This is a genomic window from Desulfobulbus rhabdoformis (assembly GCF_016919065.1).
GTDB classification, from domain to species: Bacteria; Desulfobacterota; Desulfobulbia; order Desulfobulbales; family Desulfobulbaceae; genus Desulfobulbus; species Desulfobulbus rhabdoformis.
In genome coordinates, this window is record NZ_JAFFQA010000043.1 from 1 (window position 1) to 46618 (window position 46618).

Genomic DNA, 46618 nt, shown 5'->3' on the forward strand with positions numbered 1-46618 from the left:
ACGGATCACCAACAAAACGGAAATACCGCTCTTGAGCTGCGCAGATATTGTGGTAATTCTCAAGGCTACTTTGCCCCGACGAGACATTACGGAATCTGAAATGTTGGAGCAGTTGGAAAAGCGACACAGAAAACGACAGGCATCCATCGATTCTGCGTATAAAGCACAGAGTGAAGAGAAGTTATGCTCTGCCGGATGATCCCCAAAGTAGAACTAAAAGACAAAGCCCCAAATTCTTCTAGCTTTCCTCTCGTTTTTATGTGCATCCCTCTGATTTCATATGGTGTATTTACCGCTCAACAGCGGTAGTTCCCCGCTTTTCACCTCTTTTTGCGTCGATTGAATAGCCTTGGGAACGCCCCTGCAAAAAAAAACCGCACTCAAAGAGTACGGTTCGGGCGATAGCGCATTTGAAAGAGCTTCACCAAGAAACTTTTCGTTGCCAGAAAAGAGTGCTTATAAAAACTCCACCAGCACCAGGTTAATCAGGCCAAGGACAAACCCAAGAAACGCGCCAAAAAGGTTTATATATTTAAACTGTTCCTCCATGATGGAGAGCAGCAGTTTTTCAAGTTGCAACAGATCCAGCCCATCTATTTTTTCCGTTACAAGCCGCTTGATGTTGAGCGATTTTACCACACCAGGAACTTCCTGAAGGAGCATACGACTGATGGTTACAGACAGTGCGTTATTGAACCCTTGGCGAACCCCTCCGGGCACCACATGGTAAAGCAGACCAATGGGACGTTTGATCAGGGCATCGACCATGGCCCCCAACATGGTATTAACAAGCCGCTGGGTTTTGTGTGAGCGTAACAGCGCCAGGATCTCAGCGCTGAATACTTCACGAAGTTGGGCACCCTGCTCTTTGCCAAAAAATTTCTCCCCAAGCTCGGCACAATGCATCTGGCCGTTATCGATGAGATCTTCCATGCTGACGTGAACCATGGCGCTGATGTTATTGAGCGCGCCATCCTGCTGCATGAGCTCAAGCAGCTGACGTGCTGTTGCACGGCAAAAATCTCCCAGCTGTTCGTCACTGACATTTTCCAGAAGTTCAGAAAGTGGCTTGTGCAACAACTCGTCAATGGCAGTATCCAGAGAGGCATGGAAGCGTTGTTGGATTTCAGGGCTGGAGAGCCAGGCAACCAGGTCGTCCTCTTTGCCCGCAAGGTATTCGCCGACTTTGTCTTCCAGTGATTCTTTCTCCAAGAATCCACGGGCCATTGCCCCCATGGGGCCTAGCGAATCAAGGAAATGATCCACCCCTTTGAGCACCCCGGAGATCACCTGACCACGAATGAGGGGATCCGCCACCTGATGCCCCATGCTCGCAAGAATTCTGGCTGCATGGGTACGGGCAAAGGATTTCAGCAGCCCCGTCACTTCCTCCGGTAGCAGATCGTTGAGCGTTTTCCCCTGGGCAGCTGATTTGCGTATTCCCTGGGCCAGAGTGTCACCCAGCCAGAGCCCCACCTGTGGTCCCCCCAGAAGATCACGCAGGATTTCATTGAATACCAGATAAATTTCCCGGCGGTTTTCCGGCGCCAGCAGATCGTTTATCTCCCGGGTGGCCATGGCATCCAGTCGGGCATCAATAGATGCTCGTAGTTGCGCCTCAAACTGCTCTGTCGCCAGATACTGCTTTACGCCTTCGTTGAGCTGGTATTTGAGGGTTTTGATCCCGATTTTAAAGTACGCCTTAAAACGGCGAGGAATTTCATCTCCGATGGGGCCAAGATCCCGCATCATTATTTCGCGTACCCGGCGGTCAACCAGATTCGCCAGGTGCTCCTGAAAGGGCTCCTCGGAGACGGCCGCACCGATGTCTTTACTGGTGAGCAGGTGCTGCCCCACCATTTCGCCAATATTTTCAGCAAGCGCGTGGCGTTTGGAAGGAATAACTCCCGGAGTCATCGGCACCTGCATGCCAAAGACAAACCAGGGTTCAAGCGGCCGAAACAGCATGCGAATGGCAACTCTGTTGGTCAGGTAGCCGATAAAGGCACCAATACAGGGGTGAGCAACGGTCGTCAGCAGGGAGATATCAAAGGCTAGCACGTGGTATTTCCTGAGGGGTAAAGATTAACAAGTGTCCGTCCAGAAATGAGGATTTTTGTTCAAGTTCAGGTAAACCCAGACTCCGAAAAGATCGTTTCTGGATGGGCACTAACAAGAAGCAGCCAGAGCAATGGGCAGCAACTCCTGGGGATGACGGATCAAATGGGCAGCACCTGCCTCTTGAAGCTCTTTGGCATCACGAAAACCCCAAAGCACCCCGACCGAATCCATGCCAGCCGAACGGGCCGTGTGCATGTCAATGGAGGTATCCCCCACATAAAGGACCTCTTGAGGCGTGCACCCAAGGTACTCGGCGGCTTCCAGGGCACCTGCGGGGTCGGGCTTTTTAGCGATCCCCTCGCGCTGGCCAAAGATTGGCTGAAACGGCCACTGGGGGAGCATTTTTTTCACACAGAGTAGCGTAAAATCATGAGGTTTATTGGAAAGGATGGCTACCTGCAGACCTGCATCCACCAGCTGATTCAGCATTTCGGGTACACCGGTATAGGGTGCAGTACGATCATGCCAGGTCTTGGCGTAGATACGTTCAAAGGCTGTCATCGTAGCCGCAACAGTCTCGGGCTGGCGCTGGTTCTCAGGTAAAATCCGTTCCATCAAGATAGAGAGCCCCGCTCCCACAAAATAACGGTAGGCATCAACGGGGTGCGTGGGCAGAGAAAACTCTGCAAGTACCCTGTTGCCAGCATTGGCCAGATCTTCCAGGGTATCGAGTAAGGTCCCATCAAGATCAAACAGGACCGCTTTATACGACATGATTCAACTCCTTTAAAACGTGGGGGACAGCTTAAACGCCGCCAACTAATGTTCGTTCAGAAACGACTCAAGGAAATCTTGAACGATGAGGGAAGACTATAACCATGGCCTTTCCCGCTCGTAAACGATTTTATCCCCGGAATCTTCCCGGGACAGGGTGAAATAATCGCTGGACTGTGTTTTTCCTGTACATCGTCCCTGGATGGGATACACTTGAAAAAATGAATTGTTTAAAATATATATCAACCGATAGCCTTTGCAACAACAGGGTTTTTATTCGTCCCTGCGCTCCCCGATCCTGCATGAGCTGGGGAGGTCGCCACACAGCATCCGAGACGCTCGCGACACCCCGGTAAAAAACATTTTTTCGAAACCTTATCAACAAAGAGCCTGATACACCGCCACATTCCGCGGACAGAGGCTTCCTGTTTCCCCTTTCACGGTACCTGCATGGCCAGCACAACGATTCCGCCTGATGTGATGATCGACCTGATCAAGGTCTCTAAGACCTATCCTCCCGAGGTTCAGGCGCTTGTGGATGTCTCTTTAAGTATTCAGCGTGGGGAGATTGTATATCTTACCGGTATGAGTGGTGCCGGCAAGACCACTCTCCTGCGTCTGATCAGCCGTATGGAAAAACCCACCAAGGGGATGATCGATGTGGCGGGCTTTGACCTGGGCAAACTGCCGCAACGCAATATGCACCTGCTGCGCCGCAAAATCGGCATGGCTTACCAGGATTTTAAACTCCTGCCCGAACGAACCGTAGCCGACAACATCGCCATTGCCATGGAGGTGCTCTACACCCCTAAAAGGACCATGGAACGGAGAACGCGTGAACTCCTGGAGCAGCTCGATTTAAGCCATAAATATGCAACCCGCGCAGGGGAACTCTCCCGAGGGGAACAGCAGCGGGTGACCATTGCCAGGGCCGTGGCCAACGTTCCGGAAATTATTCTCGCCGACGAACCCACCGGAAATCTGGATGGGGAGACAACTGCCCGGGTGATGGATCTCTTTTACCGGCTCAACCGCAAGGGCTCCACCCTGCTTATTGCCACCCACGACACACGGCTCTACCGCCATGACAAAGACCGGGTGATTGAACTGCGCTTTGGCCGCCTGCAATCGGCTGCACAAACTCGCGTCATCAAGGCCGAAGATCAACCTGAGACCACCGAAATCCAGGAGGGGCTGTAACCATGCGCTTTCTCGCGGTCACCTTTGGCCATACTATGCGGAATATGCTGCTGACCTGGAAATCACAGTGCATGACCCTGTTTACGGTTTCACTGTCAGTCTTGATTTTTTCCTTTTTTTATCTGGTGTATGCCAATGCCCTGCAGGTCAGCGCCTCGCTGGACGACGACCTGCGGTTAATTGTCTACCTTGACGAGGCTCCCTCACCACCAATGCAGGCCCAGTATCGCTCAAAAATTCTCAAATTCGACCAGGTCGAAAAGATTGAGTTTATCAGCAGTCAAGACGCCTATCAACGTTTTGAGCAGGCCCTGGGAACAAATGCCGATGTGCTCACCGGGGTACCGGAAGATTTCCTGCCCCCATCCATCGAGGTCTACCCCATTCGCTCACTGGACAGCCTCTCACGGATCAAGCGGTTCTCTGATTACCTGCAGACCCTGCCCGGCGTGCTCAAGGTGCAATACGGCAAACAGTGGATTGACCGCTTCCACTCCTTTATTCAGCTGATTCGTGTGGTAATCATCCTCTCAGGGGCTCTTCTCGTCATGACCACCACCTTTATGGTGGCCCATACCATACGCCTCACTCTGGTCTCGCGACAGCAGGAGCTTGAGCTACTGCGTCTGGTAGGCGCCACCAACAATTATATTCGCACCCCCTTTCTCTTTGAAGGGGCACTGCAGGGGTTCATCGGTGCGGCAAGTGGCATGGGGGCACTCCTGCTGCTGTATAACTGGATCAAACTCCAGTTTGCAGGCCCTGCCACCACCACCTTGCCCTTCACTTTTTTAAGCTGGCCAGTCATAGGCCTGTTAATTGGCCTGGCAACGCTCCTCTGCATCCTTGGCAGTTTTTCAGCCATTCGACGATTTACCCGGTTGTAAACGCTGATGAAACGTATTTTCTATACAACGGCCTGCATCCTTGCCCTTGCGCAGTGGTGCCCTGCCCAGGCCTCGAGACAGCAAGATGCCATCACCATTGGCAAGCTGCGTTTTGGCATCAACGACCAGGAACTGCTCATCGAAAAGAGCAAAGAAAAAGAACAGCTTCTGTTGCACGATCTTACGCGACTTAACCAACAGCTTCGGACGCATCAGCAAAAAATCAAGACACTGAAAGAAAAAATTGCCACCCAGCAGCAGCTCCTCAAAGCCAGAGAACAGGAGATGATCAGTCTTATGCAGCAGAACGAAAGCCTGCGCAACAGCCTGGTCAAACGACTCAAAGCCTATTATCTCACTGGCCAAAATGGTTTTTTTTCTATCGCTTTCTCCGGTAAAACACTACCGGAGATGCTTCTAAGCCAGGATGCCTTTGCCTACCTGGTCACCTACGACCAGGATCTTTTCAACGAATACCGCGCCAGCATCGCGGAGATCAAGCGAGGCACAGAGGCAAAAATCCTGGAAAAATCCATGCTGGAAAAATTTCTGGCGGACGCGGATGCAGAAAACCAGACCCTGCAACAAACAGTGGCTGAAAAAGATGCGCTGCTTGCGCAGGTCCAGGCCCAAAAAGGGCTGTATAAACTCGCTTTAAAAGAGATGCGTAAGGCCGAACGCGAACTTGAAGCATCGTTGCAAGGTGGACAACAAGGTGATAGAAGCGACCAGCAAGGACGCTTTCTTGACAATAAAGGGTTGCTTCCACCGCCACTTTGGGGAAAGGTTGTCCGTGGATTTCACCAGAGCGGTGATAATGGTGATACCACCTTTGCCAATGGACTCTCCATTCAAACACCTGCAGCCAGTGAAGTTTTTGCTATCTTTGGTGGCACAGTGCTCTTTGCAGGTCCCATGCGCGGGTACGGCAAAATGATCATTATCGATCACCACCAGCAGTATTATTCCGTTTCTGCACGACTTGGTCAGGTTTCCGTGCAGGTGGGAGATCGGGTTGAACAGGGCCAGGTCCTTGGCGCCACCGAAGAAAAGAGTTTTCGCCCTGGAGGTGAATTCTATTTTGAAATTCGCCGGGACGCGGTTGCGGAAAATCCGCTCCACTGGTTGAGGCCGGATAGCCTCGAACAGTCCAAGTAAAGCCCCTTTGAGGGCAACAAGTAAGGATTCCCATTGCCACACCGGCAAAACCCCGCTAAACTGCCAGATATTCGAAATATGTTCATCTTCCACTTTCACCCCTTTTCCATGGATTCAGATCTACTGTAGCCTTCACCGAGTCTTTTTGAGGTATCACTTTTGCGCAGACTGCCGGGACCACAGACACAATCACTTCGATCAACTGGTCAACCAGGACTCATGCACTCCCATCCCCTCACCATCATGATACGGTCTATTTTCACGCTTATTCTCTGTTGTTGTCTCTCTGTTTCTTCTGTGCTTGCTGAAACAGACAAGCAAGAGCGAGACCTGTACCGAGATCTGGAAACCTTTGCCAACGTCCTGACGCTTATCCAGCAATACTATGTCGATGAGGTCGATTCAGGCAAGGTGCTGACCGGGGCAATCAACGGTATGCTCAGTTCTCTGGACCCGCACTCGGCCTACATGACGGCTGAGGATTTTCGTGCACTGGAGGAAGAGACATCCGGCAGCTTTACCGGGATTGGGGTTGAGATCTCCATCCGTGATGGGGTGCTGACCGCTGTTACCCCCATTGAAGGGACTCCTGCAGACAGGCAGGGCATCCAGCCCGGCGACCAGATCGTCCGCATCAATGGCAAGCTGACCAAGACCATGAACCTGATGGAAGCAGTGAAGATGCTGCGGGGCGAGGTTGGCACCAAGGTCACTATTACCATCCACCGAAAGCAGTGGAAAACCCCCAAAGATTATACCCTGACCCGGGAAGCAATTCCTCTGGTCTCGGTGAATTCCATGGTGCTGGAACCAGGCTATGGTTACATTCGCATCTCCAACTTTCAGACCTCCACCACCAAAGACGTTGTCAGCGCTCTTGCCGGTTTGCGTAAAAAAGAGCGACTCCAGGGGCTGATCCTTGACCTGCGCAATAACCCAGGTGGCCTGCTCGACCAGGCGGTCAACGTCTCAGATCTCTTCTTGGATAAGGGCGTGATTGTGACCACCAAGGGACGATTCAAGGAAGAGCAGATGGTCTTTGAAGCACATCCGACCGGGGGAGGGAATACCTTTTCCATGGTGGTGCTGGTGAACAGTGGCAGTGCCAGTGGCTCGGAAATTGTGGCAGGCGCCCTGCAAGATCACAAACGGGCCATAATACTTGGGACCACCACCTTTGGCAAAGGCTCGGTTCAGACAGTCTTGCCGCTTCCCGAAGGGGCGGGGCTACGCCTGACCACAGCCAAATACTATACTCCATCGGGTGACTCTATTCAGGCAACCGGCATTAAACCGGATATGATTGTCCCTCTGGTGCCGGTTATTCCTGAAACGGAAAATGTAACCGAGGCAGCCGCAGCCAACACAACCATTCGGGAAAAAGATCTGCCCAATCACCTGAAAAATGAAACCTTGGCACCGGGTTATCGGCCAGCCAAGGAAAAAGAGATGGGCAATCAGGAAGAGAATTTTCAACGGGTGGATGAAATCGAGCAGGTCAGCAAGCGTCTGGAGAAGGACAACCAGCTGCGCACCGCGCTGATTATCCTTAAAAGCCTCGACTTTGCCGCAGATCAGGCGACCGATTAAGAATGCGCCAATTTTTTTGGGTGTATCAGGAAAAAATTAACTTCCGCCAGGCAGAGCAAGTGACCGAAGCTCCCTTTCAGGCCAGCCCCAGATCCCTCAAGATATTTTGATTTGAGCTCCAGTTCTTGCGCACCTTGATCCAGAGGTGCAGCTGCACCTTACAGCCCAGCAGATGCTCGATATCAGCGGTGGACTGCTGACGAATCGTGGCCAGCATCCGTCCCTTCTGTCCGACCAGAATACCCTTTTGCGAGCTTCGCTCCACCATGATAGTGGCATGAATCACCACGGGTTCGCCCTCTTCAAACTGATCGATCACCACCGCGGTTGAATAGGGGACCTCGTCACGGGTCAGGAGAAAGACCTTTTCCCGGATAATCTCCGAGGCGATGAATCGCTCAGTAGCATCGGTGGGCAGATCATCGGGATAGTACTGGGGGCCTTCGGGCAGATGTTTGACCAGCTCCTCGGTCAGGGTATCGACAGCGCTCCCTTCCAGTGCCGAGATAGGGACGATGGCGCTGAAGGGATGCAGTTTCCCGTACCACTCCATCACCGGCAAGAGCCGTGGCGGATCAAGCAGATCCACCTTGTTGAGGGCCAGAACCACCGGTGCCTGGACCTTGTCCAGATAACTCTTGTACTCCTCGGCCCGTTGATCCAGTTTTTTGGGAGGCATGTCGGTGGCATCCACCAGAAACAGGACCACGTCCGCCTCGGACAGACTCTCCATGGCAACCCGCACCATCTGCCGGTTCATCTCCTCCCGTGCTTTATGCAACCCCGGTGTATCCAACAAGATCATCTGATAGTGTTCGCCGGTGACAATGCCCATAATGCGGTTACGGGTGGTTTGCGGCTTGGGGGTAACGATGGCAATTTTCAATTGTAACAAGTGGTTAAGCAGCGTTGACTTTCCGGCGTTTGGGGGACCTATAATCGCTGTTACCCCGGATTGGTGGCTGGTCGTCTTCAAAATAAATGCGTACCTCGTGCAGCTCGCCGGGGAAAATTCCCCGAAGAAATTAATGACAAAGAGGTGGAATCCTGCTATCCACTGTAACTTACCTATTACAATGACCTCTCAATTGCGCAAAGTAAAGTACCAATGATCTCCTCCGGCAGCATTATCGAATTTATTGACGGTGGCAAGTTCCTTTGTGGCTTCGTTACCGACGTTGCCGAAAAAAAGATTCACCTTGTGAGCCAGAACGGCCGTGAGATGCATCTTGCCACCTCTCGCATTCTCTCGGTTTCCAAAACGATCCAGACCAAACCGGAAAGTCGTGAGGCCACAAATCAGCTCTTGCAGCAATGCTGGCAGAATCGGGCTGAGCTTGCACAAACCATTGACCTGGCTGAACTCTGGGAAATAGTCCATGAGGATGCCAGTGAGGATCTTCCCCTTGAGCTGCTGGCTGATCTTCTCTACGGCAGCGATGCCAGTGATGACCAGCGAGCCGCATTCCTACGCGCGGTTTTTAACGACCCCCTCTATTTCAAGTTCAAAAACGGCCTGATTGCCACCCACACACAGGAGCAGGTTGAACAACTCCAGCTGCAACGACAGCGCGAAGCGGAAAAAGCCCAGCTTTTGGAGCAGGCTGTCCAGGGATTCAAATCACTCAACCAGGGCAAACAGCCAGGGAAGGATCAGTGGCCAGAACAGGATCAATGTCTTGCCTGGTTGCAGGAGTCTGTGCTTTTGGGCAGTGAAGCAGCTGAGGATAAATTTATTCGCCAATGCTTAAAGAAGGCTGGGTTGACTTCGCCGCATGCAGGTTTTGAACTCCTGGTGAAAGCCGGTACCTGGGACCGCGACGAGAATCTCTCCCTGCTTCGCTCGGATCAGCCCCTGGAATTTGGTGAAGAAGCTCAAACCGAAGCCGACAGTCTGCAAGAGGCTACCCTTGATGAGCTACTCGCCGATCCCAAGCGCAAGGATTTACGCGAACTCAATATTCTCACCATTGATGGTGCCTTTACCCGCGATTTTGACGACGCCGTCCATGTGACCCACAAAGAGGGGGGCCTGATTGAAGTCGGCATCCACATTACGGATGTCAGTTATTATATTCCGCCCAAGAGTGCGCTCTTTGGCGAAGCGAGAGAACGGGCGACCTCGATTTATTTCCCTGAAGGGCAGATCCCCATGCTGCCCAAGAACCTCTCTCTTGATCTCTGCAGTTTGATTCAAGGCAAGATTCGCCCGGCCATCAGCTTCCTGATCAACTTTGACGCCCAGGGCACTCTGCTCCGCAGTTCCATCGTCCCTTCCATCATTGAGGTCAAAAGACAACTCAGCTACCGTGATGCCGATGGCCTGATCGACAAGGATCCGGATCTTAAAGCTCTCAACACTCTGCGCCAGCAACTGCGCCAGCAGCGAGTTGATCGGGGCGCCCTGCTACTTTCCCTGCCTGATGTCAATGTGGATATCCGTGACCGACAAAATATTCAGGTCCATCTCTCCCCGGTGGATACCCCCTCACGGAACCTGATCTCCGAGCTGATGATTCTGGCAAACGGTCTGGCGGCGGCCTACTTTGCCAACCAGGAAGCCCCTGGACTGTTTCGTTCGCAACCCCCACCCCGTCGACGCATTATTTCCGGGGTCCAAAACTCGCTGACCGATATCGCCTATCAAAGACGATTTCTCTCGCGGGGTGAGCTAACCTCCCACCCTAAGCCCCACAGCGGTCTGGGCCTAAACAGTTACACCACCATCACCTCCCCTATTCGCCGCTTTCTTGACCTGGTAATGCAGCACCAGCTCAGCAACATGATCCATGGACGGGGGATTCTTTTTTCCGGTGATGAGTGCAAGACCTTTGCAGGGGTGATTCAACAAAAGCTTGGCCGGGCCAATGGACTGCGCCAACAGCGGCATCGCTACTGGATTCTGCGTTACCTGGCCCCCAAGGAAGGCCAGCGGTTGGGTGCGCTTGTGGTCGGTGTCGGTCCCAAACGAGTCAACCTCCTGCTCTGCGACTGCCTTTTTGATGTGGACCTGCCTCCCAACCCAGCCTTTCCGGTGGATCCTGGAGACACTGTCCGCATTCGCCTTTCCCGGGTTCGCCCGCAGGACAATGTCCTCCGGGTCGAATGGTAATGGGGGAGAGACAGACAACATTCTCCAGTTTCTTAACCAGCCCTCAACCTGAATCCGAAAGTGTTCATCGCGGCGGCAGGTATACAAAATGGGGCGGCAGGCAGCCTGCGTCTCATCCATCCTAGTCATGGACAAATCCGTGCCGATCAGGTATATGCTCTGAAATGTTCTTGCTGGTACATCCTGCTGCCTGTATAAGGGGTGGCTCTGCTTCATGCCTCACACCACCGTTATTGAATTTGCTGCAGCGTGAGAAAGCATGGTTATGACTAAATCATGGGTACTTACGAGTCCATACAATCTTTTAAGGTCACTCTTCGGGTGTCCTTATCTTCTGCAATGAAACAAAGACATCTCGCACTTTTGCTTCTCTGTGGTTTGCTCATGGTCATCCACCCTGCCATGGCCTGGTCTGCACGGGAGATCAATCCGGAAATTAAAGATATCATTGTCACCACCTCCGATGTCGATCTCTTGCTGTTTGCCACCGTCAAAAATGGATTTACCCAGGAGATGATCAAGGACGTGCAGGCTGGAATGCCCATCGTGTTCACCTACAAGCTGGAACTCTTAAAAACATCGCCCCACTGGCTGGACAAATCCCTGGTGGAGACGGCGGTGACCCATACCCTCACCTACGATGCAACCAGCAAAAAATACCAGGTGCGCTTTTCCAACCAGCCAAAACTGGTGGAGACCACCTCCGATCTGGATGAGGCCAAGCGGCTCATGACGGAACTCAACGGAGTCAAAGTTATTGCCTTATCCCGCCTGATTCCCGATGCCCCCTATGCCATTCAGTTCAAGGTGGTTCTCAAGAAAGGCTCGCTCCCCCTGGGCATGCAGAAGGTGCTCCCCTTTTCTTCACTCTGGAACTTTGAAACCGACTGGCGCACGATCGAATTCAGGTACTGAGCACCAGGCGCTTAACCGATGCTGACCGCGGAACAGAGAAAGAAAAAACAGCGGCTGATCCGTATCGTTATTGGCTGTTGCCTCCTCCTCATTCCCCTGTTGGGCTATGTCCAACGCGGCCTGCTCAGTGGTGAATTTACCCTGCCACTTTCCAGTACGGTCCTCATCTTTGCCCTGATCAACATCAACGGGCTGCTCCTGCTGCTAATGCTCTACCTGGTCCTGCGCAATCTGGTAGAACTTATCTTTGAGCGCAAACAGCACCTGCTGGGCTCCCGCCTGCGTACTCGGCTGGTCATCAGCTTCATCTCCTTGTCTCTCATCCCCACGGTTATTCTCTTTTTCGTGGCCCTGCGCTTTGTTTCCACCTCCATGGACTACTGGTTCAACGCCCGGGTGGAAGAATCCCTGCAGGCATCTCTGCAGTTGGCACAAAAGACCTTGCACGCAAACCAGGAGCAGGTTCAATTTTTAGGCAAGCACTTTGCCAACCTGTTGGAAGACAACATGGTGGATCTCAGTAACCAGGCCGCTCTTGAGCGCTACTTCAAAAAGATCCTGGACGATAAGAGTGCAACGCCCCTTGATAACCTGATGCTGTTAGACGCAAGCCACGAACAGGTCCTGGCCATAGGCGGTGCCCGTCTGCAACAGATCTCGTACCCTCCGCTGCCTTCGGAGGCACTACGCCAAAGTGCCCGCAACAACCAGATCAAAACAGTGACCCGGCGAACCACTATCGGTGAGCTGATTCAGGCCATTGTTCCGGTGACGGTCCATCAGGAGTCCAGCCAGACCTGGTTTCTCATTGCCAGCCTTCTGATACCTTCTGCCCAGCTGGAGACCATGCAGACCATCACCGAGGGTATCACGGGCTACCAGCAGATGATCATGCTCAAGGCACCCATCAAATTCAGCCTGATCATCATGCTGTTGATCATCACCCTCTTGATTCTTTTTGGCGCGATCTGGTTCGGTTTTTATATTGCCCGGGGTCTCACCGGCCCGATTAATAAACTGGCCGAGGCAACCCAGCGGGTGGCTGATGGCGACATGGAGTTCATCGTCGAGAAAGAGGCGGACGATGAGATGGGTATGCTGGTTGATTCCTTTAACTCAATGACCGCCAAGATTCTGGCCTCTAACCGCCAGCTCGCCCAGACCCACCGCGCTCTAGAATCGAGCACCGAGGTTTCGGAACAGCGCCGTCGCTACCTGGAAACCATCCTCAAAAACGTGGCTGCCGGGGTTATTGCCCTGGATGAGCATAATCGAATTACCACAATCAATCGATTTGCTGAAGAGTTGCTGGCCATTGAACCGGATGCCTTTCTTGGCCAGGATTTCCATGATGCCCTTCCCCGCCAGCATGGCATGATCGTCGAGAGTTTCCTCCGCGATCTGCTCAAAAGTGGGAAGGCATCCATTGAACGCCACCTGCGCATCACCATTCGCCGCGGTGAAACCCTCTCGCTCCAGGTCAATGTCACCCGGCTCATTGATGAACGGCAGCAGTCCATAGGCTTTGTTTTTGTATTTGACGATCTCACCAACCTGGAAAAGGCCCAGCACCTGGCCGCCTGGCAGGAGGTTGCCCGCCGCATCGCCCATGAAATCAAAAACCCGCTCACCCCGATTCAACTCTCCGCCCAGCGATTAAGAAAACGGTATCTGGATACCATTGGGGAAAATCGTGACATCTTTGACCAGTGTACCACCACCATCGTCAATCAGGTTGAGGAGATCAAAAACCTGGTCAGTGAGTTCTCCGACTTTGCCCGTATGCCGCAGCTGCGAAAGGAACGCACCGATCTGGCTCGACTGATCGGGGAAATTGTCCTGCTCTACCAGGAGGCACACAAACATCTCTCCATCAGCTTCAACCTCAGCCCCGATGTCCCCCCCTTTCTTTTTGACGCGGTTCAGATCAAGCGGGTTCTGATCAACCTGCTGGATAACGCCGTCTCCGTACTGTCGCAGGAAGGCATCATCACTGTCAGCCTGGGGTTGAGCAAGGATGGCAAGTCCGCCCGACTTGAGGTGGCAGACAACGGCCCCGGCATGAGTGACGAGGTCAAGCTCCGGGTGTTCGAGCCCTACTATTCCAACCGTAAGACCGGTACCGGCCTCGGACTTGCCATTGCCCAGACCATCATCCATGAGCATGGTGGCAGTATTCGCGTAAGTGACAACTATCCGGCGGGTGCGGTGTTTGCGGTTGAGCTGCCACTGGAGACCTGATAGTATGCAGCTCTCAGTCAGAATTTCCCCTGAATCCGTGAGCATCCATCGGTGCGTCAGTTTCGTTGTTGGTGACATGTCGATTAAAGTAAACTTTATCGGCGTGTTACGAACAATGAAAGTGGCGGGCCGATGCATGCCCCCAAAGGGCGGCGGGTGAAGCTGAACAGGGAATGTGATTATACTTAAATCATCGTTTATTCAAGTTGATCTACTGTTCAGCGATCACACGCCGTCACGGATTCAGGTTTACAGCCTCCCTACCCTTGAGCGACTACGCCTGCATGCCTGAAACTATTCTCATCATTGACGACGAAAAAGCTATTTGTGAAAGCCTTGCCGGAATTTTATCCGATGAGGGCTTCAATCCCCTGGTGACCCATTCCGCCGAAGAGGGGTTGCAGATCCTCGATGAGAAGGACATCCACCTCGTCTTACTCGACATCTGGCTTCCGGGGATGGACGGGCTTGAGGCTTTAAGCCTGATTAAACAGCGTTTCAGCCTGCCGGTCATCATGATTTCCGGCCATGGGACCATCGAGACCGCGGTCCAGGCGACCCGAATAGGTGCCTTTGATTTCATTGAAAAGCCCCTTTCCTACGACAACACCCTGCTTGCTATTCGCAAAGGGTTACAGCTCGCCCGCTTGGAACGGGATAATCAGGTTCTGCGAGAAAGTCGGCCGGTACTCAAACGGATTACCGGTGACAGCCCCCAGGTTGAGATGCTCCGCCAGCAGATTGAACGGGTAGCTCCGACCGATGCCTGGGTCTTGATTCGCGGCGGGCACGGGACCGGCAAGGAACTGGTGGCCCAGACCATACACCGCCATTCCCTGCGGGCAAAACACCCCATGGTTGCAGTGAACTGCGCCGCTATTCCTGAAGAGTTGATTGAATCTGAACTTTTTGGTCACATGAAAGGCGCCTTCACCGGGGCCACCGAAACCAAAAAAGGCAAGTTTGATCTGGCCAACGGCTCCACACTCTTTCTCGATGAAATCGGTGATATGAGTTTGAAAAGCCAGGCTAAGGTGTTGCGTATTCTCCAGGAACAGCGTTTTGAACGGGTGGGGGGCTCGCGCACTATCGAGGTGGACGTTCGCGTTCTGGCGGCGACCAACAAAGACCTGGAAGAGGAAATCGAGCTGGGGAACTTTCGGGCCGATCTTTTTTACCGACTCAATGTGGTCCCGATTACGGTGCCGGAGTTACAGGATCGGCGAGAGGATATTCCCCTTTTGGTCGCCGACTTTGTGCAACAGTTCAGCAAAAAAGGCATCAGCCTCAAAGACTTCACCCCCGAGGCTCTGCTGCTCTTGCAGCAACATCACTGGCCCGGCAATGTCCGCGAATTACGCAACCTTGTCGAACGGCTGGTGATCATGACCCCTGGCGATCGTATTGATGCTGCGGATGTGACTCTCTTTCTTGGTTCCCCTGCAAAGACAGTAATGCACCCACCTGGCCAGCTACTCGCCTATAACGCCCTGCCCTTCAAAGAGGCCAGGCGCCAGTTTGAAACCGATTATCTCAGCGCCAAACTGCAGGAAAATGAGGGAAATATCTCCAAAACCGCAGAGCAGATCGGCATGGAACGCAGCCATCTCCATAAAAAATTAAAAGCCCTGGATATTGCCGGGAAATAACCCGGTCCTCCAGGACTCTCCAGCATCGAGGGAAGAACATCTCCCCTCTGACACCCTATTCTTCACACGAGGTCTTCTATGGTTTTTCCAGAATATCGTCCGCGCCGCATGCGACAAAATGAAACGTTACGCTCCATGATTCGTGAAACACGTCTGGCCCCCGAGCAGATGATGTACCCGCTCTTTGTCCTGCCGGGAAAAGGTATCCGCGAAGAGGTCAGCTCTATGCCCGGTGTTTTTCGCCTCTCCATTGACCAACTGGCCAAGGAGGCGAAAGAATGCCTTGCTCTGGGAGTGCGTTCCGTCATTCTCTTTGGACTCCCAGAGAAAAAAGACGCACTGGGATCCGGGGCCTATGCCAAAAACGGTATTATTCAGCAGGCTATTCGCGAACTGAAAAATAAAGTGCCGGAGATGACCGTGGCAACGGATGTCTGTCTCTGCGAATACACAGACCATGGCCACTGCGGCTGTCTGGTGGGTGAAACCGTGGACAATGACGCCACCTTGGAACTCTTAAGCAAAACCGCCCTCTCCCATGCTCAGGCCGGAGCCGATATGGTGGCGCCTTCTGACATGATGGATGGGCGAATCAGTGAAATTCGCGCTGTTCTGGACGAAAGCTCCTATCATATGGTGCCGATCATGTCCTATGCGGTGAAGTATGCCTCAGCCTTTTATGGTCCCTTTCGGGATGCGGCCGAATGCGCCCCACAGTTTGGCGATCGCCGCTCCTACCAGATGGATCCGGCCAACAGCCGTGAGGCACTCCGAGAGGCCACCCTGGATGTTGAAGAAGGCGCAGATATCCTCATGGTCAAACCGGCACTTTCCTACCTGGATATCATCAGCCGCCTTCATGACGAGTTTGACCTGCCCGTGGCCGCCTATCAGGTCAGTGGCGAATATGCCCTGATTCAGGCCGCCGCGGAAAAAGGCTGGATCGATGGGCCCAAAGTCATGGCGGAGAGCCTGCTCTCCATCCGCCGTGCCGGTGCCGATATCATTCTGACCTACTTTGCCAAAGAGATGGCCAAACTGCTTCGGGCCTAGCCCCTTTGCTCTGCCCAGGTTCCCTGGTTTCTCAAACAGTCATGGCCGGTTGGGGCTTCCCAACCGGCCATGACTGTTTCCAGGAGAATCCTGTTCTCAGGCTCTCTGATTTTGTGAGCATTCATCGATGTTTCAGTTCAGGTGAGGTTTTCTCTTGCCCTCCTTTTGCACCATGAGGATCTTGCGCCATGCGAACAGAAGCAGCACCGCCATCACCCCCCCTAAAAAATCTGCCGCAACATCCCCCCCGCTGACCGACCGACCGGGAATAAAAGATTGGTGGTACTCGTCAAGCAGGCCGTAGACCAGACAGAGAACAAGGGTGGAGCCAACTACGAAGGGGAAACGTTCTCGCCAAAAAGGTTTAAGCCCAAGCAAATAGGCACCGCCTAAAATTGCATAGGCCAGCATATGCAGCAGTTTATCCGAACTGTAAAATTCAGGCAGATGCAGCGTACTTCCGGGTTGATGAGAGAGATAGAAAATCCCTCCCATAACCATGAACAGCGGCACCATTCGAAGAATCCAGCGCATGGCACTCCCCATCACGCATCGCTCAACTCACCCTCGGTGACGTGCATTTGCGCCAACATCTCCTGCGGATACCGTTTATGCAGCCGTCTGATCGCAGCATGGATCTGCTGGCTTGGGGCGTGGGTTAATGTTATTTCACTTTTGTCGCTGTACGCGGTGAGCACCAACTCTCGATTTTTCAGGGCAAAGGTATGCGAAAAATTGATTTCAATGGTCTCGGGATTCTCATCGATGGGGACTTCCAGCGCCTCTCCTGCCTGGGCAATCTGGACCGCGTCGCTCTCGGTTGCCTCCAGCATCCAGGCATCCCCTGCCGCATCAGAGTAAAAAAGGAAAACCCCCAGCTCATGAAAACTGGCCTTTTTCAAGGCAGCCCGGCCCTGCAGCTTTTCAATGGTCGTCAGCAGCGAGACTTTCATCTGGCTGGCAGCACTTTGCGGGGCAGCCCCCACCCGCTCTGCCGGAAGACAGCAGTGTTTATATTTTTTCCCAGAGCCACAGGGACAGGGATGATTTCGTCCAATTTTTCCCATGGAGACGTAACCTCGTTCTATTGTTATTCAGGAGCTAGCGAGAAAACACAGGTATTTCAGTTTCTCTAATCAAAAGACAAAAAAGAAGGGCAGGTTTGTTTGCCCCTGATTCCACGAAGCGGCGAACGCGGGCAAAGCAGAGCCATTGAAACGGCATCTCCTGTTCATACCCTGAACCACCGAAACACTTCAAGAAAAACTAAAGATTTTACATTGAAAGAAGGATATGCCCACAGCGGCCCCCCTCGGTAAAGATAGGTAAAGCTCTGCAAAAAACGCACGAAGAATTTGCCGGAAATTCAAGAAGAAGCTACCTTTTAATCATAAAAGAAACCACCACACACAGAGCAGTTGCCCCTCACAAACACCAATGGAGGCTCTCCATGAACCTTACATCTATCAACGCTGTTACCTCACAGGCGACCCTGAATCTCAACACTCAAAGCCAAAAATCAGCAAACAGTACAGAAGAAAGCAGCACGCTGGTCACCGAGGACAGTGTAGAAATTTCTGAAGAAGGTTACGCTCTTGCCAGTGAAGTCAGTGAATCTGAAGAGGAGAGCGAGAGCCAGGAATCAGGCACTGCTGCGGCTACAGGAGCATCAGGGGCATCTTCTTCCAGTACGAGCGAGGAGACCATTGAAGAACTTGAGGAACAGATCGAAGAGTTAGAAAAAGAGGTTGCCGAGCTCACAACCAAGGCTCGGGAAGATGAGGCGGCAAAAATCGAACTCAATGCAAAACAGGCCCAGCTGAGCACACTCTACTCACAGCTGGTCCAACTGCAGCAAAATCAGGAGCAGGGATAACGGTACAGTTTTTCAGTCCACCGGGTGGAGAACAGAATTCTCCAGCATCCCTGTGCGTACCGGAACCAGCCAGTACTCGTCACTCTGGCCACGGATGGCCTCTGAAAGTTCTTCGCTGACCCAGTGGGAATCCTCCACCAGATTATAAAAAACCGAGTCGATCCCAATAAAACCATCAAGCAGATGGGTCAGAGTGTGGAGAATTTTCGTCGCATACCCCTGTTTTATAGAGAGAAGATCCTCCAGAGTTGTCGCCCCCTCCTCTTTGAGATGCTCAAGCATACGTCTGGCAAAAACATCGTTGGCGACCAAGCCCATACCCAGGGTATCCCAAAACTTTTCATGCTCTTTGTCCAAAACCTCTTCTGCCTGCACAAAAAATTCTGCATAGGAGATCAGCTGGTTACCGGAGAGATATCGTTCAATGTGCCGGGCAGCCAACGTTGCTGACTCTGCCCGAACCAGGAAATAGTGGGAAATGGGATATTCCATAGGGATTTAGCTCGAAATTAAGAGGATTGTCCGCTGTCTGCAACAGGGAACTTTGTTTTTTGTTTAGCCCGGATTTCTCGTCAGTTCAGGCGGCGTCAGATTCAACTTTTTGGGCCAGGGCTACCGCACGAACAGAGTTAAGGCAGTTGACATCCTGGACGCCTGCATAGCCCATGTCCATGTTAACATACCAACTTTCGTGCTGTCCATGCCGGTCACAACTCCAGAACCAATGCACCGGTACCATATCATCGTTGGGTAACGGAGCCACGTCCCCATCGGCCAGTAGACTGAGCAATTCATTGACCGTGGGGAGCCGCCAGTTGCGTATACCATGGGCGCACTGCTCGTTAAGCTGATGCACGTAGGCCGTGGCGTCCTCACAACTCAAGGGAAAACGGCTGGTTTCACGGGCCCAGACAAGGCCGGTTGTGGCGTCATGAACCAGCGTTTCCCCCAGTTCCAAACGGTTGCACACGGGTTCAAGCGGTCTGTACTGCTTGCTCACGCCAAAGAGGTCCCTTGCCTTGGAGCGGCAGACATTTGCCGGTTCTGAGCGTACCTGCACGGCTGCGCTCTGTCGACCGTCAAAAACACAAGCCCCTGATGGTGTCGGAGGTCCGAGCGTAAGCTGATCAAAGGCGGCCAGCATTTCTCGACCGGATTGAAACCGATCGCCGGGTTTCCACTGCAGAGCCCTGGCAAAAAAGTCATCCCAGGCCGTATCATAGCGGGGATTGACAAGAGAGAGCGAAAAGCTCTGCATCCCGGGAAGTTGCCCGGTGAGCATACGATACAAAAGCACTGCTGCGGAGTAGAGATCAGCCCGGCCATCGACCTGATTGGGATCTTTGCGCTGTTCCGGCGGCGTATAATAGGGTGAGCCGATCTGCATATTGTCCGGCCCGGAGAAACTGACGCCTTGCACCAGAGACATACCGAAATCGCAGATTTTGATGGTATCTTCATCGGTCACCAGAATATTCTGCGGCTTGATATCCCGATGCACGATCTGGTTGTGATGCAAAAAATCAAGTGCAGCCAATATCTGTCGCCCATACTGCAGCACCTTCTCCGCGCCAATAACCCGGGAGGGATCTTCCAGGATGTAGGTCTCCCCTATCATGTCGCCAAGATTATTGCAGATATAATCCATGACAAAGTAAAGCCGCCCTGCGCTATCCCGATCAAAATCATGGGCGGTCACTAAAAAAGGCTGGTTAAAGGCGGCCATGGTTCGGGCTTCAAAGGTGAAAATATCTTCCAGCTTTTCCAGGCCGACAATATCTTCGAGCAACTCCCCGGGCTGAAGCAGCTTGATAGCCACCACCTTATTAATCACCGGAACCAGTCCTTTATAGACGGCGCCCATCCCACCGCGCCCCAGGCGACGGATTATTTCGTATTTACCTATATATTGCATAGCCTCTTACCAGTACAAACGTTTCCCGTTCACAATGGGAAATCCCCGCTCTTTAATCAGATGAATAGTAGTCTGCACATCATAGTCCACAGCTCGAATTTCCATAGTGCCCGCATCCTGATCCCAGAGCAAGTATTTCGCTTGCCAGCCCAGGTTGTCTCGTGGTTGGCCCACACTGCCCGGTACGATCAGGTAGCGCCCCTTGGGGTCAAGCTGTCGCAGCCCCAATCCGACCTCTTGGCAAGAGACGGTTGGCCCCAGCGACGAGTACCAGCCAAGAGTATGGGTGTGACCGACAAAACAGTACTGCTCGTCATAGGTGGAAAAAAGACGTTGCAGGCGGGTAAGGGTGGGGTTGTGCAGGTAGACCGTCATGGATTCGGGCGGAGAGCCATGGACAAAACGGGCTTCAAAGAGCGTCTCCACAGGAGGCAGTTCTTTGAGCCAGCGCAACGAAGCCCGACTCAACAGTGTTCGGCTCAGCTCCAATGATTGTCTGGCATTTGCATGCAACCGATTGAAGTAGCCGCGACTGACCAGGGCCAACTCATGGTTGCCCATGACCGAGATAACCCGGTAGCCTTGGAGGGAACGGACGACCTCTTCCGGCTCGGGTCCATAGCCAATATTATCGCCCAGGGAGACAATGCGATCAACACCACGGGCAGCAATATCAGTGAGCACCGCATCAAGTGCCCGGTAGTTCCCATGAATGTCGGCGATAATTGCCAGGCGCACGCTTCCCCCTTAAGTGTGAGCAATCCTGCTTCCCTGCAACAAAATGGGGGAGCCTATGTTCAGCTCAACTCCAGGAAAATGTGGGCGTAAGTAGTGCAACACCGAGCTACATTTAATCATAAAGAGGAAGAAAATAGGTGCATCCACCTCGGAGAGGCACTCAAAGTTGCCCATGCCCTTGCTGATAATGAGATCAGCCTTGTGAAAATGCTCAACAAAGGGAGCGCTGCAGGCACTCAGGGCGGTTCCTGGGATATCAGCCCCGTTATCGATCACCGGGCAGAGACGATCAAGTCCGCAGGTTTTGGCATCTTCCGGGGTGGCATCGTTGATAATGGGTGATTTACGCACAGCCAGGGTCACTTTGCAGCCGCGTGCCAGTAGCAACTCGATGACGAGCTTGTCAAAAACAATCTCCCCGCAGTTATCAGCCAGGTACAGGATATTTCCACGATTTTCGATACAGGCGAGGAGCTGCTGATAATGATTTACGGCCAGTTCCTGGCGACAGTCCGCCAGCGCCTTGTCCCGATCAAGCAGTACCTGAGAGCCGTAATCGAGCACATTGGCATTGATGGAAAAACTCAGCGCCGCCAGAAGTGGATCAGCCTCGCGAGCGATCAGCTCACGGGTCCGGACCTCAAGATCCAGGGCAAAGGTGTTGCTCTCCTTTTTTTCCGCCAGAAAAGGATCCGTCACCCCGGTACGTTCACTGATCAGACGATAATAGTGCACAGCGTTTTCCGGTGGGGACAGCTGCGGTTCAAAGTCCTGCAGCATACCGCCAACGGTGGTCAAAAGCTGCCACTGCAAGGCGGTGTCGTCTGTACAGCGGCGTACGGTTCCCAAAACCTGGCGCATAAAACAGACCAGGCAATCATTTCCAGTGTGCATCAGGGTCTCCTTCCCCCGGTTTGTTTGAGCAGGTAGTCACGGCGTACATTGCCCAAAGCCGCAAAAATATGCTCTTTGGCTCCGGGCAGCTGGGCATAGATCTGCTCTGCCAACTCATGGATATCACGGCGTCTGGTCTTTTCTGCAAGGGGACAGGCCGAGCGTACCGGCTCAAAGCCAAAGCTCTGTCCCAACGGTTCTATCTCTGCCTTATCCAGGTAAGCCAGCGGTCGAATCAGGTGCAGGCGCCCGGAAAACAGTGTCTGCTTGGGGGACATGGTACTTATATTTCCGGCACAGGTGAGATTCAATAAAAACGTTTCAATGATGTCGTCACGGTGGTGCCCCAAGGCGAGAACATTGTAGCCCTGATCCCGGGCATAGGCAAAAAGTTGAGTTCGCCTGGATCGGGCGCATTGAAAACAGAGATCCTGCCCCCCTGCACTTGCCGCGGCGATCTCGTCCGGATTGGGATGATACTGTGCAGGTAAGACCTGCAGTTGTAGGCCAAGTTGAGCCACCTGCTGCCCGATAGCCTCGGCTGCAGCCCCCTGCCCATGCGTTTCCGGCTCCATATCAACATGAAGCGGATGCAGGAGATACGTAATTGGCGCTTTTTTTTGCCACAGGTGCAGCACCGCCAGCAGGACCAGAGAATCAATCCCACCGGAGACCGCCACCAGGACCCGGTCCCCATCGGCGAGCATGCTGTAATCGTGCATGGCCCGCCCGATCTTTCGGTTCAGCGTGCGTGGTAACTGCACTCGACTCCTTATTGATCGCTATGGAGAGCACCATCAAGGGAGGGGCATTCCCCAAACTTTTCCTCTAATCCATCACGGGCCAGCTCTTTGGCGCTCAGCCAGGTCAGTCCACGACTCTGTGCCTTGGAAAGGGTAAACAGATTTTCCATGAGTGATTGCTGACGCTCATCGAATCGACCGTGACAGAGCACCCGCCCCTCACCTGTTTCAAAGAGACGGTAGGCAAAGGTCACCGCAGCGGGCTGCTTGACCCCATAATCTCCCCCTACTCGTTCATCAAAACGACTCACCGTAATATCCATAACAGCGTTGCACTGATATCGATTGGCAATCTCGCGTGATTTTTCAAGCGTTGGCGAACCAAGGCTCACATCCTGCTCGCCAACAAAACGGACTTTGGGGCCGGTCAGCATCTCCCTGACCAACTCATTGATAACCTGAGCCCCCTGAAGGAGTGTTGTGTTCTTTTCCTGCGCCTCGGGAGCGTCATAGTCGACCGTGGGCAGGGCTGGCATGACCGCGATGCACGAGATCGCGACGGACTCATCGACGACGGGATTTGTGGTTTTTTGTCCTGCACAGCCGGCTAGCAGCAGCAGACAACCGACAAACGATCCAAAACGGACCAGGGAGTGCGTAGTCATTTGATCCTCCTTGTAGCCAAACATGGGATAGGATTTTCCATACCTCCTCAAGGCGTATGGAGAAGTAATTCACTGAGCAGAAAGGTACTTCCTGCATTCGTGATTCAGGTATTACAAAACACCTTTGGAAGAGAGCTGTCCCGTCACCTTATCATGGGTGGCCACGGCAATCGCCATGGCACGGGCCAGAGCTTTAAAGACAGCCTCGAGAATGTGATGACCATTTTCTCCATGCAGCAGATCCACGTGCAGGGTCACGCCTGCATGCAAAACAAAGGCACGCAAAAACTCTTTAACAAGTGGTGTGTCAAAGGTTCCAAGTTTTGGCTCACTCACACTAACCCCATAATGGAGAAAAGGACGGTTTGAGCAATCGACACAGACCCGCACCAGAGTTTCATCCATGGGGACGTAGGCATGCCCATAGCGACAGATCCCCCCCTTGTCTCCCAAGGCCTGGGCAAAGGCCATCCCAAGGCTAATGCCTAAATCCTCCACCGTATGGTGATCGTCAACCTCCACATCTCCGGTAGCGGTTATTTCGAGATTAAACAGGCCATGGACTGCAAACAGGGTTAACATGTGATCCATAAACCCCACCCCGGTATGCACCCGGGCCTGTCCCTCTCCATCCAGATTCAGATTGACGGTGATATCGGTCTCTTTGGTGGTGCGTGCAACAGAGGAACTGCGCATATTTGATTGGGACATGGAACTCCTTATGGTCTGAAGAGGGGGATGCCCCCGATAATGAAAGCGATGCTGGTGCGTGCATCTCCTGCCCAACAAAGGTTGAAGCAAGAGCAGCACCTGTGATATATTCCTGAATCCGTGAGAATTGCTTGATTTGAGCAACCCCTTCATCAGAACTGGATTATGAATGAATTAGGGCGTATACTATATCTGTTTCCACTGATTGACAACAGTTCTCCACCTGCTGGCACCGTTTCTTCTCTCCTGCTAAAAAAACAAACGCAGGGGCTTTTTTTTGTTGACACAACACCGGAGAGTCCTGTATATTCTGCCGCCGTCACGAAACAACGAGCGGGAATAACTCAGTGGTAGAGTGCAACCTTGCCAAGGTTGAAGTCGCGAGTTCGAATCTCGTTTCCCGCTCCAAAAAATCGCTATCTAAGGTTCGGACCCCCGTTCGAACCTTTTTTTTTCAGTGTTGAGGCGCAGAATGAAAACCTATTACACGCCGGTAAATGAAATTGACCGCAAATGGTATGTAGCCGATGCCGACGGCCAGGTACTGGGACACATTGCTACAGAGATCGCCAGTCGTCTGCGTGGTAAACACAAACCGACCTTCTGTAATTTTCAGGACAATGGCGACTTTATTATCGTAGTTAATGCCGATAAAGTACACCTGACTGGTGGCAAGTGGGATAAAAAGATGTATTACCATCACACCGGGTATCCGGGCGGTATCAAGAGCGCCACTGCTCGTGAGATGCTGACCAAAAAACCGGAAGAGCTTATCCGCTTGGCTGTCAAAGGCATGTTGCCCAAAAATAAAATTGGCCGGGCACAGCTGAAAAAACTGAAAATTTACAGCGGCTCAGAGCATCCTCATCAGGCCCAGCAGCCGGAAAATCTTGAGATTTGATTAGGGAGTAGAGACATATGGCCTCAGAACAGACATACGCAACAGGTCGACGCAAAACAGCTATCGCTCGCGTTTGGCTCACCCCCGGCAACGGCACAATGGCAGTCAACAATCAGGAGTTGGTCGAATACTTCGGCAACATCTTCTTTGAGCCAAAAATTGCCAAACCTTTCGCCGTCACCGAAACACTCGAGCAGTACGACGTAAAGGCTACTGTCAAGGGTGGTGGTAAATCTGCCCAGGTTGAAGCGCTGGTTCACGGCATTGCCCGTGCGCTCCAGGAAGTAAATCCGGAGATGCGTATTCCCCTGAAAAGAGCAGGCCTGCTCACCCGTGACCCGCGCGCTAAAGAGCGTAAAAAATACGGTCAGCGTGGTGCCCGCGCCCGCTTCCAGTTCTCCAAACGTTAATTTCTTAGTGGTCTGCGGGTACTTCTCGCGATTCCATAAAGAACGCATTATACGGGGAATAACGATTAGTTCGTTATTCCCCGTTTTTTTTTCACCTCCTGGCTCCCCCAGGTGCTGAACGAGGATCTCTACCATGTTAAACGTCGGAATTGTTGGTGCTTCCGGGTATACCGGAGTTGAATTGGCCCGAATCCTGGCCGGACACCCAGGAGTTCGTCTCACCGCTGCGACTTCCCGCCAGTATGCAGGCAAACCACTGGCTGAAGTGTTTCCCAACCTTCGTAAACGGGTTGATCTGGTGTGTGAAAACCTCGGAGTTGATGAGCTTATTGGGCGAGCGGATTTCTTTTTCTGCGCGGTTCCGCACAAGACCGCCATGGATATCGTTCCCCAACTGCTGGCTGCCGGGAAAAAGGTGGTTGATCTCAGCGCTGACTACCGCATTCATGATGCAGCCGTGTATGAAGCCTGGTATCAGCCCCACTCAAGTCCCGAATTTCTTGAGGAGGCGGCTTATGGTCTCCCGGAGCTATACAGGGAACGCGTCCAAACAGCACGGTTGACTGCCAATCCCGGTTGCTATCCGACCTCCGTTATTCTTGGTCTGACCCCACTTTTACGAGAAGGGCTGATTGATCCTGCCACCCTGATTATCGATTCAAAATCAGGCACCTCCGGTGCGGGGCGTGCAGCCAATGTGGGAACGCTTTTTTGTGAGGTCAACGACGGTTTCAAAGCCTACAAGGTTGGCGGAGCCCACCGTCATATCCCTGAGATTGAGCAAGAGCTCTCGCTGGCTGCAGGGAAGCAGGTGACTGTCTCCTTTACACCGCACCTCCTTCCCATTTCAAGGGGCATTCTCAGCACTATGTATGCAAGCCTCACCGACAAGGGGCAGCAAGCAGATCTGCAGGCGCTTTTTGAAACCTGTTATGCCAGCGAGCCCTTTGTACGAGTCCTCCCCTTTGGTACCTCGCCCGCAACACAGCATGTACGTGGCTCCAACTGCTGCGACATCGGTCTGCAAAAGGACGAACGCACCGGTCGCCTGATTGTGATGTCGGCCATTGACAATATCGTCAAAGGTGCTTCCGGCCAGGCCGTGCAGAATATGAACCTGATGCACGGCTTTGAGGAAACCATGGGCTTGATGGGTGCCCCCTTCTTCCCCTGACAAAGGGGGACACAGGAAGACGGCTCCACACCTCTATGCATTTCTAACATGGTACGAACAATCCGTCTGCTCATCGCCTACGATGGCGGCAACTACTGCGGCTGGCAGCGTCAGAAACAGGGAGAAGCCACCATTCAGGGCGAAATGGAGCGCCGCCTGGCCCTCCTCTGTCAGGAAGAGATCACCCTGCATGGCGCCGGTCGAACCGATACCGGCGTCCATGCCCAGGGGATGGTGGCCCATTTTCAGACTTCAGCGCGCACCCCCGTGACTGCATTTTTCAAAGGGCTCAACTCATTGTTACCCCCCGATATTCGCATTCTCGGCGCAGAGGAAGCACCTCCGGATTTTCACAGCCGCTTTGATGCCCAGGGAAAAACCTATCGCTATGATTTTTTTACCGGCCCGTTGCAAGCCCCCTGGTCCCGTCTTTATCGAGCACATTTCCCCGGTCCCTTTGATCCAGACCGGCTACGTCTGGCCCTGAACTGTCTGCAAGGCACCCATGATTTTTCAAGCTTTGAACGCACTGGGACTCGGGACAAGACCCTCACTACCGGGCGCGGGGCAGTGCGGACCCTGCACGATCTGAGCTGTAGCCCATCCCCCGGCGGAGAGGCCTGCTGGTCCATCCGCATAACCGGAGATGGTTTTCTGCGGCAGATGGTACGAATTCTCTCAGGGACGCTCATTGAGATAGGGCAAGGCAAACGGGATGACTCAGAGATGGAGCGGATCCTCGAGGCCAGGGACAGGAGGATGGCCGGACTCACCGCACCCGCCTGTGGCCTCTATCTTGAAAGGCTCTATTATCCCAAGCCCCTGTTTCAGGAGTTCCCCAATCCTTGTTTTCTTCCCTCGTAAATCGCCTCACTCCCGAGGTACATGAATCATTGTGTTTTAACTTTTCGCGAATTTTCTCATGTTTACTGCACGCATCCCGCTGATCCTGGCCTCAGCCTCTCCCAGACGAAAAGACTTCCTCAACAGTTTGGGGCTCACATTTTCGATCGATCCCGCCGACATTGACGAGACTCCATTACCAGCTGAAGCCCCTGACGCCTTTGCCCAGCGAATGGCACGAGATAAAGCGCAGGCACTGAGCATTCTGCATCCCCACAAATGCATCATTGCAGCCGATACCGTTGTTGCCCTTGATGAGCGAATTTATGGTAAACCGGAAAATCCAGAGCAGGCCCTAATTTTTCTCAAGCAGCTCCAAGGCCGTACCCACCAGGTCATAACCGGCTATTCTGTCCTGGCACGACAATACAATATAGAGGCGTGGAGCACAGAGACAACCATGGTCACCTTTGGTCATTTTGAAACCTCCGTACTCCAAAGCTATGTCAACACAGGCGACCCTCTTGACAAGGCCGGAGCCTATGGGATTCAAGGCATCGGCACTTTTTTGGTTCATTCTATCGAGGGATCCTACAGTAATGTGGTTGGGTTACCTCTGACCCAACTGCTCAACACCCTGCTGCAATACAACATTATATATCCCGACTGATTGCCTCCCAACGGGCCCTCTCCCCAATACGTCAGTTTTCCCGCGCATCAATCAATCACCTGATACTCTTTAAGAACTTCAGATTGATCTCTGTTCAAAATTATGCAAATGTAGAGAAGAATGCAACGACTGGCTGCCTGTCGGAGATGTAAAAAGAAAAGGGGACTCACCTGCTCTACTTTTTCCCCTTTCTGATTTACTCCGACAATCATAGAGCGGCCCTCCCTTTTCCCTGAATAGATACCATGGCCAACACTCCGCCCCCTGCTCCTTCGGATAGAAGCCAGCTTCTGATCGATTTCCCTTTACGACTCTTTACCGCTTTGAGGACCATACGGCTTTATCCGGCGGCCAACCCACAGGTACAACGGACCAACGAGATGGTGGTGCAATCCTTTCAGGCGCTGCAGGAAAGCGGCGATGAGGATGTCATCGTCCTGGGGATTTCAGACCAGAAACTGATGGTCTGCGGAGAACCGTTGGGGGATAAAGATCAGGCAAAACCGCAGATCAAGGGCCTACGAAATCTTTTTTCCCGGGCAAAGATGCATTCTCTCTCCTTTTCCTCGGCTTTTTCCTTTGAGGAGTGCATAGGCCTCACGCAAACCCTCTCATCACTCCTGGAAAAAAAAGAGGTCAACGAACCTGTAGCAGCCATGCTTGATAAGGCAGGTATCCTCTCGGTTACAGCTGATGCCCAGCGCTATGTGGCAATTCATGATGGTGAGCAGGTCGTCCGGGAGGAGCTTCTTGGTGCAGGACTCAACATCAGTGATGAGGAGCTGGCCAACTTTGTCCTCGGTGGAGACAAGGCTGTGCAAGGTGTATCCAAGGAGTTGATCGAAGAACTCATCAACCGCCTTCCAGCTTCAGGAATGACGTCTTCCGACGGCCAGAACACAGAAGAGCTCACTAATTCAGTGATTGAGCTCTTAAAAGATCTGAAACTTTCTCGTAACACGACTGACGGGTCCAACGTGATGCCTGGCAGTAAACCGGAAGCAAGTATTCTCAATAAACTTGATCCTGCACTTCTTGCAAAACTCGTCGCCAACCTCCCCGAGAATCCTGATTCCAGTGTTGTCTTGGCTGAGACAATAAGTGAGCTTTCGCCAGAACGCTTGAACGCACTTGTTGCCAAACTGGTGGCAGAACAGCCTCTGGTTGAAAGTGAGCCAGGTAGCACCAACCTGGGATCGATGGATGCCGCCGCCATGCCGGCAGCCCTGCAACGGTTAATTGCAATGCACCCGGAACAGGCTACTGCTATCAACCAGGCAGCCGCTCAAAATCTCGATGCAAAAAACCTGCTGCTTCGCCCCGAGACCACCCTTGCAGAGCTCCCCCAGCATTTGCTGGAACGTCTGCACCAGCCCGAATGGTCAGCTCCGGTGCTTGCTTCTGCTGCCGAACAGCTTATGAGCCAACAAAAGGTTCCCGGTGGGCCTGTTGATTTTTCAGCATTTCAACACATGCTGGGACAATACGAACAGCTCCTTGATCACAATCAGCAGGCACAGGTTGCAAAAAAAGCCGGCGCACAACTGGCATCTATGGAAGGGGCGGCTTTGGGCAACATGCTCACACAGAAATTTAAAGGACTCTTGGGGGAACAGCTCTACGAGCAGGTCATGGGCCAGGTATCCGATGAACTCCTTGATGAAACCGTCGAGCAGCTCACACCCATACAGCTCAACCGCATGGTGGCCATTCTCACAAGCGATATTCCGCTGCATATCAACAAGGAAGGTGACCCCAATTTTGAACCCGCCACCGACTCCGTTCTCCTCCGGCTGGCAAACACAAAAAAAGGGGCGGAGATTAAACGGGCCGTCGACCAGAATATCGATGCACGCACCTTACTGGTCGCCCCCGAAACCACTGTGGCGGAATTGCCGGAACACCTGCGGCAACGACTCATGCAACCGGAGTGGTCGGCACCGGTCCTGGCATCCGCGGCGCAACAGGTCATGGACAATCAGGCGGGTACGGAACACCCCATCGATTTCTCCGCATTTAACCGTATGCTTGCTCAGTATGAGCAGGTGCTGGACCGTGACCAGCAGGCACAGGTTGCAAAAAAAGCCGGCGCACAACTGGCCTCTATGGAAGGCGCGGCTTTGGGCAACATGCTCACACAGAAATTCAAAGGACTCTTGGGGGAACAGCTCTACGAGCAGCTCATGGGCCAGGTATCCGATGAACTCCTCGATGAAACCGTCGAGCAACTGACGCCCATACAGCTCAACCGCATGGTGGCCATTCTCACAAGCGATATTCCACTACATATCAACAAGGAAGGTGACCCCAATTTTGAACCCGCCACCGACTCCGTTCTCCTGCGACTGGCTAACACAAAAAAAGGGGCGGAGATTAAACGGGCCGTCGACCAGAATATCGATGCACGCACCTTACTGGTCGCCCCCGAAACCACTGTGGCTGAATTGCCGGAACACTTGCGGCAACGACTCATGCAACCGGAGTGGTCGGCGCCGGTCCTGGCATCCGCGGCGCAACAGGTCATGGATAATCAGGCGGGAACGGAACAACCCATCGATTTCTCCGCATTTAACCGCATGCTTGCTCAGTATGAGCAGGTGCTGGACCGTGACCAGCAGGCACAGGTTGCAAAAAAAGCCGGAGCACAACTGGCCACAATGGAAGGCGCGGCCTTGGGCAACATGCTCACACAAAAATTCAAAGGACTCTTGGGAGAACAGCTCTACGAGCAGATCATGGGCCAGGTATCCGATGAACTCCTCGATGAAACCGTCGAACAGCTGACACCCATACAGCTCAACCGCATGGTGGCCATTCTTACAAGCGATATTCCGCTGCATATCAACAAGGAAGGTGACCCCGATTTTGAACCCGCCACGGACTCCGTTCTCCTCCGACTGGCAAGCACCAAAAAAGGGGCGGAGATTAAACGGGCCGTGGATCAGAATATCGATGCACGCACCTTGCTGGTCGCACCCGAAACCACTGTGGCGGAATTGCCGGAACACCTGCGGCAACGACTCATGCAACCGGAGTGGTCGGCGCCGGTCCTGGCATCCGCGGCGCAACAAGTCATGGACAATCAGGCGGGAACGGAACAACCCATCGATTTCTCCGCATTTAACCGCATGCTTGCTCAGTATGAGCAGGTGCTTGACCGTGACCAGCAGGCACAGGTTGCCCGGCAGGCAGGCACGCAGCTCGCCTCAATGGAAGGAGTCGCACTGGGCAACATTCTCACCCAGAAATTTAGGGGGCTCTTTGGAGAACAGCTCTTTGAGCAGATCATGGGACAGGTCTCCGATGAACTCCTTGATGAAACCGTGGAGCAGTTGACCCCGAAACAGCTCAACCGTATGGTTGCCACACTCACAAGCGAAATCCCGCTTCATATAGGCAAGGAAGACGATGCAAATTTTCAACTTGCCAGCGACTCTATCCTGATACGCCTTGCCCAGACCCAACGCGGTGCGGAAATCAAAGAGTCTCTTGCCCAATCCCTTGAGGCGAGAGAGCTGCTTGTTGCTCCAGAGACAACGGTGGCGGAATTGCCCGAGTATCTGCGCCAGCGGCTGCTTGAGCCTGAGTGGTCGGCCCCCATGCTCGCACAGGCAGCTATCCAGGCTGCAAATCCACACGAGACGCCAGGGCAACAACAAGTCGATTTTTCAGGATTTAATCGCATGCTAGCCCAGTATGAGCAGGTACTCGATCAGGAGCAGCAAACCCAGGTGATCCGGCAAACAGGTGCACAACTCGCCTCCATGGAAGGGGCAGCACTGGGAAATATTCTATCACAAAAGTTTAAGGGGCTTTTTGGGGAACACCTCTATGCACATGTAATGGAGCAGGTCTCTGATGAACTACTGGATGAGACGGTTGAGCACCTCAACTCCAAGCAGCTCAACCGCATGGTGGCCACCCTGACAAGCGATATTCCGCTTCAGATTAGCAAAGAGGCGGATCCGGATTTTGTTGCCGCCGATGATGCCATCCTCAAACGGTTGGCCCGCACCAAAAAAGGAAGTGAAATTGAACAAATTGCGGCACACAACATCGCAGCTCACCATCTTCTTCAGGCAGCAGGCCCCTCAACACAACTTCCCGAGCAGATAGCAAGCCGCCTGCACCAACCGGAATGGTCGGCACCGGTGCTGGTAAGTGCCACGCGCCAACTCTTTGCGTCGACAGAGGATAATCCGGATGCACCAATGCATCTGGCAGACTTCGAGCAAATGCTTGAACGCTACAACACCTTGCTCAGTCAGGATGAACAGCTTCAGGTGGCCTCCAAAGCAGGGGGCGAATTGGCAAGTCTTGAGGACCGAGAACTGGGGATGATTCTGGTTAAAAAATACAAAAACCTTTTTGGGGAACAGCTCTACCAACAGATTATTGCACAACTTTCCCCCGAAAGAATAGAACGACTGACAGCACAGTTCCAAGATTTGGCCGAGGGCCGCATCGCCAGACCAGCTGATCTGGACGCAATCGAGGTTGAAGAGGCATACCAGGGGTTGATGGAAACCGTCCGTAGCGAAAAAATGAGGGCTATTATTGAGCTTCACCAGGAGCAGAAAAAACAAAAAGAACAGCAACGCAAAGATTCGCTCAACAAAGGCCGTGACAACCTCCTTCAAGGCCGATTTGAAGAACTGGAAAGCCACTCTTTTGCCGAGGCAATTCCCGAAGAAATTCGACAGTTGCTTCTCAACGATGATGAAGCTACCGCTGACAACCTGATGATGCAGCTGGCTATCGGCATGCAACACAACCACCCCAGGGTACGTGAAAACGCCTTTGAGGCCCTGGCTGCAACCTCTGAGCATCTGGCTCGCATTGGCCAGTGGGATCGATTTACCAAACTACTCCCCGCCCTGAAACAGGGCATTGAGAAGGAGGGAGTGACCCCCAAAAGCAGTGAGCAGGCCCTTGCAGCTATCAGCGGACTTGCGGAACATTATCTCACCCAAGAAGACTATGTCTCAGCCTATGAAATCCTTCATTTCCTGCAACAGCTGACCCAGGCTCGGGTGCCCCATGTGCGTGAACAGGCACGGGATGTCCAGAAAGTACTCTGTTCTCAAGATATGCTTGCGCAACTGCTCGATCGCTTTTTTCATTCGGAAAAGCAACAACACATTGCTGGAAAAATTCTTGTCGAACTGGGCCTCGAATCAGCCAAATTTCAGCTCAAACAGCTCTTTGAAAGCGAAAGCCGTTATGAAAGAAAACGTCTGTTAGGCCTGATCAAGCAAACCGGAAACCCTGCTGTATCCCTTCTCATTCAACAACTGCGCAAGGATGCCCCATGGTATGTACTGCGCAATATTATTCGTTTACTCGGTGAGGTGGGGGAAGAAAAACATTTTACCAAGGTACAGCCCTTTATCCGTCACAGTGACCCGCGTGTGCAACAGGAAGTTATTGCAACAGCAGCAAAAATTGCTGGCGATAGCCTCAAGGATTTTCTTTTGGAAGCACTGCAGCAGGCGGATGATTCCTTAAAAATCCGCGTGATCAATCATATTGCCACAATCCATGATGAACGATTTGTTCGTCCACTGACAGATCTTCTGGAGAGTTCCAAGCCCTTTCTGGGAAAAAGCAAAACGGATCTCCAGATAAGTACCTGTAAGGCCCTGGGCGCTCTTGGCTCCAAACGGGCGACTGGATCGCTGAGCCGGGTGGCCCAAAGTAAAAATATGCTTGGTTTATCCGGTTACGCCGATGAGGTACGGGTGGCTGCCCAGCATGCATTGCAGCAGATACGCCGAGCCAATCAGGACCAGCAGGAAGAACACTCGCTCGGTATGGAAACAAACACCAGGAGTACAGCGCTCCCACAGGTCAGTGATAGAGAAATTCAGGAAGAGGAAAAGAGTATCTTCAAGCTGGCCCAAGAGGGTAAACACGCAGAAGCCAAACAACAGCTGCTGGATTTAATAGGCACAGTGGCCCACGCCGGAGACTTAGCTACAGCCGAACGACTGCGTGAACGGATTTACGAATTGGATGAAACAGCGTTTCCAGATATCATCCGCAGTGAAGCAATCATAGAACAGGAGAAACAGGGTGTTTGCCCAGAGGATCTGGAAATTTGGGCAGAGCTGACCGATCAGCTCGGTACCAGAGAGTTCCAGATCATGCACCAGGCATTCAGTGAACGTAAGCTCCAACCGGAAGAAACCCTTGTCACTCAGGGTGACAAAAACGATGGCCTCTTCTTTATCAACCAGGGCAGTATTAAGGCTTCGCATCTTGTTGACGACCGTGAACTCTTTATCACCAGTCTCAGTCGCGGCCAACTGGCTGGCGAGAATTTTTTCACCCCTTCCCTCTGGACCGTTACCCTGAGCTCACTGACCCCGTCACGAATCTACATTCTGCCTCAAGCAGTCCTGGCCGAGTGGAAGGAAAAGTATCCCGGCCTGCGGGCTAAGCTCTACGATTACTATCGGACCCGTGATACCATCAGCGGCATGCTGAAGAAAAAAGGCCTGAACCGCCGCAAAGATGAACGGTTCACCCTTGCGCGTAAGGTGCAGGTGCAGCCGATCAGCAGTAACGATGCGCCCATCGGGCGTGGATTTCGCTCTGAGTCGGCTGATATATCTTTGGGCGGTCTCGCCTTTCTTGTTCGTATCTCGCGGCAGGAAAATGCACGGCTGCTCTTAGGACGGCGCATGCAGATCATCATTCCGGTGGGCGGCAAAATTGGGAAGCTCACCTTTAAGGGGCTGGTGATCGGGGTACAACCCTATCGTCAGTTGATTGGCAACTTCTCGGTGCACTTCAAATTCGATCGCCCCATTGACCATGAAGAGTTACAGGCTATCCTTGGTTAATTTGTGTCCGTCCAGAAACGGTCTTTTCGAAGTCTGCACTTTTTTCTGGTGGAAGAAACACTTCCAAACCTGATTCCCTGAAACAGAAACAGGCCGAGAGCACAGCAGGTTCAATCCCCTGCGATCGCCTACAAAGGAGCAGCCCATGCCTGATGCTATCAGCCAGTTCTATCAAAAACATCTCACCGAAGGGCACCTGCGCCACCACACGCTGCAGGCCCCCTGCCCTTTCTGCAGCCAAAAGAACACGGAATTCAATGGACGTCTTCAGGTCCTGCTAAATCCCAGCAGTTTCTTTCATGGATATTTTCGCTGCACCGCAGGCTGTGTCCCTGGCGGCTTTGCCCTCCATTTCGCCCGCCTCAGCAAAATTCCTCTGTCGCAAGTGCCGGGCTATGAGCCCGACCGGGAGTATGCGGGGAGTGATATTGATTATCCGGTCAAAAACCTCAATCAGGAGCTTATCGGGTTTCAGGCGAAACTCACTGGCGAGCAGGCTTCTCCCTTACAAAAAGCAAAAATTGGAAGTGGAGTGCTTGAGGAGCTGGCCATTGGCTTTAACGGCAGGTACCTGGTCTATCCGTACCAGCAAGCGGACGGCAACTGCTACGCAGCGCGCTGCATTCATCCTACCCGCGTTGAAGACTGCTTCTGGTACGGCGATGAACGTTTCTTTGGCCAAGAATTCCGTATTTTCAACGCTCCGGAGATAGAGCGTTGTGAAAATGGAGCCCTCTTTCTCGTTGAAGAGGAAAAGAACCTGCTGCCCATCAAACAGCTCGGCTTTCCTGGCATTGCCGTACCAACAGCCGCAGATCTTGACGCAATTGCCCCCGAGCGCCTTGCCTGGATCCGAACCATCTTTCTCTGGGTCAACAACAACGCCGAATCTGAAGCCAAGGCTCGAGCCTTCGCCACCCGCGTGGGGTTTAAGGTTCGGCTCATCCGTTGGCCGGAGGATGCACCGCGAAATGCCCAAATTTTTGAACTAGCCGTAAACCAGCAGGACGACTGGGCGGCAACCGTTGCAGAATACTTGAAAAATGCCCGGGCCTTTTCCCCCTTTTCGAGCCCGCTTGCCGAGTTTCAGGGGTTTTCCCAGCAACTGCGACAGGAGGCCGGAGAGGCCTATACCAAACTCACCTGTGGTTTCCCTTTACTGGACCGGGCCCTGGGGGGCCTGCACGGCATCAATATCATTGGTGGCCCCCCCAAGGCAGGCAAGTCAGCCTTCAGTATTCAAATAGCCACGGAAATGGCTTTGCGCAAGCTGCCGGTGATTTACTACGACTTTGAAAACGGACGGCAAAAAATCTACCTGCGAACCCTCAGCCGACTCAGCCGATTGAGTACTGAACAAATCAAAGCGGCCACCCTGCAACCAAAAAACCAGCCAAGCCTGCCCCAGGCACAGCAGCAACTTAAAAAATTGCTCATTTCCTTACGGGTGGTCAACGATCGCAGCCTCTCGCCAGAGACCATGCGACGGCATATCGATTTTCTGCGTCATGAGACGCATAGCCCCTACACCGTCGTCGTCATTGACAGTCTGCACAAACTCCCCTTTAAAGATATCAGCCAGAAACGCAGTGGCATCGATGGCTGGTTGCGTCAACTTGAGGCGATTCGTGACGAGTTAGCGGTCAGTTTTCTGGTGATCTCAGAACTTGCGCGCAACAGCGAAGGCCAGTTTGATCGGCAACCGCACCTGGGCTCTTTTAAGGGATCTGGGGATATCGGCTACTCAGCCGATAATGCCATGGTACTCATGCCCCTCTGGGATCCATTTGACAGGAACATGGCCCAGGATCGGGTCAATGAATTATGGCTGGTGGCCAGTCGAGAGCAGAGCCCGGGAAGAGTCGCGGGCTATCAAGTGGATTATCCCTACTGGGGATTTACCGAGCAGGGATAATCCGAATTGCTCCTTCGAACTCAACGCCCTACCGGCTGACATCTTGCTGCCACTGAGAGAGAAGCTCCAATGCCAGTTTTTTTCGATGCTGCCCCCGCTCTTTCTTCGGGATCTTACGGCCGGTGAACGCAAGTGGTGGAAACAGGCCGAAGTTGACATTGGAGGGCTGAAAATGTTTGGTCTCCGTGTTGATCAGATGCTGGATGAGCGCACCGTGGGCCGTTGCCTCTGGTGGTACAACCAGTGTTTTCCCTTGGACCATGCGGGCTGCATTCATGCCAGCCAGGAGTCCCATGGCCGTTGACTCGATATACCCCTCAACGCCTGAAAGCTGACCGGCCAGGAAGATACCGGGCAGCCGCTGCATCTGCAGGGTTGCGTCCAAGACCTCGGGCGCGCAGACAAAACTGTTGCGGTGAATGGACCCCAGACGCAGAAAAACAGCTTCTTCCAGACCGGGAATGGAACGAAAGACCCGCTTTTGCTCACCGTAGGTCAGCTTGGTCTGAAAGCCCACCAGGTTATAGGCCGTGCCCTCGCTGTTTTCTGCCCGGAGCTGAACCACTGCGTAATACCGCTCCCCTGTCACCGGGTGCGCCAGGCCAATGGGCTTCATCGGCCCGTAACGCAGGGTATCAGGGCCTCGTTCGCACATCACCTCAACGGGCAGACAGCCTTCAAAATAATGCGGCTTTTCAAAATCGTGAAGCGGTACGGTTTGGGCATTACCCAAGAGATCAATAAAGTGGAGATACTGCTCCTTATTCATGGGGCAGTTCAGGTAATCCCCGGGGCCTTCATCATCCCAGCGTGATTTTCGGTAGACGATATCCCAATTCAGACTCTCCGCATCCACGATGGGGGCGATGGCATCGTAAAAGGCCAGGTTATTGCCTCCGGTGAGTGTCTGCAGATGCTCGGCAAGTGGTCCGGAGAGCAGTGGCCCGGCGGCTAGAATCACGGGTCCAGCAGCCGGATCGGGCACTGTTTGCACCTCCTCCCGCATCACTGTGATCAGGGGATGCTGCTCAATTTCCCGCGTGACCATCTCGGCAAACTTGCCCCTATCAACGGCCAGGGCTGATCCTGCAGGTACGGCCGTGGTATCAGCACAGCGCATGAGCAACGAGTCAAGGCAACGCATCTCTTCTTTGAGGAGTCCGGCTGCGCTGTCCACAGCATTTGAACGTAAAGAATTGGAGCAGACAAGCTCGCCCAGAAGAGGCATCTCATGGGCCGGAGAATACTGATTGGGTTTCATCTCATAGAGAGTAACCGCCACACCTCGCCTGGCCACCTGCCAGGCAGCTTCAGAGCCCGCCAGACCGCCGCCGATAATTATCACCTTGTTCATAATGCTCCAGCAATCAGTTGCACAAAATGCACTAGGCCAAAAGGCCCAGTGCTCTATTCACAGTTCGGGATAAAAAAAGGCAGAGTGACGTTGTGCCACTCTGCCCATGGATCAATGATACATGTAGGGTGTCTTGAATAATTAAATTTTTCAATCAAGGTCAAGGCATGCAAAAAATTTTACCGCAGGCATATACATGATATTCCGAGGATAAAATTTTTCGCATAACGCCGAGATTGGCAGAAAAAGCAATTATTCAAGATTCCCTGTACTACTTTAATATCTATAATGCTCGGGCTTAAACGGTCCCTCAACATCCACGCCAATATAGTCTGCCTGCTCTTGCGTAAGCGTGGTGAGCTGTACACCGATTTTGGCAAGATGGAGGCGTGCAACCTTTTCATCGAGTTTTTTGGGTAGGAAGTAGACCTTATTCTCGTAGTCCCCGCTGTTATTCCACAGCTCTATTTGAGCCAGCACCTGATTGGTGAACGAGTTACTCATGACAAAGCTGGGATGGCCGGTGGCGCAACCCAGATTCACCAGACGGCCCTCGGCAAGAACAATGATACGCTTGCCATCGGGAAAGATGACATGATCCACCTGGGGTTTGATATTCTCCCATTCCAGTTCGCGGATACCGGCGATATCAATCTCGGAATCAAAATGGCCGATATTGCAGACAATGGCCTGATCCGGCATCACATCCATATGAGCCCGGGTGATGACCCGCAGGTTACCGGTACAGGTGACAAAGATATTACCAAGGGGGGCAGCCTCTTCCATGGTGACCACGCGGTAGCCCTCCATGGATGCCTGAAGCGCGCAGATGGGGTCGATCTCGGTCACAAGCACCGTGGCACCCATACCACGCAGTGCCTGGGCACAGCCCTTGCCGACATCGCCATAGCCCACCACGACCGCTATCTTCCCGGCAACCATAACATCGGTTCCCCGCTTGATGCCATCGATCAATGATTCGCGGCAACCGTAGAGGTTATCAAACTTGGATTTGGTCACCGAGTCGTTGACGTTAAAGGCCGGAGCCTTCAACGTGCCCTGCTTGGTCATCTCGTAGAGGCGATGGACACCGGTGGTGGTTTCCTCGGAGATACCACGAATTTCTGCCATCAATTCGGGATATTTCTCGTGCATAACCAGAGTCAGGTCTCCACCATCATCAAGAATCATGTTGGGACGCCAGTTGTCCGGCCCAAAGATGGTCTGGTCGATGCACCACCAGAACTCTTCTTCACTCTCCCCCTTCCAGGCAAAGGTGGGGATACCGGCCGCTGCCACAGCGGCGGCGGCATGATCCTGGGTGGAAAAAATATTACAGGACGACCAGCGCAGCTCAGCCCCCAGCTCAACTAGGGTCTCCATCAGCACTGCTGTCTGAATAGTCATATGAAGACAGCCAGCAATACGGGCGCCCGCCAAAGGCTTGCTCTTGCCAAACTCCTCGCGCAGGGCCATGAGACCAGGCATTTCAGTCTCGGCAATGGCGATCTCTTTGCGCCCCCAATCGGCCAACCCCATATCGGCTACTTTAAAATCACTCATGTGGTACTCCTCTTCTTCCCTGACCTTTCAGGGGTAAAACTTCAAAAAATATACTGGCCAGGAAAGCTAACCAGAAAATTAACTGAAACTCTAGCTTTCTCCGTAGGGTGGGCAGGCTGTTTATGCCCACCATAGCCAAACTATTTGCTTATGAACGACGTCGAGTTAAACACTGATCCTGCCCTGGTGGGCAGGAAACTCCCTCTGCCCACCCTACACAACTTCAAAAAAATATGTTCTGGGGTGTATCAAGCTGGATCCGTGAACGTGTTCAGAGCCCCCCGCTGTCACGTGTTCAGATTACATCCCTGCAGCGTCTCGCAGTGCCTCAACCTTATCGGTTTTCTCCCAACTGAACTCGGGCAGCTCACGACCGAAATGACCGTAGGCAGCCGTTTTATGATAGATGGGACGCAGGAGATCAAGCTGCTGAATGATCGCCTTGGGACGCAGATCAAAGACCTGTCCCACAATTTTCACCAACTGCTCCTCAGAGACTTTACCCGTGCCAAAGGTTTTGACATTGATGGAGACCGGCTGGGAAATACCGATGGCGTAGGCAACCTGCACCTCGACCTCGGTTGCCAGCCCTGCGGCCACAAGATTTTTGGCCACATAACGTCCCATGTAGGAGGAGGAGCGATCGACCTTGGAGGGATCCTTGCCGGAGAAAGCGCCGCCTCCGTGGGAACCTCGCCCACCATAGGAATCAACAATAATCTTTCGGCCAGTGACCCCGCAATCGCCCACAGGGCCACCAATAACAAAACGGCCTGTTGGGTTGATAAAAAATTTGGTCTGGGCATCAATCATCTCAACCGGTAACACCGGCTTGATGATCTCTTCCATCACACCTTCTTTCAGGGTTTCATAGCTTACATCCGGACTGTGCTGGGTAGAGAGGACCACCGCTTCGATCCGTTTGGCAATGTTGTCTTCATACTGAATGGTGACCTGGCTTTTGGCATCGGGGCGTAACCAGTCAAGCGTACCTGATTTACGCACATCGGACTGGCGCTTGGTCAGACGATGAGCATAGGTAATGGGCATGGGCATAAGCACGCTGGTCTCATCGCAGGCATAACCGAACATCAGTCCCTGATCACCTGCTCCCTGATCCAAATCCAGACCGGTCCCCTCGTCAACGCCTGCGGCTATATCGGCAGACTGTTTATCAATGCTGGTAAGGACCGCACAGGATTGCCAGTCAAACCCCATATCCGATGAGTTATAGCCAATCTCGCGGATGGTCTCGCGAACGATCTGTGGCATATCCACCCATGCGGAGGTCGTGATTTCACCGGCTATCATGGCCATGCCGGTGGTCACCAGACTTTCACAGGCGACACGAGCGTGTTTATCCTGCTCAAGGATGGCGTCAAGAATGGCATCGGAGATCTGATCGGCAACCTTGTCGGGATGCCCCTCGGAGACTGATTCCGAGGTAAAAAGATGTGTAGACATGGAGTCTCCTTGTGGAGGAAAAATAAAAACAGCGGTATATATTCAGGGAGAGGAGCATATGGTCTGTGCCCAACTCCGTATATCTTGTGAGGGGATGACGGTTGATCAGAAAAAATTTGGGTATGATACTCTATTTTCTTCATACAATTCAACGGAAATGGCACACAGATGAATGCTCACGGATTCATACAAGGTTTTAATAAGGCACTCTTTCTCATATGCACCTTTTTCGACGCATATTTTATTTACTGATCGGCTTTACCTTTCCAGGATTCTGGGTCTTTCATGCCTCGGGTATGTTCGCGAACCTCTACCTGCCCCTGCAAAGACTGCTGCACAGTCAAAGCCCCCTCTTCCCCGCACTGATAACAGCGAGCCTACTCTATCTGGTGATTATCTGTTGTTTTGAATTCGTGCGCATCCTGATCAGGCGCATTCGTGCGTCTTGAATAATTAGATTTTTCAAACAAGGTCAAGGATTGCGAAAAATTTTACCGCAGGCATATGATAAATATCGGAGTCTTCGCTTACCTCCGAGGACAAAATTTTGAGTATGACGCAGAGATTGGCAGAAAAAGCAATTATTCGAGATGCACGTCAGCCATGAATAGCATATCCCCCATCCACCACCAAGGTGTGGCCATGCACCATCTCCGCCATTGTACTGCAGAGAAAGAGGACCATATCAGCAACATCCTCGGGGACAACCAAACGGCCCAGAGGGGTCCGCTCCATGGCAGCACCGATAATCTCATCCCGATTGGGAAATTTTTTCAGAGCGTCCGTTTCCACCACGCCTGCGCTCACGGTGTTTACAGTAATGCCTTTTGGGCCTAATTCCACTGCTAAATGCCGCACCAGAGACTCCAGGGCCGCTTTTGAGGCGCCAACAACGGTATAGTTGGGGATTGCGCGTACCGCACCAATGGAGGAGATGGCGATAATGCGGCCGCCCTTGTCCATCATTGGCAGCGCCTGCTGGGTAATGAGCATCAGGGCGCGGGCATTGATGTTGACCGCCCAGTCCCAATGCCTGCTCTTGAGCTCTTCCACAGGCTTGAGAACTCCCGAGGCGGCATTGGAGACCACAATATCGAGGCGATCATAGCGTTTGCGTATTTCAACAAACATGACCTCCAGCTGCTCTTCATGGGCTAGGTTCGCCCGCAGAGCCACACACGTCCCGCCTCGTTCTTCAATCGCACTGACCACTTCCCCTGCATTGGTACGATGCCGTACATAGGTGATAATGACCTCGGCACCCCGGGCAGCCAAACGCATGGCAACAGCCTTGCCTATACCACGAGATCCACCTGTGACCAATGCAACCTTGCCATGTAAATCGATCATTGCTCCTCTTCTCTGTCTGGCGCTTTCGCTCCTCACCACCCCTCCCCGCGGTTATTTTCCGCGCAGTTTGGAGGCGAGTAACAATCGGCGCAGGGAACTTTTTATAAAACGAAAGGGGTTGAAGCGGACCGGAATGAGTTCCTCTGGAAGCTTGAAACCATTGGTTAAAAAATCAGCTGGCGCATTGCCGCTTAAACAAATATCAGCAGGATCAGCCCCGAAAATTCCAGCATCGCGTGCTGCCCTCCACAACGGAAACCGTTCAGGGGAGACAGCGAGCACTGTTATCAGGGCGGTATCTACGGCAACGGGATTTCTCGCCCCTGCAAGTAGCCCCAGGGGATATGGCTTTCCATGAATGGGGCCGGTAACATGCATAGCCTCCACCCCATCAACCAGGCTGTAACCAGGAGGCAGCAAGGAGAGCAACTCCACCAGATAGTCGGCAAAGTGTCCCTGTTTTCCCCCATGCACCATATGCCATAACGGCTTGTGCAAACCGGAAATACAGCCAAAATAATTTTTGACGGCCATGGTCAATCGCATCTGTGCATGCGCTTTGAGCTTGGGCAGGTTAATCAGGTAATCGCACTCCAAAGCTGGGATAGCGACCCGGGCATTTCTTCCGCTGGCCATCTTCCTTGTGGTTGAGCGAGAGAACTCGACTATGTGCGCACCCAACTGTTCAAGCTGCTCTGCGACACCAATTTTCTGCAAGACCGAACGGGCGCTCCCAAAGGCAGGAGAATCCCCCACCATAACCTGCGCCCCCATATCCCTCCAGTACCTGGCTACAGAAATTATAATTCGGGCATTGGTACAGGACAGCTGGCTATTGGTGGCCGTAATCAAGTTGGGTTTAAGTAAAATCCGGGCAGAACGATAATTTGCCGCCGGTAGACTGCTTGCCAGAATACGGGCAATATTGTCCTGAAGTTGCGGCCCATCATAGGATGGTTGCCGACAAAGCGTTACAAGGGAATCTGTACACTGCATAGCTAAAAAAAACCGGCCTGATCCAGAAAGAACCAAGCCGGTAAAGGAGAGAAGAGATGAAGAATTACGTATTATTTAGCATCAAGCGTGCCAATTAATAATCGCACTCAAAACCATCAACATTTGCCCTATTATCGGTAAATTAGAGCAACAGAGTTACAATTCAAGGAAAAGCCGAAAAAGAGAAAAAAGTAAAAAAAATATAACTCCTCAGAGCATAAAGGTAGCCATTAAAAACAAAAAATCCTTAAATATCAACACGATACAAACAATGCCATTTTTTACACTCTTTTCACCAGCTGCAGCGATTTATCTGGGTATTTTTTATACACCGAATTCGCCATTCATATCATTCATATATAAGGGTGCCTTGAATAATTAGATTTTTCAATCAAGGGCAGGTAAGCGTAGACTCCGAGGATTGGAAGAAAAAGCAATTATTCAAGATTTCCATCAGGTTTTATGCCCCGTTCTGAATCCGTGAGCATTCAGCGACTCTCCCCTCAATCATGGGTTTAGTTGCCGCGAATCTCAAGAGGAATGACCCGCACCCGCAAAACGCCTTCCTGCTGACTGATCTTCTCCTGAATGTCTGTTGAAACGGGCCCTGCGCAATCGATGATATTATATCCAACCGTGCCGTTACTCTTGTTGGTATAGTTGATGATATTGATATTTTCATTCCCCAGCAGATTACTGATCATGCCGATCATTCCGGGCTGGTCGCGATTGATCACGGTCAGACGTGTGTGCACCTCAACCGTGGGAATGGTTTCAATGTTGGGGAAGTTGACGCTATGAACGATATTGCCATACTCCAGATAATTTCTCAGCTCCCGTACCGCCATGGTGGCACAGTTCTCTTCCGACTCGGCAGTGGAGGCCCCCAGATGGGGCGTTACCAGAATTTTATCGTTGCCGAGGAATTTCACCGAGGGAAAGTCTGAAATATGGCCTCGAAGCTTGCCACTTTCCAGTGCTGTCAAGACCGCATCTTCATCGACAACCGGGCCACGGGCATAGTTGATCAAAACAGCCCCCTCTTTGACAAACTCAAGAAAATCCTTTGTTGTCACATAGCCCCGGGTATTTTTATTGAGCGGCATATGGATGGAGATAAAGTCGGCCTCACTCAAGGCCTCTTTGCGCGAGCGGGTCAGGGTGACATTGGGATCAAGGTGATGAATGTTATCTAAAGCTGGAAAGGGATCAAAGCCGACCACCTTCATGCCATGATGCAGCGCAGCATTGGCCACTCCCACTCCGATCTTTCCCAGACCAAAGACAGCCATGGTCTTGCCGGCCATCTCCTCGCCTTTGAAGATCTTTTTCCGCGCCTCAACCTCCTTGTTGATGGCATCGTCATCGGTCATGCCGTTCAAGCCCTGGCAAAACTCGATACTCTTCTCCACGTTACGCAGCCAGATACCAAGCGAGGTATACACAAGCTCGACAACAGCATTGGCATTGGCACCAGGAGTATTAAAGACGCAGACCCCCTGCTCGGTAGCCTCATCAATGGGGATGTTATTGACCCCGGCACCTGCACGGGCAATGGCCAGCAGGTTCGAATATCCGGAAAGATCAATTTTGGTGGAGCGTACGACAATGCCATCGGGATTCGTTTCTTCCGGATCGACATGGAACCGTTCGGTAAACAGTTCCAGCCCTTCCTGGGCAATGGCATTAATGGTCTTGATGGTAAATTGCTTCATGATTCCGTCCTCTTTGATATTTAAATGGAATTAAAAATATACTTCAGGGGCGAACAACAACCTTTTTTGATTGGCGGCTTTGGTAGCATGAGCTGACACCCAGCAAACCAACTCCTCTCTGGCCAATCAAAAGAGTATGCAACAGCAATACAGACACCAACCGGCACCGCTCACGGGACATGCGGGCCGCAAAACCTTGGCAGGGTAAGAAATAAAGACAGGGGATGTCAAGGGAAAGGGAAAAGAAATGAAGAGAATTTTTTTGGCGAGAAAAAATTGTAACGTTACCACCTGTTTTTTAATAAGATTTTACAATTTTTCCGTATTTTTTTCCTGTTTTACGGATTTAAATGCTTTTTTACGTTACAAACAGCCGACAAATAGGGGGAAAAAGATGAAAGGCAAGGACTAATTGTCTTGTCGTTGAGGGTGAGGAAAGATGTTTTTGTCTGCAAGAAAAAAGATATTGCGGGTGCAAGCTGACCTGCTCATCATGAACTCAGCATGGTAGAATGATGAGAAAATTAAAGAAAAGCTTACTCCTACGAAGAATAAATTGTGGTCTGCCCCTAATTCATGACCCTAATCCATGACCCCTGGATCAAAATTTGCATAGCTCCAACTTGGGTTAACTTTGTCAAGTTTATAAAAAGGAGCGAGAAATGAAACGACTACTTTCAATTGTTGCGAGCGCTGGAATGCTAACACTAGGTGCAGCTGGAATCGCGAGTGCCGTACCGACAACCTGGACAGATGTAATAGATTTCGATCCAGACAGGTTAGTACCACCGACACTAAGTTATTATCACGACATCGCAGACGATGGGTTCAGTTCAGAATGGATGGGGGGAGATGATACTTTTTATGCGTATGAGCTTAGCATTTCCATGTACGACGACAACGTTGGTACAGAAACTGAGGAGCGTGGTGACTATTTAGGGAATTTATACGGTTGGGGGGTATTAAACAGGGCAAGCGCACGAAATTTTTAGCTAGCAAGCACACTGCCAAGAAACCGATTATCGCAGGCTGCTCTGAATTGTTTTTGCTTGATACTCATTTTGGTTTTCTCTCGTTGCAGCAGATTACGAGCTATATGCCTCAGTACGGCAAAATTCTCGGGAGCATCGTCTTTTCGGATTCGGCATTCATCTTCACGAAATGTAACATCAAGTACATAGTGAAGGGAATTTTCTATACCCCAATGGGAGCGCACAGCTTTGGCAAACAGTT

General features: G+C 52.4%; 38 protein-coding genes, 1 tRNA gene and 1 pseudogene. 21 read left to right on the forward strand and 19 right to left on the reverse strand.

The genetic code is table 11. The annotated features are described in order from the left end of the window. A pseudogene (locus tag JWJ90_RS18135) lies at nt 1-199 on the forward strand (hypothetical protein); the annotation flags it as partial. Nucleotides 200-456: 257 nt separating this feature from the next. On the opposite strand, the gene JWJ90_RS18140 reads toward JWJ90_RS18135, so the two are convergent. Then, the gene (locus tag JWJ90_RS18140) at nt 457-2061 is read right to left on the reverse strand and encodes a DUF445 family protein (RefSeq protein ID WP_205228634.1); all 1605 of its coding nucleotides are present in this window, start codon (nt 2059-2061) and stop codon (nt 457-459) included. Nucleotides 2062-2169: 108 nt separating this feature from the next. Then, a complete protein-coding gene (locus JWJ90_RS18145) occupies nt 2170-2835 on the reverse strand; it encodes an HAD family hydrolase (RefSeq protein ID WP_205228635.1) in 666 nt (221 codons plus the stop codon). A gap of 450 nt (nt 2836-3285) precedes the next feature. Here JWJ90_RS18145 and ftsE point away from each other — a divergent pair, with 450 nt between their 5' ends. From ftsE to JWJ90_RS18165, 4 genes are all read left to right on the forward strand, one after another. Then, nucleotides 3286-4035 carry a cell division ATP-binding protein FtsE gene (gene ftsE / locus JWJ90_RS18150; protein WP_205228636.1) on the forward strand — a complete coding sequence of 250 codons (750 nt, stop codon included), beginning with the start codon at nt 3286-3288 and terminating at the stop codon, nt 4033-4035. 2 nt (nt 4036-4037) lie between these two features. Then, entirely contained in the window at nt 4038-4922 is an 885-nt protein-coding gene (locus tag JWJ90_RS18155) for a cell division protein FtsX (RefSeq protein ID WP_205228637.1), read from the forward strand. A gap of 6 nt (nt 4923-4928) precedes the next feature. Further along, complete coding sequence (locus JWJ90_RS18160; RefSeq protein WP_205228638.1) at nt 4929-6080, forward strand: murein hydrolase activator EnvC family protein; 1152 nt, start codon at nt 4929-4931, stop codon at nt 6078-6080. 219 nt (nt 6081-6299) lie between these two features. Beyond that, a complete protein-coding gene (locus tag JWJ90_RS18165; protein WP_240195028.1) occupies nt 6300-7670 on the forward strand; it encodes a S41 family peptidase in 1371 nt (456 codons plus the stop codon). Between the two features lie 76 nt (nt 7671-7746). On the opposite strand, the gene era is transcribed toward JWJ90_RS18165, so the two are convergent. Further along, nucleotides 7747-8646 (reverse strand): GTPase Era, encoded by a 900-nt coding sequence (gene era, locus JWJ90_RS18170; RefSeq protein WP_205228639.1) that lies wholly within the window; start codon nt 8644-8646, stop codon nt 7747-7749. Nucleotides 8647-8778: 132 nt separating this feature from the next. Between era and JWJ90_RS18175 the strand changes: the two genes are divergently transcribed. From JWJ90_RS18175 to hemB, 5 genes are all read left to right on the forward strand, one after another. Continuing rightward, nucleotides 8779-10782, forward strand: a complete 2004-nt coding sequence (locus JWJ90_RS18175) for a ribonuclease catalytic domain-containing protein (protein WP_205228640.1) — start codon at nt 8779-8781, stop codon at nt 10780-10782. Between the two features lie 339 nt (nt 10783-11121). Then, on the forward strand, nt 11122-11697 hold the full coding sequence (locus tag JWJ90_RS18180; protein WP_205228641.1) for a DUF4390 domain-containing protein: 576 nt from the start codon (nt 11122-11124) through the stop codon (nt 11695-11697). An 18-nt stretch (nt 11698-11715) separates the two neighbouring features. Continuing rightward, nucleotides 11716-13938: a sensor histidine kinase gene (locus tag JWJ90_RS18185; RefSeq protein ID WP_205228642.1), complete on the forward strand. Its 2223-nt coding sequence runs from the start codon at nt 11716-11718 to the stop codon at nt 13936-13938. 284 nt (nt 13939-14222) lie between these two features. Further along, nucleotides 14223-15587, forward strand: a complete 1365-nt coding sequence (locus JWJ90_RS18190) for a sigma-54-dependent transcriptional regulator (RefSeq protein ID WP_205228643.1) — start codon at nt 14223-14225, stop codon at nt 15585-15587. Between the two features lie 78 nt (nt 15588-15665). Next, the gene (hemB, locus tag JWJ90_RS18195; RefSeq protein ID WP_205228644.1) at nt 15666-16640 is read left to right on the forward strand and encodes a porphobilinogen synthase; all 975 of its coding nucleotides are present in this window, start codon (nt 15666-15668) and stop codon (nt 16638-16640) included. A 132-nt stretch (nt 16641-16772) separates the two neighbouring features. Here the strand turns inward: hemB and JWJ90_RS18200 are convergent, their stop codons facing one another. Further along, nucleotides 16773-17174 carry a VanZ family protein gene (locus JWJ90_RS18200; RefSeq protein WP_205228645.1) on the reverse strand — a complete coding sequence of 134 codons (402 nt, stop codon included), beginning with the start codon at nt 17172-17174 and terminating at the stop codon, nt 16773-16775. A gap of 11 nt (nt 17175-17185) precedes the next feature. Further along, nucleotides 17186-17707 carry an SEC-C metal-binding domain-containing protein gene (locus JWJ90_RS18205; protein ID WP_205228646.1) on the reverse strand — a complete coding sequence of 174 codons (522 nt, stop codon included), beginning with the start codon at nt 17705-17707 and terminating at the stop codon, nt 17186-17188. Between the two features lie 383 nt (nt 17708-18090). On the opposite strand from JWJ90_RS18205, the gene JWJ90_RS18210 reads away from it, so the two are divergent. After that, nucleotides 18091-18516 (forward strand): FlxA-like family protein, encoded by a 426-nt coding sequence (locus JWJ90_RS18210; RefSeq protein WP_205228647.1) that lies wholly within the window; start codon nt 18091-18093, stop codon nt 18514-18516. Nucleotides 18517-18528: 12 nt separating this feature from the next. Here JWJ90_RS18210 and JWJ90_RS18215 read toward each other — a convergent pair whose 3' ends face one another. From JWJ90_RS18215 to hisB, 7 genes are all read right to left on the reverse strand, one after another. Further along, a complete protein-coding gene (locus tag JWJ90_RS18215; RefSeq protein ID WP_205228648.1) occupies nt 18529-19008 on the reverse strand; it encodes a hypothetical protein in 480 nt (159 codons plus the stop codon). Nucleotides 19009-19093: 85 nt separating this feature from the next. Beyond that, complete coding sequence (locus tag JWJ90_RS18220; RefSeq protein ID WP_205228649.1) at nt 19094-20431, reverse strand: protein kinase domain-containing protein; 1338 nt, start codon at nt 20429-20431, stop codon at nt 19094-19096. A gap of 6 nt (nt 20432-20437) precedes the next feature. Next, the gene (locus JWJ90_RS18225; RefSeq protein WP_205228650.1) at nt 20438-21169 is read right to left on the reverse strand and encodes a metallophosphoesterase; all 732 of its coding nucleotides are present in this window, start codon (nt 21167-21169) and stop codon (nt 20438-20440) included. A 9-nt stretch (nt 21170-21178) separates the two neighbouring features. Continuing rightward, nucleotides 21179-22063: a damage-control phosphatase ARMT1 family protein gene (locus JWJ90_RS18230; protein WP_205228651.1), complete on the reverse strand. Its 885-nt coding sequence runs from the start codon at nt 22061-22063 to the stop codon at nt 21179-21181. Further along, entirely contained in the window at nt 22063-22827 is a 765-nt protein-coding gene (locus JWJ90_RS18235) for a tRNA lysidine(34) synthetase (protein ID WP_338032344.1), read from the reverse strand. Before JWJ90_RS18235 ends, JWJ90_RS18230 begins: the two co-directional genes overlap by 1 nt. Before the next feature lie 8 nt (nt 22828-22835). Next, nucleotides 22836-23471 (reverse strand): hypothetical protein, encoded by a 636-nt coding sequence (locus JWJ90_RS18240; protein WP_205228652.1) that lies wholly within the window; start codon nt 23469-23471, stop codon nt 22836-22838. A gap of 111 nt (nt 23472-23582) precedes the next feature. Beyond that, a complete protein-coding gene (hisB, locus tag JWJ90_RS18245) occupies nt 23583-24182 on the reverse strand; it encodes an imidazoleglycerol-phosphate dehydratase HisB (protein WP_275889137.1) in 600 nt (199 codons plus the stop codon). 333 nt (nt 24183-24515) lie between these two features. Here hisB and JWJ90_RS18250 point away from each other — a divergent pair. The 8 genes from JWJ90_RS18250 to JWJ90_RS18285 all read left to right on the forward strand — a co-directional run bounded on the left by JWJ90_RS18250 (nt 24516) and on the right by JWJ90_RS18285 (nt 36943). After that, nucleotides 24516-24590 (forward strand) — tRNA-Gly (locus JWJ90_RS18250). A 64-nt stretch (nt 24591-24654) separates the two neighbouring features. Beyond that, nucleotides 24655-25083, forward strand: coding sequence for a 50S ribosomal protein L13 (gene rplM, locus JWJ90_RS18255; protein ID WP_205228653.1), 429 nt, complete (start codon nt 24655-24657; stop codon nt 25081-25083). Between the two features lie 17 nt (nt 25084-25100). Next, the gene (rpsI, locus tag JWJ90_RS18260) at nt 25101-25493 is read left to right on the forward strand and encodes a 30S ribosomal protein S9 (RefSeq protein ID WP_205228654.1); all 393 of its coding nucleotides are present in this window, start codon (nt 25101-25103) and stop codon (nt 25491-25493) included. 133 nt (nt 25494-25626) lie between these two features. Next, the gene (gene argC / locus JWJ90_RS18265; RefSeq protein WP_205228655.1) at nt 25627-26667 is read left to right on the forward strand and encodes an N-acetyl-gamma-glutamyl-phosphate reductase; all 1041 of its coding nucleotides are present in this window, start codon (nt 25627-25629) and stop codon (nt 26665-26667) included. 48 nt (nt 26668-26715) lie between these two features. Beyond that, a complete protein-coding gene (gene truA, locus JWJ90_RS18270; protein WP_205228656.1) occupies nt 26716-27531 on the forward strand; it encodes a tRNA pseudouridine(38-40) synthase TruA in 816 nt (271 codons plus the stop codon). Between the two features lie 58 nt (nt 27532-27589). Then, nucleotides 27590-28180 (forward strand): Maf family protein, encoded by a 591-nt coding sequence (locus JWJ90_RS18275; protein ID WP_205228657.1) that lies wholly within the window; start codon nt 27590-27592, stop codon nt 28178-28180. Nucleotides 28181-28425: 245 nt separating this feature from the next. Next, entirely contained in the window at nt 28426-35028 is a 6603-nt protein-coding gene (locus tag JWJ90_RS18280; protein WP_205228658.1) for a HEAT repeat domain-containing protein, read from the forward strand. Nucleotides 35029-35173: 145 nt separating this feature from the next. Further along, the gene (locus JWJ90_RS18285) at nt 35174-36943 is read left to right on the forward strand and encodes a DnaB-like helicase C-terminal domain-containing protein (protein ID WP_205228659.1); all 1770 of its coding nucleotides are present in this window, start codon (nt 35174-35176) and stop codon (nt 36941-36943) included. Between the two features lie 28 nt (nt 36944-36971). On the opposite strand, the gene trmFO is transcribed toward JWJ90_RS18285, so the two are convergent. From trmFO to metK, 3 genes are all read right to left on the reverse strand, one after another. Further along, the gene (gene trmFO, locus JWJ90_RS18290; protein ID WP_420828922.1) at nt 36972-38300 is read right to left on the reverse strand and encodes a methylenetetrahydrofolate--tRNA-(uracil(54)-C(5))-methyltransferase (FADH(2)-oxidizing) TrmFO; all 1329 of its coding nucleotides are present in this window, start codon (nt 38298-38300) and stop codon (nt 36972-36974) included. Nucleotides 38301-38573: 273 nt separating this feature from the next. Next, the gene (ahcY, locus tag JWJ90_RS18295; RefSeq protein ID WP_205228661.1) at nt 38574-39860 is read right to left on the reverse strand and encodes an adenosylhomocysteinase; all 1287 of its coding nucleotides are present in this window, start codon (nt 39858-39860) and stop codon (nt 38574-38576) included. A gap of 300 nt (nt 39861-40160) precedes the next feature. Next, nucleotides 40161-41324: a methionine adenosyltransferase gene (gene metK, locus JWJ90_RS18300; protein WP_205228662.1), complete on the reverse strand. Its 1164-nt coding sequence runs from the start codon at nt 41322-41324 to the stop codon at nt 40161-40163. A gap of 218 nt (nt 41325-41542) precedes the next feature. On the opposite strand from metK, the gene JWJ90_RS18305 reads away from it, so the two are divergent. Continuing rightward, nucleotides 41543-41773, forward strand: a complete 231-nt coding sequence (locus JWJ90_RS18305; protein WP_205228663.1) for a hypothetical protein — start codon at nt 41543-41545, stop codon at nt 41771-41773. A 148-nt stretch (nt 41774-41921) separates the two neighbouring features. Here the strand turns inward: JWJ90_RS18305 and fabL are convergent, their stop codons facing one another. The 3 genes from fabL to JWJ90_RS18320 all read right to left on the reverse strand — a co-directional run bounded on the left by fabL (nt 41922) and on the right by JWJ90_RS18320 (nt 45385). After that, entirely contained in the window at nt 41922-42674 is a 753-nt protein-coding gene (gene fabL, locus JWJ90_RS18310; protein ID WP_205228664.1) for an enoyl-[acyl-carrier-protein] reductase FabL, read from the reverse strand. 51 nt (nt 42675-42725) lie between these two features. Continuing rightward, entirely contained in the window at nt 42726-43670 is a 945-nt protein-coding gene (locus JWJ90_RS18315; RefSeq protein ID WP_205228665.1) for a DUF362 domain-containing protein, read from the reverse strand. A 515-nt stretch (nt 43671-44185) separates the two neighbouring features. Beyond that, a complete protein-coding gene (locus tag JWJ90_RS18320) occupies nt 44186-45385 on the reverse strand; it encodes a 3-phosphoglycerate dehydrogenase family protein (RefSeq protein ID WP_205228666.1) in 1200 nt (399 codons plus the stop codon). 662 nt (nt 45386-46047) lie between these two features. On the opposite strand from JWJ90_RS18320, the gene JWJ90_RS18325 reads away from it, so the two are divergent. After that, complete coding sequence (locus tag JWJ90_RS18325; RefSeq protein WP_205228667.1) at nt 46048-46377, forward strand: hypothetical protein; 330 nt, start codon at nt 46048-46050, stop codon at nt 46375-46377. Here JWJ90_RS18325 and JWJ90_RS18330 read toward each other — a convergent pair. Beyond that, on the reverse strand, nt 46374-46618 hold a 245-nt coding region (locus JWJ90_RS18330), incomplete at its 5' end, for an ISAs1 family transposase (protein ID WP_205226489.1). The two genes, JWJ90_RS18325 and JWJ90_RS18330, sit on opposite strands and share 4 nt — an antisense overlap.

Coding starts and splice junctions, on each gene's coding strand:
- JWJ90_RS18145 (WP_205228635.1), bottom strand. CDS start 2,835: ATGTCGTATAAAGCGGTCCTGTTTGATCTTGATGGGACCTTACTCGAT.
- ftsE (WP_205228636.1), top strand. CDS start 3,286: ATGGCCAGCACAACGATTCCGCCTGATGTGATGATCGACCTGATCAAG.
- JWJ90_RS18155 (WP_205228637.1), top strand. CDS start 4,038: ATGCGCTTTCTCGCGGTCACCTTTGGCCATACTATGCGGAATATGCTG.
- JWJ90_RS18160 (WP_205228638.1), top strand. CDS start 4,929: ATGAAACGTATTTTCTATACAACGGCCTGCATCCTTGCCCTTGCGCAG.
- JWJ90_RS18165 (WP_240195028.1), top strand. CDS start 6,300: ATGCACTCCCATCCCCTCACCATCATGATACGGTCTATTTTCACGCTT.
- JWJ90_RS18175 (WP_205228640.1), top strand. CDS start 8,779: ATGATCTCCTCCGGCAGCATTATCGAATTTATTGACGGTGGCAAGTTC.
- JWJ90_RS18180 (WP_205228641.1), top strand. CDS start 11,122: ATGAAACAAAGACATCTCGCACTTTTGCTTCTCTGTGGTTTGCTCATG.
- JWJ90_RS18185 (WP_205228642.1), top strand. CDS start 11,716: ATGCTGACCGCGGAACAGAGAAAGAAAAAACAGCGGCTGATCCGTATC.
- JWJ90_RS18190 (WP_205228643.1), top strand. CDS start 14,223: ATGCCTGAAACTATTCTCATCATTGACGACGAAAAAGCTATTTGTGAA.
- hemB (WP_205228644.1), top strand. CDS start 15,666: ATGGTTTTTCCAGAATATCGTCCGCGCCGCATGCGACAAAATGAAACG.
- JWJ90_RS18200 (WP_205228645.1), bottom strand. CDS start 17,174: ATGCGCTGGATTCTTCGAATGGTGCCGCTGTTCATGGTTATGGGAGGG.
- JWJ90_RS18205 (WP_205228646.1), bottom strand. CDS start 17,707: ATGGGAAAAATTGGACGAAATCATCCCTGTCCCTGTGGCTCTGGGAAA.
- JWJ90_RS18210 (WP_205228647.1), top strand. CDS start 18,091: ATGAACCTTACATCTATCAACGCTGTTACCTCACAGGCGACCCTGAAT.
- JWJ90_RS18215 (WP_205228648.1), bottom strand. CDS start 19,008: ATGGAATATCCCATTTCCCACTATTTCCTGGTTCGGGCAGAGTCAGCA.
- JWJ90_RS18220 (WP_205228649.1), bottom strand. CDS start 20,431: ATGCAATATATAGGTAAATACGAAATAATCCGTCGCCTGGGGCGCGGT.
- JWJ90_RS18230 (WP_205228651.1), bottom strand. CDS start 22,063: ATGCACACTGGAAATGATTGCCTGGTCTGTTTTATGCGCCAGGTTTTG.
- JWJ90_RS18240 (WP_205228652.1), bottom strand. CDS start 23,471: ATGACTACGCACTCCCTGGTCCGTTTTGGATCGTTTGTCGGTTGTCTG.
- hisB (WP_275889137.1), bottom strand. CDS start 24,182: ATGTCCCAATCAAATATGCGCAGTTCCTCTGTTGCACGCACCACCAAA.
- rplM (WP_205228653.1), top strand. CDS start 24,655: ATGAAAACCTATTACACGCCGGTAAATGAAATTGACCGCAAATGGTAT.
- rpsI (WP_205228654.1), top strand. CDS start 25,101: ATGGCCTCAGAACAGACATACGCAACAGGTCGACGCAAAACAGCTATC.
- argC (WP_205228655.1), top strand. CDS start 25,627: ATGTTAAACGTCGGAATTGTTGGTGCTTCCGGGTATACCGGAGTTGAA.
- truA (WP_205228656.1), top strand. CDS start 26,716: ATGGTACGAACAATCCGTCTGCTCATCGCCTACGATGGCGGCAACTAC.
- JWJ90_RS18275 (WP_205228657.1), top strand. CDS start 27,590: ATGTTTACTGCACGCATCCCGCTGATCCTGGCCTCAGCCTCTCCCAGA.
- JWJ90_RS18280 (WP_205228658.1), top strand. CDS start 28,426: ATGGCCAACACTCCGCCCCCTGCTCCTTCGGATAGAAGCCAGCTTCTG.
- JWJ90_RS18285 (WP_205228659.1), top strand. CDS start 35,174: ATGCCTGATGCTATCAGCCAGTTCTATCAAAAACATCTCACCGAAGGG.
- ahcY (WP_205228661.1), bottom strand. CDS start 39,860: ATGAGTGATTTTAAAGTAGCCGATATGGGGTTGGCCGATTGGGGGCGC.
- metK (WP_205228662.1), bottom strand. CDS start 41,324: ATGTCTACACATCTTTTTACCTCGGAATCAGTCTCCGAGGGGCATCCC.
- JWJ90_RS18305 (WP_205228663.1), top strand. CDS start 41,543: ATGCACCTTTTTCGACGCATATTTTATTTACTGATCGGCTTTACCTTT.
- fabL (WP_205228664.1), bottom strand. CDS start 42,674: ATGATCGATTTACATGGCAAGGTTGCATTGGTCACAGGTGGATCTCGT.
- JWJ90_RS18315 (WP_205228665.1), bottom strand. CDS start 43,670: ATGCAGTGTACAGATTCCCTTGTAACGCTTTGTCGGCAACCATCCTAT.
- JWJ90_RS18320 (WP_205228666.1), bottom strand. CDS start 45,385: ATGAAGCAATTTACCATCAAGACCATTAATGCCATTGCCCAGGAAGGG.
- JWJ90_RS18325 (WP_205228667.1), top strand. CDS start 46,048: ATGAAACGACTACTTTCAATTGTTGCGAGCGCTGGAATGCTAACACTA.